Raw genomic sequence first — 57,671 nt, forward strand, 5'->3', positions numbered from 1 at the left:
GTAGCCAAGTACGGACGGGATAAGCGCTGAAAGCATCTAAGCGTGAAGCCCCCCTCAAGATGAGATTTCCCAGTATGTAAGACCCCTTGAAGACGACGAGGTTGATAGGTTCGGGGTGGAAGCACAGCAATGTGTGGAGCTGACGAATACTAATCGGTCGAGGGCTTATCCTAATCGTTTGTGGTTCATACAAGCCACAGACAAGCTAAAGTGAAAAAACAGATACTTTCGTATCCAGTTTTCAAGGTGCAAACCTTGTAGTTCATGGTTCTGTCTTTTCTGAAGCGATTCAGGAAGCATAATCATCGAAAAACATCCATATTCCCTGATAGCTCAGTTGGTAGAGCACTCGACTGTTAATCGAGTTGTCACAGGTTCGAGTCCTGTTCGGGGAGCCATACAGAGAGGTGTCCGAGTGGTCGAAGGAGCACGATTGGAAATCGTGTATACGTTAATCGCGTATCGAGGGTTCGAATCCCTTCCTCTCTGCCAGTAAGGCCCGTTGGTCAAGGGGTTAAGACACCTCCCTTTCACGGAGGTAACAGGGGTTCGAATCCCCTACGGGTCACCAACTTTCTTAAAAAAAAGACTTGCAATCTTATAGAGAAGTATGATAAGATATAAAAGTCGCTCAACATGGAGGATTAGCTCAGCTGGGAGAGCATCTGCCTTACAAGCAGAGGGTCGGCGGTTCGATCCCGTCATCCTCCACCATAATTGCTTTTTAATGACGCGGGGTGGAGCAGCCCGGTAGCTCGTCGGGCTCATAACCCGAAGGCCGCAGGTTCAAATCCTGCCCCCGCAACCAATTTACCAACGGAGACATCCGGGTACATATGATGTGGAGCTGTGGTGTAGAGGCCTAACATGCCTGCCTGTCACGCAGGAGACCGCGGGTTCGAATCCCGTCAGCTCCGCCATTATAACATCATCAGGCTCGGTAGCTCAGTCGGTAGAGCAGAGGACTGAAAATCCTCGTGTCGGCGGTTCGATTCCGTCCCGAGCCACCATTTTTCAACAATTGAATTTGCCGTTGTAGCTCAACTGGTAGAGCAACTGACTTGTAATCAGTAGGTTGGGGGTTCAAGTCCTCTCGACGGCACCACATGGAGGATTAGCGAAGTGGCCAAACGCGGGAGACTGTAAATCTCTTCCTTCGGGTTCGGTGGTTCAAATCCATCATCCTCCACCATTTACCTAGGGGCATAGTTTAAAGGTAGAACAAAGGTCTCCAAAACCTTTGGTGTGGGTTCAATTCCTGCTGCCCCTGCCAATTTTATAAGGTGTTCCATGGCGGTCGTGGCGAAGTGGTTAACGCATCGGTTTGTGGATCCGACATTCGGGGGTTCAATTCCCCTCGATCGCCCCATTTTTACACCTTATCAGAAACTAAATATATTGTTGGGGATTAGCCAAGCGGTAAGGCAACGGACTTTGACTCCGTCATTCTCAGGTTCGATCCCTGAATCCCCAGCCATTAATGCGGAAGTGGCTCAGCGGTAGAGCATCGCCTTGCCAAGGCGAGGGTCGCGGGTTCGATTCCCGTCTTCCGCTCCATTTATTTTGGCGCCATAGCCAAGTGGTAAGGCAGAGCTCTGCAAAAGCTCTACCCCCAGTTCGAGTCTGGGTGGCGCCTCCACAATCTCATAGTGTGCGGCCTTAGCTCAGCTGGATAGAGCGTTTGACTACGAATCAAAAGGTCAGGAGTTCGAATCTCTTAGGCCGCGCCACTTCTTTAAAATGCAACACCCTATATGTGCCGGCGTGGCGGAATGGCAGACGCGCTCGACTCAAAATCGAGTGGGAAACCGTGGAGGTTCGAGTCCTCTCGCCGGTACCAATACAACAACTAATGGTTCATTAGATACTATATCTGATGAACTTTTTTTATTTAGATTTAAAGGCTCAATCTAAAATTTAGAGGTTGAGCTTTTTAACTCGGTAAACGGAGTCGATTACATTCAATTAAATGGCCAGCCTTGTAGCACTCCTGATTACAAGTAAAGTAGCGCCGATGCTGGTAAGCCTTGATGTGATTGTTCCGCCCTTCTTACATAAACGACGCTGATGCTTCCAAAGCAAGATTTGTTATGACGACGATTCAGGAGAATAAGCTTCACAAAACTTTAGGAGGGCTTCACATGAACGACTTTCAGAAAAGCCTTGAAAAATATGCGTCGCTCGTCGTTAAAGTGGGTGTCAACGTACAGCCCGGCCAGACACTTGTCGTTACTGCCCCAATTCTAGCGTCCGATTATGTGCGGCTGATCGTGCGAAAAGCCTACGAGGTTGGTGCCAAATATGTCCATGTCGAATGGCACGATGATGAAGTGATCCGCACACGTTATGAGCTTGCCCCTGCCAATTCTTTTAATTACTATCCGCAGTTTGGTGCCGATGGTTGGGCAGATATGGCCAAAAATAATGCTGCCTTTCTCTGGATCATCGCAGCTAATCCGGATCTACTGCAGGACATTGAACCTCAGCGTATTAAAGCTGCGAACATTGCCGCCAGCACAGCTCTCCAGCCTTTCCGCACCTATCAGATGGGGGATAAAGTCAGTTGGTCCATCGTAGCAGTGCCTTCCCAGCCGTGGGCAGATAAGGTGTTCCCTGAAGTCGCGGAGCACGATCGGGTCGATAAGTTGTGGGCATTGATTTTTCAAGCGACCCGCGCCGACCTTGATGATCCCGTACAAGCGTGGCGAGCGCATACCGACACGCTTGATCAAAAAGCAGCGAGTCTCAATGAACGCAAATATAAAAAACTGCACTATACTGCGCCAGGCACGGATCTTACGATCGAACTGCCTGCTTCACACCGCTGGGTAAGCGCTGGCAGCCCGAACGCGCAAGGTATCCAGTTTATTTCCAATATGCCGACGGAAGAAGTATTTACCGTCCCGTTGAAAACAGGCGTGAACGGCACCGTTTCCAGCACGAAGCCACTTAGCTACGGCGGCAATCTGATTGAAAATATTCGTCTGACCTTCAAGGACGGCAAAATCGTCGAGTTTGACGCTGATCAGGGCTATGATACGCTTAAAGGACTTATTGAAACGGATGAAGGCTCGCAATTTCTTGGCGAGGTAGCATTGGTACCGCATAAGTCGCCAATTTCGGATACCAACTTGATTTTCTATAACACGTTATTTGACGAAAATGCCTCCAATCACCTTGCTATCGGCAAAGGCTTAGCTTTCTGTCTTGAAGGCGGAAAAACAATGAGCAAGGAAGAGCTTGAAGCGCAAGGACTGAATGACAGTCTTGCCCATGTCGATTTTATGATTGGCTCCGCAGAAATGGATATCGACGGCATACTAGAAGATGGCACGACTGAGCAGGTGTTTCGAAAAGGTAACTGGGCGTTTTAACTTAAACAAAAGAAACGCATGACGACCTTCCTGGAAAAATCAGTCCCCTAAAATCCAAGCTGGATCTTGGGGGAAACCTTTCGAAGCCGGAACACAACCTGCCGCAACTGAGCACAAGCACGGTAATCGTCCAACTCGCCCCGTATTGAACCTTTCATCGCATTTTATATACATCCCACATTCCAATCTGCTCCCTTCGGTGAGCATACGTCCGCCTCTACACGTCAAACCTTCCGACTATTCCCCATACATGTGTGTCACTACATGCGGACGTGGGAGGTCGTAAATTTTGAAGCAGGAATAGAAGAAAGGGCATGTGACCGGTATAATACCGATCTCATGCCCTTATAACTGGTATTGACAGTCTGCTTATTTGCTTGCTTTGTAAGCGTTCAGGTACTCTTTGACTTTCGCAGCGTCTGCGACCAACTCAAGTCCGGTGTTCACCAGCGGGCTTACCGTGGAGACTGCTTTGATCTTGTTGCCGCCGTAGAAGGCTTGTAAATCCTCTTGGTTGATGGAGTAAAGCACAGCTTTTCTCAGATCGACGCTCGTGCCTACTGGACGGTTGGCAGCTGTATTGAACAACATGTAAACTACTGCGTTGCCCTGTAAAGTTTGCAGAATCAGCTTGCTGTCGCCCTTCACGATATCGTATTTCGTTTCGGAAACACCGTATAACAAATCAATTTCTCCGCTACGCAGGGAGGACAAAGCACTGTCTGCATCCTTAATGAAGCGTACCTTAATGGTAGAAATTTTTGGCTCGTACTTCGTTCCTTTCAAGTAGCCCGGATTTTTCAGGAATACACCCTCGTAGTCGTTCTTGTAGGAAAGAATGTACGGGCCGCTTGTATATAGCGTATTGTTGTAACGGTCTCCTTCAGTGACAGTGTTCTGATCGCCATAAGGAATATCCTTGTTCACATCGAAGCTAGCCACATCATACGTGTTGATGCTCTCGACCTGCTTCTTGGATACGATCCCGCCCGATTGGTGAGCCAAGTAGTTCAATACCTGCGGGAACGCCTTGGTGGACGTCAACTTAATAACTTCATATTTGCCTTCTTTGTTGTTCGAGAGCTTTTTATCCGCAACCAATTGCGTAATTTTGGAGCTTAGTCCTTGTTCCAGCGCGTCCTTCACGGTAGTACTGCTTCCCGTCACCTTCGCCGCTTCCAGCTCCGCGAGATCCGTTACCAGCTCCACCTTGCCAATATGCTCATGGAGAGTGAACGTACGGTGATCTGGTACGGAGTTTTTGTTCTTGGCGCGAAGCAAGGAGAAGATAACGTCGTCTCCGCCAACGCGTTCGCCGGTATCTACGGCACGCTTATCTTTAATTTGCGCGAAATTAATGTCGTCTCTCAAAATAAAATAGTAATCCGTATTACCTTCGGAAATGGCGTGATTGAGCGACAGAGATCCTTCGGAAGTAATATGGTCGTCATCCGTAAGGTTAACCAGTCTGACATACAAGTTTGTATTCAGTACGTTGATGGAACCGTCGTTGCCCTTGATTGGATCCAAGGACGTCAGCGTCGAAGTGTTCTGCTGCAGAATGAGCGGCTGCGAATCGCGATTGGACGTATCTTTAAAATCAACCTCTTCCCATGGAAGGGAGCGGGATTTCGAAATGCGGATAGAATCCGGATTCAGCACATTCTTATTGAATGCCTGCCCCTTCAGGGAGTTATATACCGGCGCGATGTAGGCGTTATCGAATACAAGCTTCTGCTCCAGTTGTTTATAAGTTTCGACGTACTGATCTCGCGTCTGTGTCGAGGCTTTGTCGATCAACGCGTCGATCTCCGGATCGGAGATGATACTGTTGTCGCCTCCAGTTTTGAATAGCGAACGCACTGCATAATCGGGGTTGCCAGTTACGGTAGTCCAACCGGATAGAGCAATATCAAAGTTGCCGGCGTCCTGCTGTCCTTTAAAGCTGCCATAGTCGGGTTGCAAGTTCAGCTTAACGTTAAAGCCGTTCTTCGTTAACTGATCGCGAATGATATTGGCGTCCGCCTCGTAGGAGCTCATCGTAAGCAGCTCGATATCTACCGGACTATTGTCGACAACTGGCTGATTCGAGGAGGGAGCCGAAGCCGATGGCGACTCGGAAGTTTCTTTCTTCGTTGTTAGCTGGCAACCGCTAAGCACTAGAGTCAGAATGAGTAGAAATAAAGTTAACGCTTTTCCTCTGTGTTTCATTGTGAGTACCTCCCAGATTGTAATATATTTTTAACTCACATTCAGGCATCTTTCGTGTTCTGCTTGGTAGCGTCAAACCAGTTGAATATGAATGAGGTTACGGAAATGAGGGTGCTGCTACGTTCTCTAATCAAGTTTTGGCTCAAAGGCATCGCGTAGTCCGTCTCCCAGAAAATCTCGATTATTCATCTTTGATAATCGACAATCAATAATTGATAATTCCGATGTGTTTAGTATATTTTATTTTGGGGTTTTATAATTGTCAACGTTAGAATTTTACAAATAATAAAAATGAAATGTTTATTTCATGTTAATCATCTATTCGTACGACCTAGTACGGTCGGAATTCGTAGAGGTTCGGGCGGGGCAGTGGCCTGTCATTGTCGATGGCTGATAGATACACAAGAAAAAGCCCTTTGTTCCATGTTGCTGAGGATGTGATCCTCGTGCAGAGGGAATACAGGGCTTGCTTATGTTTCTGTTAATTATCCGTAATCTTCGCAACCTGGTTTTTCTGCTCACGGTTGCGGCCAACGGAGAAGGTGGTGATCGGAATGTCCATCATCAGGTCCAGCGATCAATTCCTACTAAGCCTATAAGAAAAGTGTTGACAGGATATCTGCACTTTTTTACACTTAGAAACGAAGCGAAAGAAGAAACGAGCTTTTATATAATAGAAATAAACTTAATTGGTAGGAGGATTGAATGATGAGCGAAATCATATTGGATGGAGAGAATTTAAAGATTGAAGATATCGTCAATATCTCCAGACACCATGCTCAGGTTACAATAGCGGAATCCAGCAGAAATGAAATTATTAAGGTCAGAGAATATATTGATAAACACTGGATCAGAAGTGATGCTCCACCAATCTATGGCTTTAATACCGGTGTAGGCAAATTGAAGGACTTCAACATTTCGGTCGAAGACAATGATTTGTTCCAGCGAAACATTATTTTGTCGCACTGCGGGGGCGTTGGTGAGCCTGCTTCCGAGGAAGTCGTTAGGGCGACGATGGCGGTAAGGCTGAATGCCTTCTGCCAAGGCGTGTCGGGATTGCGGATTGAAGTGATGGACAGGCTGGTTGAAATGCTGAACAAAGGCGTACACCCTGTCATTCCGGTGCAAGGCTCCGTCGGCGCATGCGGCGATCTCGCCCCATTGGCACATATGGCCTCCGTTCTTATCGGATTTGATGCGGCCGAAGCCTACTACAAAGGTGAAATATTGTCTGCTCCTGAAGCGTTGAGAAGAGCGGGTATCCATCCGATCAAATTCGAGCTTAAAGCGAAGGACGCTTTGGCGCTTATTAACGGTACGACGATGTTTGCAGGGATGGCCGTGCTTAATTATCATGACGCTGCGAAGTTGCTGAAAGAAGCAGAAGTTTCCGCTTCGTTAAGCATTGAAGCGATGCGCGGAGAAATGGCGGCGTTCGATGAGAGAATCCACCGCGTCAGACGGCAAAAAGGGCAGATCGACAGCGCGAGCAACATTAGAAAGTTGGTCAAGGACAGCGAGCGCACGACGGAGGAGGCAAGAAAGGTTCATCTTAAGCACGACGTCCTGCATTTGGAATACCAGCCGCGCGTTCAGGATCTATATTCCATTCGCTGCCTGCCGCAAGTGCATGGTTCTTGCAGGGATAACCTGAACTACGTCAGAGAAATTCTGGAACGAGAGATCAATGCCGCTACGGATAATCCACTTGTATTCTGGAACGATGAGGGTGAGTTGGACTTCTTAAGCGGAGGTAATTTTCACGGCGAGCCGATTGCATTCGCGATGGACATCGTCGCTATGAGCCTGGCGGAGATTGGGAACATATCGGAACGGAGAATTTTTGCGTTATGCGATTCAACGCTTAACTATGGCCTGCCTCCGATGCTTGCCGGGGAGCCGGCAGGATTGAATTGCGGATATCCTGTCATCTCCTGTGCAGCCGCAGCGATCGCCTCCGAGAACAAAACATTATGCTTTCCTGCAAGTGTAGACACAATACCGACCAAGAGTAATCAGGAAGACCATGTCAGCATGGCGCCTTGGGCATGTCGGAAGACGAAGCAAATCATCGATAATCTGCCGAAGATTCTTGGCATCGAGTACCTGTTGGCATCAAGAGCGATCTATATTACAAGAGACGTACTGGGTGAGTTCAAGCTGGGAGCGGGTACGCAAATCGCGTATGACGTGTTGCTGGATGCCATTCCTTTTACCGACAATGATACTTACATGCCTGCCCTCTCCAAAGGGGCTATCAAGCTTGCCGAATCCGGCGAGATCGTGGGAAAAGTCGAAATTTCAATCGGACAACTGGTTTAAGGAATTTACGCTTCAACACATATAAAGAAGTATGGTAGTGGAGCAATGTAAAAAAAGAAGATCTTGAAGCAGTGGATGATGAGCCGTATTTTTCGTAAATTTCAAACACACTTTTCCGAGGTGTCCCGGTGGGACACCTTCTTCATTTTCATCGTTACTTGAGATTTGTAATTTCAAGTGCAGTTATATTGCCTCGTCTTTGTTTGGCTTTTCTTTGCATGCTTCAAGCTGTAATTAGACGACTATGACCAGATAGAATTTCGAAGGCACTAGTTGCTTTAGGTAGGACAATATCTTGACTATGTCTTGGTAGGCAGTAGTGGTTGTTCCTATTCCACCTTTTTGATTTGCAAGGGTGATGACAGCCGTCTTTGACATATTTACTACTCTCCCTGGAGCATTCGCCCCGTCCATTTTTCAATGATAGGGAGCGGGGCTGTTCTATCAAAAGTTCTTTCCGAGTTCTTTACGTCGTCTAAAAACGGTATCATTTTGAGTTATTGCTGCGTGACCCTTGAGGGGCTTGATAAAAACATAAAAACCCGCGAAAAACCTTGATTCTACAAGGCTTTTCGCGGGTTTCAACTGGCCCAATCTTCCGACCCGAAGCATCTGTTAGTATCAATGTGCCTGCTGCCGGAACTTTACCCTTGACGCCCATTGGGTGTATTGGATTTGGCAACAAGATATTAATGCTACTACTGGCGGCGGTAATATAAATAAAGTAGGATTTTGGTCTGGCACTGGTAGCATCAATGTACATACTCATACTCTTGGAACGGTTTCAAATGGATTTATATACCATTTCAGTCGCTGTTGTCCGTTCGCTAAAAGGCGATGTTAAGGCAGGATACGAATTTGTTATGATATTTCTTGCTGATACGGTTCTGCCGGGACAACAACATATTATCGCTACGGGTCCGCCTGCTGAAGGAAGTAGTTTTTATAGGTTTTCTTCCAAAAATATCCTGGAGCAATTTAGTGAGATCATGTCTATGCTTAGACATCAATAATTCGTCAAGCGTGGATAAGCATAAAAAGGACAACAACGGTGCAACTGAAACTCAAAATGAAGCGGTTTTGCCATATAAGATGTGGGGCGAGGGTGTTTCCATGCACATCGCCCCATTTCTTCTAATGGCAAGGTCAGAACACTGCGATAATTCACAACGATAATATAATAGGATAAATCACTATCTTTTCAGGTTTATCATGCGATGAATGCGTATTAACCATTCAGCAGGTAGCCGATCAAGAAGAAGCAAGCGAGCAAATCGAACAAAAGAGAGCTCAGCACGGCAGGGCAAGGTCTGCTTGGCCCCATCAAATAGCCACTTGAGTAGCACAAAAACGATCAGTGCCGTGAACAGTTAACCGTAAACGGCATTTTCTGTCGTGCCAAATAACGTAGGAACGGTTGGTTTGTAGGGGTACAAACATTTTACCGGGTTGACGACTCCTTTTCTACCATTTAGTAAGCTTCCTGTGCGATTGCAGCTTCGTATCGTTGCTTGTCCTGCCCACGTACGATTTCTCGTGCAATCGTCGAGTGATGACGATGGAGGTGGTGTGCGATAGCCCTTGTCGACCAGCCTAGTCGATGTAGAGTCTCTAGTTGTCCACGCTCCATTATGCTAAGATGGGAGTAGCTCATGTTGGGTTCTTCTGTAGAAAATGGTGTTGTGGTGACTTCCATTTTACACGAATCCATTCATGGGCTTCTTTGTATTTGGCTGTCGCACTTCATACGACAATTCGTCTTATAATTAAGTTATGGCCGTTTGCAATATAAAAAACGGCGCCATGATGTGCCAGCTGGTTGTCGAGAGTTTCTCGACAGCTTTTTGATGCTTATGCGGAAAGCACTGATCAAAAATAAATCGTGCATTTATATCGAAATAACCGTCCAGGGGCTTACATATCTAATTCCAAGAGCTGATTCCATCGTTACAGATGCGATTTCTTCAAAAATGCAGTCCTTCTTCCTATTTGTACAGAACATCCAAGTAAGTATCATTTTTAACGGTAGAAAAATACGCCTTATACATAGCAAACCAATATCCCACGCGATCTTCTTCATCTCTTTTAAATGGTCAAGACAAGAACAATATTCCCCAGATTAATATTCGGTCAACAATGATATCAATTTTTTTAATTTAATCAGAAAACGAAAGATATTTTCTGCAAGCGAAATTATAGAAAGCATTATTTTAAGACAATTGGTAAATATTTTTTATTTAAGGTAAACATAGTTCCTTTTTTTTCATGCAATGAATGTCTTATGATCAGTGTAGCTTCTTTCTTTGAATGTATGCGTTATCATAATAATCCTCGTGCAACAAGAGAAAGTACGGGACATAAGGTTTTGCCCCATGTACAACTAGTAAGTCATACCAATCGCGCAGTCCATGTTTCTTGGGGAAAGAACTGTCACTTGCGCAAACTTTCATTTGAAAGGGCTTACATTTCATGAGGAGGTGATTGGCAGATACGTATACGTTAAGCAAGGCATAGGAGACGGACCAACTTTAAGTTTTGTGATGCCACACTTTGTTGATCTTAGAGGAGGTAATGTAATGTTCAAAAAAATGATGTCATTGGTATCGGTTGTAGCGATTGCAGCTAGTCTCATTTCATTTCATCCTGCAAAATCCGAAGCAGCGCCAATCGGGGATGCCAACAACACGATCCTGGGACCGAATGTGTATGTATTCGATCCTTCGATGCCGTCCGCGGATATTACGAGCACGGCCGCTTCCATCTTCAACACCCAAGAATCGAGTCAATTCGGAACTAACCGGTATGCACTGCTGTTCAAGCCTGGTACTTACAACAATGTGGACGTGAAAGTTGGATTTTATACACAAGTGTCCGGTCTGGGGCAAAATCCTGGAGATGTCAAAATAAATGGCAGTATGAATACGGATGCCAAGTGGTGGAACGGCAATGCTACGCTTAATTTCTGGCGTTCCCTCGAAAACTTTAGCATACAGCCTGCAAACGGTACGATGCAATGGGCAGTAGCGCAAGCAACAACGTTGAGACGGATGCATATTCAGGGAAATATGAATTTATTCGATTTCGACAAGAATTGGAATGCAGGCTGGGCCAGCGGTGGATACAACGCCGATACGATCGTGGATAATAAAATCGTTCCTGCTTCTCAACAGCAATGGTTCTCCCGGAACAGTCAGTATGCTTCGTGGTCTAATGGCGTTTGGAACATGGTGTTCGTAGGGGACAGCCAGCCGCCGACCGGTAATTTCCCGAATCCGCCTTACACCGTGGTCGACCGTACGCCTGTCGTTAGGGAGAAGCCTTATCTGTATATCGATAACGCGGGGCAGTATCAGGTTTTTGTGCCTTCTTTGCAGACAAATACTAAGGGTGTTACATGGGCAAACGGCTCGACGCCTGGGGATTCCATCTCGATCGATCAATTCTATATCGCACGTCCGGAAACAGCTACGGCGGCAACGATTAATAATGCCTTGAATCAGGGTAAGAACCTGCTGTTTACGCCAGGTATTTACCACTTGAACGATACGATTCGGGTAACGCGTGCCAATACCGTTGTATTGGGTCTTGGATTCGCTACATTAATCCCTGATACGGGGAAAGCCATTATTTCGGTAGCTGACGTAGACGGAGTCAAGGTAGCCGGCTTGCTAATGGACGCGGGCGCGGTACATTCTCCCGTACTCATGGAAGTGGGAACCCCGGGCAGCACGGCGGATCATTCGGCAAATCCAACTTCTCTCCAAGATCTGGTGTTTCGCATCGGCGGCGCCGTTGTCGGAAGCGCAGATGTAGCTTTGCAGATCAACAGCAATAATGTCATCGGCGATCATTTCTGGATTTGGCGGGCCGATCACGGTGCCGGAGCGAGCTGGAACACCAATGTAAGCAAGAACGGACTGATCGTTAACGGCAACGACGTTACGATCTATGGTTTATTTAATGAGCATCATAGAGAATATCAAACGCTGTGGAATGGTAACGGCGGTCGTGTCTACTTCTACCAATCTGAAATTCCTTACGATGTACCCAATCAAGCGGACTGGATGAGCAGCAACGGAACGATTAACGGGTATGCTTCCTATAAGGTTGCGGATTCCGTAAATACACACGAAGTTTGGGGACTTGGCGTATATTCCTTCTTCCGAGACGCGCCCATCAAGCTGAACAGTGCTATTGAGGTTCCGGATAAGCCGGGAATTAAAGTTCATCACGCGACTTCTATCTGGCTGGCCGGTCAAGCGGGCAGCGAAATTACACATGTCATCAACAATGTCGGCAATCGGGTATATGCCAACTCGCCTAGTGACGCTATGCGGCAAACGGTGAGCGAATTCGTAGGTGGAGCCATCGATACCCAGCCGCCGACTGCACCGACTAATTTGAAGGCAAATGCCGCATCGGATAGCCAAATCAATCTGACCTGGACCGCTTCGACGGATGATTCATTTGTCAGCGGATACGATATTTATCGCAATGGGGCGAAAATCGCTTCAAGCGTGTCCAATTCTTATGCCGATGCAGGCCTTGCCTCATCGACGATCTATTCCTACTACGTGATAGCGCGGGACGGGGCGGGCAATGTCTCGGCACCGAGCAATACGGCTACGGAAACGACGAAGAGGACCCTCTTAAACCGCGCGGGATGGACGGTGGTTGCGACGCCTCCAGGCGCCGATCCAACTGCCAACATGCTGGACGGCAGCTTATCTACCCGTTGGAGCACGAATAAAGCGATGGCCCCCGGCGATCATTTTATCGTTGATATGAAGTCTACTGAAACCTTTAATGGCGTTCAGATTGAAACGAACAGGAATAACGATTATGCCCGCGGTTATGAAGTTTACGTATCTAACGATGGAACGACTTGGGGCAGCGCTGTAGCAAGCGGTACCGGCTCAACTAAGATTATTGTGGAATTTGATCCACAAACGGCCCGTTATATCAAGGTTGTACAAACTGATAGCGCTTCCAATTGGTGGTCTGTCTCCGAATTCAATGTGTACGCTGAAGACAAGGATATAGAGGCGCCAACTGCTCCAACGAATATAACGGCAACAGCTGTATCGACCAATCAAATTAATCTGAGCTGGAACGCCTCTACAGACAATGTGGGCGTAACTGGATATGAGATTTACCGCAACGGTGCGAAGGTAGCTACCGTCACGACGGCAACTTACACTGATATAGGTTTGTCGCCTGCGACAGCCTATGTCTATACGGTTAAAGCTCTGGATGCCGCGGGCAACGCTTCAGCAAATAGTAATCCAGCCAGCGCGACAACGCTGTCTAACGGAGTGCCGAATGCCATTGACCGGACAGGATGGTCCGTCGATACCTTTCCTGTAAACGGGATGCCAGCGAATATACTGGATGGCAATCTGTCGACGCGCTGGACTTCGGGCAAAGCGATGCAGCCCGGACAATATATTGTGGTCGATATGAAGGGGATCAAGCCGTTCAATCGCGTTGTTATGAACTCGACAGGCAATAACAATGACTACGCACGTGGATTCGAGGTCTATGTATCGAATGACGGGACGACTTGGGGTAGCCCTCTGGCTAGCGGCACCGGCCTCGGTCCTGTAATCACAGTCGACTTGGCCCCGGCGAATGCAAGGTATATCAAAATCGTACAAACAGGAAGCGCTTCCAACTGGTGGTCTATCCGGGAATTCAATGTGTATAACTAAAAAACGTTGATGTAGGCTGGCGAATGGGGTGGGATCCCGTTCGTCAGCCTGATTTTAAATTTAAAAGGCAGGTTATTCATGAATAGGTACTGGGGCAGAGTCTGGTTCCTGCGCGGGGCTAAAATCAACCGCCCAAGTTGTAGCGAACTTCCTGCGGGAAGAAGTCGCTGGACGCTGCGCTTACTCGCAGACAAGGCGGTCGAACTTCATTATATCGACAGCCTGTCTTATGATACGGTAGACCGTAAATTAAAAAAAGCGAACTTAAGCCTCACCTAAAGAAATGTTGGTGCATCCCGCCCGGGCAGAACGCGGCATTCGTAGCCGCGATGGAAGACGTGATGGATTTGATTTGAAAATTGCTATTTTTATCATAATCAGTAAGAAAGCAAGAAACAAAAGTATGATACCGCTCTAGATGAGCTGATCCGCCCCCAATTGAGAAATAAACCAACCACCGATCAATGTTCCTACCGTAATGCCAACGTCACTGAAGTGTCTTATCTTAATGCCCGTCAGGAGTTGATACTTGTCGTTCATTCAGTGGCTGAACGGGTCTGTTGTTATGTGGAAATATGGAGGCGAATGCCTCAATTTGTTGTTTGGACAGTTCAATGGGCTGCTCCAACACGAGCCATTGAACCTCTTCTGAGCAAGATGGAGTGGTTAAGGAACCACTGTATCTAAAAATTTTCTTCTCTTGAGGTAACAGGTTAAACAGATCTACCGATTTTTCTAAATGAATATCCGCTTCTGTTTCCTCCGGAGGCAGCTTTGACCACATTTCAGCTAATACTTCATTTTCATTTCCAACGTTAATGAGGAAGCCGAGAACAGCAAGCTTTCCTGCACTATTTTTGTGAACGAGATGACCTTCCATTTCAAAATTTTGTCCATTAATTTGATGCTCACTCGGCTTATGGAAGTGCATTTGTACAAGCTTATATTCATCATTGTCTACTATGATAGAATTACTGCCAGATGCATCATTGGCTTGTATGGTATGTCCATTGTTCATAATCGTAAATGAAGTGGGCTTGTAGTTGATTTTAATATCCTCTATGGTTTTGTCTAGTTTTACATTGGCAAGCTCAATGTCGATTGGCGACTGCTCTGTACCATTGGAACACGCAGAAAATGCAGGGTCCAAACTCCCCCAAAATTCCGGTCCCGTATCCCCCTCATAAGACCAGTGTGGGGCTTCACTGTGGGTTTCCGGAGCTTTTTCCTCCTTCTGTCCCGAAGCGCAACCTACCATCGAAAGGACAATACCGACAGCCAGCAATCCATTAAAGTATTTTTTCGTTTTCATTTAACTTCTCTCCATTTCCTATGTTTATAATACGAGCTTACCATAAAATGAATGTTTTGGTAATGAATTGTACATTTTTTTTTTTTGCTCTGGTGAAAATTTTTAGGATGGTTTTTAAAAGGTTGAAATACGGCAAAGCGACCACTTCGCTTAAAACATGCGAATCCAATTTACGATTCGCCTGCTTTATCGCTAGGATTCAAGTTTCTCTTTATTTTCTACAGCTTGTGGCTTCAAAAGGTAGACGCCAAAAAGCATGCGGGCGCAGCTCAATGCTTCCGTCGAAGCTCTTAACCGTAGCATGATTCAAAAATGGTTGCAGGATGATTTCCGTGATTTAAAGTCTATCATATAGCACCATAAGTACTGGGAAGGTGGGCTGCGAAAGTACTTGAAGATTCTTTAGATGGTTAAAATGGTTTGTATCAGCACTTTTATACAGAGGATTTGTATTCAAGTACATAAAGAAATTGTAGTTAACTTACACTGATTAAAATTCTAATAGAAATTTCGTTGAAGAAATAAAAGCAAGGTATGAGATGTGCGAATTGATGAGCAACATATCAAAAGGGTTGTAGTGTTAAAATAAATTCGTCTTAAATTCTTACGGGAATGGAGGGTTTTTTTTGACAAAAAAAACACCAATTGATATTGAAGCCTTGAAGGAAATTGGCAGAATCGTTGCATTGACGATAAGTGAAATGAATCGTCATGCACGTGCAGGCATTACGATAAAGGAGTTAGAAGATATTGGAGGAAAGTTTTTGAAAAGGCATGGGGCTGTGCCCTCACCTAAGACAATCAATAAGTTACCTAGCAACACATGTATTAGTATTAACCACGAAATTGCCACTGGAATTTCGGAAGATCGTATCATTCAACCGGGCGATATAATAAATATCGATGTTTCTGCAGAATTGGGAGGCTATTATGCGGCTGCGGGACATTCTTTTCTTGTTCAAAATGAAACCGCAATGTCTAATTTCCGCTCTTTGCTTGAGCGTACCCAGGTCCATGCTGTTGATTTTCTCGCCAGCCTGGACAAGCAGTCTGTCAGCGCAACTACAGACACAGATACTTTACGGCGTCGATTGGGTCTGCCCCTCGGCAATGATGACATTCCCGCCGAACGCGTGATAGACGAGTTGGTAGCTGCCACCGAAGGAGGACATTTGGGCTCTGCAGGGGGACGTTTTTTCGCCTGGGTGATTGGCGGTGCACTGCCTTCAGCACTTGCGGCTGATTGGCTCACATCCACCTGGGACAATAATGCCGCTCTATATGCTTGCGGGCCGGCCGCTGCTGTAGTGGAAGAAGTTGCCGGAGCTTGGGTCAAGGAGGTGCTTGATCTGCCTAGCACAGCTTCGTTCGCATTTACCACTGGCTGCCAGATGGCGCACTTCACCTGTCTCGCCGCAGCACGTCACTCGCTCCTTCGAGATATGGGCTGGAATGTGGAGCGAGACGGGTTGACCGGAGCTCCCGCAATTCGTATTCTGGCGTCGGAACAGCGCCATGGAAGTATCGAACGAGCACTGCGCTTCTTGGGCATCGGCACAGCTGCCTTGGTTCCTCTCACAACCGACGCAGACGCACGTGTCACTGCAGATGTGCTGTCCACAGCGCTTAAAGATACAGACAGCCCAACGATTGTTATTCTTGACGCAGCGGATCTTAACGTAGCCGCGATCGATCCGTTCAGCGAACTCATTCCTATCGCGCGAGCGGCTGGGGCATGGGTGCATATCGACGGTGCGTTTGGACTTTGGGCGCGAGCAAGTGGACATTATCGGAGCAAACTGGCAGGAGTCGAACTGGCACATTCCTGGGCAACTGATGGACATAAGTGGCTGAATACACCGAAGGACATAGGAATTGCCTTAATTACAGACTCCGATGCACATCGCGCGGCAATGGAGATTAGCGCAAACTACCTGACCCATGATGCGGAAACGCGCGACCAAATCAATTGGACGCCTGATTGGACTCGACGCGCACGAGGCTTTGCGGTTTATGCAGCGTTACGTGAGCTCGGCAGAACTGGCGTGGCGGAACTCATTGAGCGGAGTTGTGCCCATGCCGCAGCGCTTGCAAACGGTATCGCAGCGTTGCATGGCGCCGAACTGGTTTTCGCCCCCACGCTGAACCAAGCACTGGTCAGGTTCCTTTCGCCAGAGCCCAATGCATCAGAAGAAGATCATGACGCTCGCACTACCTCTGTGATTGCTGCTATCAACGCGGAAGGAACAGCATTTTTCAGCGGCACAGTTTGGAGAGGGCGGCGTGCAATGCGAATCAGCGTTGTCAACTGGCGCACGTCGGAGGCTGATGTGCATGCGACAGTAACCGCAGTCGCCCGTGTGCTCGCCAGTATGGACCTTAACTAGTTAGTTATTGAGTGTAGCAATACACGCAAGGAAAACGATAATCAGAAAGACATCAAGAGTATGTTGCACGCTCGAATTCAAGCAGGAGAAGGTGCGACTGGTCGAAGGTTGCCAGATACATTGCAACGGCAACGCTCGCTCTAGACCAGTTGAGCAAATCTTCTTCAATTGAGTTAACGCCAGTCAAAACTTCAGGATAGTGTGGGGTGAAGGAATCAGGATTTATCGATTTATTGTCACAGAAGAAGAGAGTGTGTCTGGTTTAAATTCCTCTCCTCGGACTTTTCTTTTGTGATCCAAGGAGTCGTTCATAACAATTCAGGGCCAACCCTACGGTTGGCCCTGTTTTTGTGGTGCGCCGGCATGGCAGCTAACTAAGCAGGGCTTGATTGGGCTGGGAAGGATGGGGAATAGTAACCTTAATCGTTGGAACATATTGGGATAGGACTTTCTTTTTTAGAGTAAATAAAAATAATGCTTGAGGTTAACGTAACGTTACCCGTTATACTAGGGCAAGAATGGGCAGAGAAAGATTAGTAAAAGGTATTATACCGTTGGTTCATTCGCTAAACTGACCTCCACATCGAAACGTACGCTGCGCTTCTATGCCCAGAAGGGGTTGCTTAAGCCAAGCTACAATGAGCAGGGATACCGGATTTATACCGATGAGGATTTGTACCGACTTCAACAAATATTGACCTTAAAATATTTAGATTACTCCTTAGAGGAAATTAGCAAGTACTTGGAGCCAGATAGTAACGATTTTAAAGCTTCACTGGATATACAGTATGATATGCTACTGCAGAAGCAGCAGCATATCCAGCGCGTGTTGGCTACGGTGGAACGGGTAAGGGCGATTGTTAAGGATAACGGTACGATTGATTCCCAGCTCATTTTACTGATGATTCATTCCATTCAACACGAAGGAGAGTTGAAGCAGTTGCTCTCTGGTCGGCTGCCGGATGCATTTATACAATCTCTATTTTTGAGTGAATTAAGCTCGGAAGAGCAGATTCAGGTAGAACATGAGACGACATTAGTAATGTATGATTTGTTTGCTATGTTTAAGCAAGGGTTGCCGCCAGAAGATCCGATAGTACAGGAACGTGCGCTTAGTCTGAAGCTGATATTTGATCAAAGGCTTGGACAACCGTTGGAGGAGCTCGGGATGAGCGAAACGGGAAGAACTTTTGCAGAATTGGATTTGGGGTTTCAGAACATCTTCGAGCCAAATTTTAAGAACTACTTGTTTGAAGTGTTGCGTCGTCTGATCCTTAGAGAGAACGGATGAACACAATAATCGTAACCGTTGGAGGTTGCCCAGTCAGGCAGTATATCGGCGTTGCAACTGTTATCATGACTACTAATCTAGGAGTTGATGGTTGCTGTCAAATGCTGAAATCTTATGAGAAGATAACAAACGAAAGAACAAAAATATTTTATAGTGGGAGTGTCTATATTGGCAATCAATAGGGACATGCAGCAAGAATCTTTGAATCCTGCCCTTCGAGTTCGTCCCCGCGTACGATGGGCTGTTCTCACATATTTCCTCTACAGCGCAGTCTTCTACACGATCTTCGTGCTCAACGGCGTCGACTACACGCGAGTTGGCGAGAGTGGGCAGACCCTTCTTCTCTGGTACGTAGCACCGCTGTCAGGTGGTGCCTTGCTGACCATCACAATGGTCACGATTTACGGTAATGACGGGGGAGAGAAGCACTACGTGCGCATGGTGTTCATCTGGCTGTTTGACCCCAAAGCACGTGGTCAGATTGCCACGAATAAAACAATTAAGGTTCATTAGATACTATATCTAATGAGCCTTTTATTTAGTTGCAAAACTCCATTCCTAGCATTAGCCAATGGTAACTTCGACCTGTACTCCAAATGAGCATAAATATTGACTTAGGTTTTACTTGCCTGCTCCCCAATGTCACTTAATGATGATATACTTACTTAATGTATTATGATATTGATAATCAAAATCATTACATGGGTGATATATAGATTAGGGAAAAGTGAGATAAGGGAGCGCGGATAGATGCAAGAAGAAGCAGATGCAGGAGCTAGCCAAGTATTTACACCGGAGATGATCGATACGATGGCCCGCATTTGGACACGTTCGATCATTACGTTAATAGATGTACGTTTTCAGAATGTAACGTCCCAATACCCGTTAGAGCAGTATAAAATGCCTAGCAGCATGCTTATCTATGTATGTGGCGGAGAAGCGCAAATACAACTGAATGAAACGATATTTGTAATGGAACGCTTCGGTTTAGTTCACGGCGGGAAAGGGAACCTGCTCAGTATTTCGCCTAAAGGGGAGTCTGTGAAGACCTTTATGGTGTTTTATAAAGCAGAGTCACCTCTTTTTTTCAATAAGCACCTGCAGCAGTTATTGGAGGAAGTGAATCCATTTGTTCAACAGTTTGGTTATACGCCAAGTAATCCCATCTTGTTGCTCGATTGGTTTCAACAGATGATGAATGGCTGGAGCCGCGGTAAGGCGATGGATCAGCTGCAGGCCAAAAATTTTCTATATCAACTGATTCATGGGGTATATAGAGATTTTGAGGGTGGTGAGATTCGGTATCTTCAGCCAGATCCAGCTTGTTCTGCCAAGTTATATCTCGATAAACATTATAGGGAGCCAATTATGTTTCAAGAAATTGCCGATATGTTTGGGATCAGTGGAGGGCAATTGACGCGGCTGTTCAAAAAGAAGGAAGGGATGAGCTTACAGGAGTACCTTATCCAGAGAAGGATTGAAGCTGCCCGTCATGACTTGAAGCATACAGAAGCAACTATTAAAGAGATTGCAACAGGATCTGGTTTTGCCGATGAGAAAAACCTGTTTCGGATGTTTAAGAAGTATTACAAGATGACGCCGAGTGATTATCGGAAAATAAACGCACTATCCATGCAGGTTGATGGTATTGATAATGATTATCATTTTCTTTACAATGAGAGGGAACTAGCGAACCTAGTCAAGTCTTATAGAGATGGGGAATCAACCATGTTTGGAAAAGTAAGAAGTAAAGAAATGATTTTGGCGGCGGCGATGAGCATGATGCTGTTGTTGTCGGCATGTACATCGGGGACGCCAGCGAATAATGGAGGAACGGTGAATCCTGTGCCTACGCAGACACAAGTGACGACACAACCGGAAGGATCGGAGACGAAAGCTTCAGAAGTCTCAGAGACCAGAACGATATCCACAGTAAAGGGTGATGTTGAGGTGCCTAACAAACCTCAGCGTGTTATAGTTGATTATTTGATTGGTGATGTGGTGGCTCTAGGTGTAAATCCTCTAGGTGTTGCTAGAGTGGCAAGGGGCGATAAAGAGGCTGTTTTTGCTAACCAAATTACTAACTCCACTAAAATAGTTATGGAGCCGGAAGATGTCATGACTCTTGAGCCTGACCTGATCATATTAGCCTGGGGCGATGAGAATTATGAAGATTTATCCAAAATTGCTCCTACTATTTATGTCCCTTATGGTGATATGACTACAGTAGAGCGGATACAGTTTATTGGCAATGTTTTGAACAAGCAAGAAGAGGCTACGGCAGTTTTGAAGACGTATTCCGAAAAAATCGAAGAGGCGAAGCAAGCCTTGCAGAATGCAGGTCTTTCAGACGCGACGGTTACTATGGGAGAATACAGTGATAAAAATAACTACATCGCTGGAGCCAAGCATGCGGTTGGCGAACTCGTTTATAATCAACTTCAAATGAAGGCACCATCAAAAGTTCAAACTGATATTATTGACGCAGACAAATATTGGGGAGAAATCTCTATGGAAGTTTTGGCCGCTTACGTGGGAGATTATGTGCTCTCCATAGGGGATACGGAAGTTCCTGTTGATAATCCGATTTGGAAATCGGTGCCTGCTGTGCAGCAAAATCGGATCATAACGGTCGATAACTCGTTATCTTGGTCCACGGATATTATTACTTCCAGCGCATTGATTGATCATATTGTCAGTCACTTGCTGGCATTAGCTAAATAAGTGTTTCAACGGAAAGGAAAAGGCGATGAAAAACAAGCCTGAACAAAAACGCCGCGGGGCGATAAACTTCACCATGTACATGGTGGTAGGGCTTGGATTAACGGTTCTCATGTCGGCGGCGTCGATTATATTCGGCGCCGCCGACATGAGGTTAGCGACGGTATGGGAGGCTATTTTCCGATTTGATCCAACGCTCACTGATCATCAAGTTATTCAAACCCTACGTCTTCCGCGTACTGTAGCCGATCTGATCGTCGGGTGCAGTCTTGCGGTATGCGGTGCTATTATGCAGGGGACGACGCGCAATCCGCTGGCCGACTCCGGGCTGATGGGCATCAGCTCCGGGGCAGCATTCGCGATTGCGCTTTGCCTGGCTTTTCTTCCAGGTTATTCGTATGGGGGGATGATGTTGTTTGCTTGTCTGGGAGCAGCGCTCGCGACCGGGATGACCTACTTCATCGCGTCACTGGGCAAGCGCGGGATGACGCCTCAGCGGCTGGTACTGGCAGGACTGTCCATCTCCATGCTGTTTGGCGCACTCAGTCAGTATTTGGCGATTAATTTCAACCTGGGTCGGGCATTGGCATTCTGGACAGCAGGAAGTACAGCGGGGGCCAAGTGGGGGGAATTGCTGATTGTCTCACCGCTATTTGTTGGCGGTGTATTGCTGGCGTTGGCGCTGTCTCCTTCCGTTACACTGCTCAGCTTGGGGGATGATGTGGCAAGCGGACTCGGTATTCGCAGCGGATTGATCAAAGGTTTATCGACAATTATCGTACTCGTGCTGACTGGAATTTCTGTAGTCCTGGTTGGCCCGATCGGTTTTATTGGTCTGATTACCCCGCATATTGTGCGATACATGGTCGGTGTCGACTATCGGTACATTATTCCGGCGTCTGCGCTCTATGGTGCGTTGCTGACCGTATCGGCCGATCTGGCTGGCCGCTTAATCAATAAGCCGTTTGAAACGCCGATTGGCATTATATTTTCGATCATTGGTGTGCCCTACTTTCTCTTCCTGGCTCGCAGGCAAAGGAGGGAATTTGAATGATCAAGCAGCGTTATACGATGCAACGGGGCATTATCGTCAATGTTGTGCTTATGGTCCTCATTCTCATGTTTGCTGTTATTAGCATGAATGCTGGCAAGATGAATCTTTCTCCGCTAGAAGTGCTGAACGTTCTCCTGGGAAACGGTACCGATAAGCAAAATCTGATTGTGTTCGATTTCCGCCTGCCTCGAATCGTACTGTCGATCTTGGTAGGTCTGGGAATGGGAGCGGCTGGGGTCGTGATGCAGAGTTTGCTGCGCAATGATATGGCTAGTCCGGGGACACTGGGGATTAGCTCGGGATCGGGTTTGTTTGTTCTGTTCTTCGTCGTATTCATCGCATCGACAGGAAAGAGCTCCTTTATTGCCCTGCCGCTGCTGGCCTTTGTGGGCGGATTGTTGGCCGCGGGATTGATCTTCTTATTATCGTATCGCCGTGGGCGAGACATCTCGCCAATCGGGTTGATCTTAACCGGGGTTGCGCTCGGAAGCGGGTATGGGGCGCTGACCACCTTCCTGACACTTAAGCTGGATGATTCGCAGATGAACTTCATGCTGCACTGGCTGGCGGGGAGCTTATGGGGCGATAATTGGAGCTATATTTCCGTACTGGCACCATGGGTCTTGATTTTAATCGGTTATATTTTCTATAAATCTCGCATGCTGAATACCCTTCATCTAGGCAATCAGCTGGCAGAAGGGCTGGGTCTTTCTGTGAAGCGGCAGTTTTTGGGGTTGTCGATCGCTGCTGTTGCGTTATCCTCTGGCAGTGTGGCTGGGGGCGGAAGCTTCTTCTTCGTAGGCTTGATTGCTCCGCATATGGCAAGAAAACTGGTTGGGCCCGATCACAAATTGCTCGTTCCGGCTGCCAGCTTAGCCGGGGGATTAGTTGTGGTGCTGGCTGACACGATTACGCGCACGGTTAGTCTGGTGGGAGATGTGCCGACGGGAATCGTCATTACGGTCATCAGTGTTCCATACTTTCTTTATTTACTCGCGAAGGCCAAATAGGAGGACACAATGGAAAGTATTACAGCGCAACAAATCGATATTGCCTATAATGACACGCTTATCGTAAAAGAACTGAATTTGCAGATTCCGCGTGGACAGATTACCTCGATTATTGGTCCCAATGGATGCGGCAAATCAACCGTACTAAAGGCAATCGGTCGGCTGCTCAAGACGAAGCATGGCACGGTTTTTCTAAATGGTGCCGATATCCGCACACTGCCCACCAAGGAAGTGGCCAAACAGATGGCGATTCTGCCGCAGACGCCGACCGCACCGAGCGGTTTGACGGTCAGTCAATTAGTCGCCTATGGGCGGTTTCCCCATCAAGGGGGCTTCGGCAAGCTCTCCAAAGAGGATAAGCAAGTAGTCGCTTGGGCCCTATCGGTTACACAGCTTACAGCGTTCGAGCATCGTGAGGTCGATACGCTCTCTGGCGGTCAACGTCAGCGCGTATGGATTGCGATGGCGCTCGCCCAGCAGACGGATCTGATCCTGCTGGATGAACCCACCACCTACCTGGACCTGGCGCATCAGTTGGAAGTGCTAGAGCTGCTCTATGAACTGAATCGCAGTCAGCAGGTGACGATTGTGATGGTGCTGCATGACCTGAATCTGGCAGCACGCTTCTCCGACTACATGGTAGCCATTCGTGAAGGCCAGGTGGTGGAGCATGGCTCGCCAGAGCGCGTAATGACGGTACGGACGCTACGTGAGGTGTTTGCCATTGATGCCGATATTATGCTGGAACCACGAACGGGGCGACCGGTGTATGTGACGTACGAGATATTGCGTGATAGGCGTAGTGAACAAGGAGCAGGTCAAGGATTCCTAAAAGCTAAGGAACAGAAGGAGGCGGTTGCCACATGAAAACCGCATGGCGTGTCCTGCTGGGCGCACGGAAATATTGGCTGCAGTTAGGCATTGGATTTGCCGGTGTCTTGATGGCCACGATTGCCGGGTTTTATTTGCCCTGGGCGCTCCGTTCGTTGTAACAATGAAGTCGGACGAACACTCTGAACAAGCAGCATTTCAGGAAAGCGAGTACTTTAAAGCCAAGTTGAAGCAAAGAACAGTGAACTAAAACACCGACACGGGTACGACGTAGCGTCGTCCTCGGGTCTGTTTGAGATGCAAATGCAAGGTGCTATGGTGATATTCGCCGTTAATCTGAAGCGAATATTGAAGCTGACAGAGTAAATTACGAGGTTAAAGCAAGATGAAACAAACAAAAAAACGACTATCCATCCAATGAATGGGGGATAGTCGTCTTTTTGTTCAATCGCTTTTTCGTACTTCGAAAATCGTAAGTTATTCAGTGGCCTCTGGTATCAAGATGCTTACAATTGGCGCAAAGCTGCTCGAATATTCCGTCTTGCATCCCCGATACTACCCTGCGCATCTCTTAAGTCATCAAGCGCATTTTCAAGTTCTTCTTTTTGTCTGATTCTGTACGTTCTACTTCTTGCTAGTGCTGCTTTCGTTTTCTTTACTGGTGCTACTCTCTGTTTCACTCTTTTAATCGCCATCTCTCTTCACCTCCATCTCCGAAGATAGTAAATTATATGCAGTGAGTGAAAGCTTGTTTCTTGCAAATGACTATCGTGATAGAATCCCCCAAATGAGAGAATTCCACGAGATTTGAACGTTTACTTCCGAAACGCATACAATGGCCGAAAGGAGTGAACAAATGAAGAGATGAATAGTCTAACTTGGCTGAACAGAAACTCATCGCTCATCCATCGGCCATTGAGATTGAAGGTTCGCAAGCTGAATCCCAGAGCCGCACAATCAACCACCTTCCACGTCATCGTGCAATTTAAAAACAAGCTTTCCGCCGCTCGCATTCGCGCATTGCGAAAGCGTCTCGGCAATTCTCCCCTGCCGGTGACACACCGACTTCATGTGCTAGACTCTATCGCGTCGCGAGTGACGATGACGGGTCTAAGGAGAATGTGCGGCTGTAAAGAAGTCCGCTGCGTTTATTTGGACGGGATCAAAAAGCTTTCGCTCAATGTTGTGACGCCCTCTATCGGTTCAACTGCCGTTCAGAGACAAAAAAGATTGACAGGCAAAGGAATTAATGTCGCGTTCATCGACACGGGTTTATATCCCCATCCGGACTTGACCCACCCTACAAACCGTATCGTTGCTTTCAAAGATTTGATCGGCCGTAGAAAACGGCCTTACGATGACAACGGCCATGGCACGCATGTAGCCGGAGATATTGCGGGCAATGGCTGGTCAAGCAGAGGGAAATACAGGGGCCCTGCTCCGAATGCGGGAATCATTGCCGTCAAAGCGTTTAACCGATCTGGCGACGCTTATGACTCCACCATTATTAAAGCGCTCGAATGGTGCATTCGGAACCGGAGAAGGCTCAATCTGCGCATTCTTTCTTTGTCTTTCGGCGGCCCATTATTTTCCCAATGCAGCGAAGACCCTTTATGCCAAGCGATAGAAAAAGCCGTTAAAGCTGGCATCGTCGTCGTGGTTGCCGCTGGCAACGCGGGACCAAGGAGGAGGACAATCGAATCGCCGGGTAACGCTCCATCCGCCATTACTGTCGGCGCAGTCGATGATCGCGGGAATTTATCGCAAGCTGGCGACTTGATCACCTATTATTCCAGCCGAGGACCGACTTCGGGCGGAAGAATCAAACCTGATCTCGTTGCGCCGGGAGAGAGAGTCATATCGCTTCGTGCTCCTGGCTCCAAGCAAGATCGCAAGTTTCCTAATTTACGGGTAGGCAGACGTTATTTCGTTATGTCAGGTACGAGCGTATCCGCACCGATCGTCGCCGGTGCAGCCGCTCAACTGCTGCAGAAGAATCCGTCGCTTACTCCAAAGCAAGTGAAAGCCATTCTGAAGCGGAACGCATTCCGTCTGGGGCTGAAACCAAATACGGGAGGCAGCGGCGAAATTGACATGCGGTTCCTGCTTGGCCGCAAACGCAAGCATAAGCGTCCTTACAAGCGGCCCGCTCGTTCACCGAATAGGATGAACATTTAACCTTTGATGGAGCCATGTTATTCTTCTGTGATAATGTCACTATGGGACAGGAGACAATTACATTGAGCAGAGAAGAAATGAAGAAGGTACTTGTGGTGGGGAAAATCATAGATGGACATATGACAAACAACGAAGGAGCTATTTTGATGGGGATGTCCATCAGGCAAATCATCCGGCTAAAGAACAAATATAAAGCGGAAGGAGCACAGGGCATTGCCCATAAAAATAGAGGAAGGAAGCCGATACACGCATTAAGCGAGGAGACGAAAGATCGAGCAGCAGCGTTATACGAATCGAAGTACCACGGCAGTAACAGCGGTCACTTTGCAGAGTTGCTTCTATAGCACGAAGCCATAAGTCTGAGCAACTTCAGTGCGAGACGGATACTGCTCGCTAAGGGACTCAAGCAAGCCAAACAAAGACGTCGAACAAAGGGCTCACCTACCACGCCAGCGCAGGGCACAAGCAGGCATGCTGTGGCAGATCGACGCCACCCCTTATGCATGGCTGAAGAATCACACATCTGCATTTGCTAATCCTTTCCATGACCATTGCATATGCGGGTACTACGGTGATCAGTATGATTGAAAAACTGTGGAGTTGTTTTAGATAGCGCTACCTCAGGATTAATGTTATTTAACAATAGGGATGATCTCCACTCCTTAATTCCGTTACCCTATAAAAACATCCATGGCTCTTCGGCCGCATCCCCAACATGAAAGTGTGGTTTAGCTCGGCTCGTTCCCTGCCATAATGAATATGGAGGGTTACTTCGACATTTGCTTAGCCAATGCCCAGCGAATCAACAATGTGCCTGGACGAAAAACGGATGTGAACGATGCCGAATGGATGGCTATGTTACTTCGGTATGGCTTAATTGAGAAGAGTTTCATACCTGCTGAGGATCTTCGTGAACTACGAGATTTAACGCGGTTACGCAAAAAGAGAATTGGAAACTTAACCGCAGAGAAAAACCGTATTCAAAAGATGCTTGAAGCCTCGAATGTGAAAAAAATATATCTCGTATGGCAGAATTCTTGTTTGGCACGCTGACGAAGCATCAGCTTCTCGTCATTCGCAATTGCTGGGAGCACATCACATTCTTCGAGAAATCCATCTTTCAATTGGATACCAGGAGTAAGCAAAATTACGGCTTCCGCCATCATTGCTGAAATCGGTGTCAATATGAATCAATTCCAAACAGCTGATCACTTGGCGTCTTGGACAGGGGTAGCACCTGGAAATTACGAAAGTGCGGGCAAAAAAAGTTCAAAAACAGTAAAAGGCAATCCACATGTAAAGACGGCATTATGTGAAGCAGCTTGGGCGGCTACAATATCAAGAAAATTATCAGATCATCAAACACTAGCAAAGTTACATAGAAGGCGATCCACCGATTGTAACTTCTCAAGGGGCATAACATTTTTTTAAATGTTTAAACCTTCATTCAAAGCATTAGCTGATGAAACCTTCGAACTGTACTCCAAATGAGGATAAACATTGGCTGTGGTTGAATAATCGCTCTCTTTTGTTGAAGTAAAAGAAGGCTTGCGCATAACGTAACGTTATCCCTTATACTGGTGCTAGAAAGGAGCTGAGAAGGATCAGCAAGAGGTACTATACTGTGGGATCATTCGCTAAACTGACCTCAACGACGAAACGTACGCTGCATTATTATGATCAGAAGGGACTGCTCAAGCCAAGCTACAATGAACAGGGATACCGAACATATACCGATGAGGATTTGTTTCGTCTCCAGCAAATATTGGCCTTAAAATATTTAGATTACTCCCTGGATGAAATTAAAAAGTATTTGGAGCAGGATAGCAGGGATTTTAAAGCTTCTCTAGAGAGGCAATATGAGCTGCTTCTGCAAAAGCAGCAGCACATCCAACACGTTGTGGCAACGATAGAACGGGTAAGTGCGATCGTTAAGGACAACCATACGCTGGATCCCGAACTCATTATGATCACGATTCATTCCATACAACAAGAAGGAGAGGTGAAGCAGCGCTTCTCCGAGCGGCTGCCGGATGCATTCGTACAATCGATGTTTGAGAGAGGAACAAGCTTGGAACCTGAGATCATGCATGTGTTTAATGATCTGTTCGTCATGTTCAAGCAAGGGCTGCTGCCGGAACATCCGCTTGTGCAGGAGTGTGCACGTAGTCTGAAGCTGCTAATTGATCGATTGCTGGGACAGCCGCTGGAGGAGCTGGGGATGAGCGAAACGGGAAAGCTTCTGGTAGGAATGGAGTTTCCAAATAACATTCAACCGGACCTTATCAACTACTTGCTTGAAGCGCTGCGTTATCTGATTCTTAAAGAGGGCGAATGAACTAGTCAAAGCAACGTATCCAAAGATTGGGATGTACCTCCCAACCTTTGTTTCCCCCTGCGCTTTTTTTCAATAACGTTTCATTTCACATGTTATCTCTAACTTGAAGTAGTCGATGTTGAAGGCTTAAGAAAACAAGATGAAAGAAAATATTAATTTATAGTGGGAGTGTTTATGATGTCAAACAATAGGGCTATGCTGCAACAATCTTTGGATCCCGCCCTTCGAGTTCGTCCCCGCGTACGATGGGCTGTGCTTACCTATTTCCTCTACAGCGCAGTCTTCTACGCGATCTTCGTGCTTAACGGCGTCGACTACACGCGAGTGGGCGAGAGTGACCAGACCCTTCTACTCTGGTACGTAGCACCGCTGTCCGGCGGTGCCGTGCTGACCATCACAATGGTCACGATCTACGGATGGTGGCGCCCCAGCCTGGTTGAAAAGCGGAGTCTTTCTCGATGGACAATGACTCTCCCGATCATTATGATGTTCATCGCGATCGTGAACATGCTGATCGGTGATTTCACTCGTGTCACACCACTCATGTGGCTGTATCTATTCGTCGGCAGCATCCTGGTCGGCTTCAATGAGGAGATGGTCACCCGAGGTCAGTTGATAGTGGCTCTGCGCAGCCGATTCGGCGAAACCGGAGTCTGGCTGCTCTCCACAGCGATGTTCGCAGTCTTCCACCTGCCAAACATCTTCCTAGGTGTCGGGGCGGGTGCCCTGATTCAGGTGTTGCTCTCTTTCGGTCTAGGTTCGATCTTCTACCTTGCCCGGCGGTCTACCGGATCGATCGTGCCCGCCATGCTCTTGCACGGACTATGGGACTTGAGCATCTTCTCTGCCAATGGCTCGTCGTCGTTTCCCATCGCTGGTGTACTAGCTCCATTGTTGGCTATCGCTGCAGCAATCACGGTTCCGATCATCCTTCGCAATGAAAAGCGACGCGATAGCGCCCAAAGCGTATCACGACCAGTCGGCTGATTCATTCGTACGGTCGACGATCGCGCGACTCGTCTCGCAGTCAACACGCCGGCCAGCAGTCCTGACTAGGTGCACTAGGTCAGCAGGCTGGTAATAGCGGGGGAGAGAGAGGCCCTCCGTGCTTATCGCATTCAATAAAATGTGCGACTCAAAATCGAGTGGGAAATCGTGAAGGCTATAGCCCTCTCGTCGATTTCTTCGAAATGGCTATCAGCTTTTCGTTTTAATAACCTAATGGCACGAATACTTTAATGCAAGTGGACTTGACGTCTGCTGCTGCGATGACCTAGGTTGTAGATGATTGGGAGTCAATGACGCTGGGCGGGCCTCTAATCCATGATCACCTTATGAATGAGGATTAATTTGCTTTTGGATTGTTTTTGGAAATGAGCATCCCTATGATGACAACACAAAACAACAAAATTACTAATCCAAGCAAAAGATAATACCAAGGAAAAATAAGAATATCTGATCTAAGTTTAATTAAATGTACGAGAACGCCCATTATAATAATTAACCCCAAGTTCTCCTTATTTAATTTTATGAATTTATATTTAATCATTCTGAAAATCACTAAAACGCATATGCAAATAAGCAAAACTCCAATCAGGATAGTAAGCATCTAGTCAACACCTCCGGCTACTTGTTTCAATCTACATTGATTTAAAATATACCATGAAAAAACAAAAAAGGAACATCGCGTACTATTGAGTGGTACGAATGAGATGCACTCTACTACCAACCGCTCTCGATTTATTTTCGGAATGACAGACGTGCTTGTCTTAAAAGTGAGTGGGAAACCATGGAGACATCTTGCGACGCTTTCGTAAGACAGGACAACAGGGGACTTCTTTAACGAAGACAGTCGATTTTCTTGGCAAGAATAGGGGACAAGCAACATATAGGACATTCTGAATGAGAGCTATTTTCCATTCGGAAGGTCCTTTTTATATGTTTAATATTCATTTAACCGAATGTGTTGCGTTAGTTAACACTACTAGACAATTGTCCTTTTTTCGAGCTGCGGGGATCTCTAAAATAAAAATCAAATAAGGCAAGCGAATGGAGGTGAGGAGAGATCGAGCAGAAGCGAATTAGAGAATTTACCGCAACGGTTTATGTCTTGAATGAAGAACACAATGCACTATTGTTTATGAAGAGGCGAAAACCGCCGTTTGCGGGGTGCTTTTTCCCGCCAGGCGGGCACTTGGAGCCGAACGAAACGCCGGATGAAGCGGCTGTGAGAGAGGTGCAGGAAGAGACCGGATATTCGATTCGGCTGTTGTCGGTACAGGTAGACAGTAATCCAGAGCCTGGTGTAGTTCCCTTGGCTTTCCCGATCAACATTCAGCTTGAGCGTATCGATGATCAGCATGACCATATCGATTACATTTATGTTGGAGAAGTTCTTCGCAGAGAGCGAACGGAGGCGGGGGAGGAATGGATGTGGCTTGATGCCGCTCAATTGGATGAAGAACCGGTGCCGGCGGTTATTCGGGTAGTCGCCAAGCGAGTCTTGCAAGAGAACAGCAGCATTAGGGGAATAATAGCCCTAAAAAGGTAACTGGAGGCTGCAAATGGATAAGTCAGTCCTGCTCAACATGATGAACAACTACAGCTGGCTGTATGAAATGCTGGAGCACATGCCGCCGGACCTGCTTGTCCATTGGGAGCTATGGCGCTATTATCCTGAAGAAGTGGTATGCGATCAAGGGGAGTATCCTGATGTCTTCTATATCGTTATAGAGGGAAGCTTGAAAGTTGAGCACATTCTGGAAGACGGCACAGTCCTGATTATCGCCTACCTTTATCCGGGTCAGATGATCAGCGATATTGAAATTGCCTTAATGACGTCGTACGTCTGCCGAATTATAACGGAGACCCAGGCTTCTGCGCTTGTGCTGAAAAAGGATATCTATCAGAAATGGCTGCTGGCGGATAACCACTTTTTATTGTACTTGACGAAACAATTGGCCGGGAAGCTGCATGAGACAGTGCGCAAATCGATTGACAATGTGTCGATGTCTCTCAGGCACAAGTTGCTCCGCTATTTGTACAGCCAGGTCGAGCCTATCAACTTTAATCAGGAAGCTTCTTTTACCATTCCCATCTCGCGTGACGATATTGCCTCACAGTGGGGTGTGACGCTGCGCAGTGTGAACCGAGTGCTTAAGGAACTGAAGGACCGGGAGATCATTTATGTAGATAAAAACCGGATTATTTGCAATGAGTGGAGCCGCTTTTTATTAAAAAAAGAACTAACGGACATGGAAAAATAACATCTGAGGAGTGTTTATCGTGAGCCAAATGACTTCCATACAATCAGGATTACCCCATAGAGGAGTGACTGCCCGCCATATTGTGGCGATGGTGATCAGTGCGCTGATTTTTGGAGCGACCATCTATATTTCCCGGTTCGTCCCGATCAAGCTAGGTACGGTTCAAGTGCTGTATCCTGCTGCGATCTTAGCTCCGCTGTTTGGCGTTTGGTTTGGCGTATGGGGCTCGGCGGGACTTGTGATCGGCAATATTTTATCGATGGTCGTTGTTGGCATGAATCCGGCGATCTTTCCCTTAGCTTTGCTCGCTCAATTCATTATGGGATTCGTTCCGGGGATCGCTTTCCGCAAAGTCCGGTTTGAAGGCACAAGGGATCGCATCGTTTTCATCGCAACTGTAACGCTCGGCATGATGGTGTCCACGGTTCTTGTAGCGCTGAATCTCGCCCTTATTCAAAAAATTCCCGGCAATGTCGTATGGGGCACCATCTGGCCTTGGATGCAGGTCAGCAATACGCTTTCTGCAGCGATCTTCAGCCCGATTCTGTTCGCTTGGATGTCTGATTATATGAATAAATCCGGTTTGTTTTTCAAAAGGTTTCTAGGCTGACGGAGGTTACATTTATGCAATTGTATTATCCATCTAATTCGCTTCTGCACTACTTGCATGGCTTTACGAAGATCTTAGTCTTTGGTTTGCTCTTTACCTTTATTCCGTTATTTATGGACCGGCTCGCAAGTCTGGCAGGTCTGCTGCTAATCTGCCTGGCCTTATTCATCTATATTCGTCCATCGCGTTGGCATTGGTTTTTGCTGATTCCTGTATTGATCCTGTCATTCACGATGAGCCTGTCCTACTTTCTGTCCGACGCAGGCGGCACGTTGTACTTCCAGGCGGATTTGGGATATTGGAAAGTCATCGTTTCTTCCAGTAATATTGAAACTTCGCTAAAATTCATGTGCCGTATGCTGATTTGGTGTCTGCTCTTCTTCCTGATTCTATTCACGACTTCCAATGAAGATATTGTGATGGGGTTGAAGAAATTCGGGCTGCCTGAATTCGTGACGCTGTCTGTGTCGCTCGCGTTGCGGTACTGGAGTTTAATGATCTTCGATGTCAAAACGGTTATGGATGCGCAGTACGTACGGGGCGTCGATTTTCGCTCGGGTAATCTGTATACCCGATCCGTCCGGTTTGCAAGTACGCTCGTTCCAGTCCTGTTCGTCTTCTTGAAGCGGTTCCGCACGACCAGTTTCGCCCTGACACTGAAAGGTGCAGGACGAAAAAACAAGCGGACTTATTATTATAATCCCAGAATTAACGGACTCGATAAGCGGGTTATTCTGAACGGAGGGTTGTTGTTTGCAGCCTGGCTGGTACTGAGATGTTTTTTTACTTTATAGCAACGGAGGAGATTCAAGATGATCACTTTCGATAATTACAGCTGCACGTATTCGTCGGGAAAGTCGATGCTGCATCAATTGAATCTGAGCATTAGACCCGGCGAATTTGTGTTTGTCACAGGGCCAAGCGGCGGCGGGAAGTCAACGCTTTGCTTTTCGATCAACGGATTGATTCCGCATGAAACAGAAGGTTCCGTGTGCCAAGGCAGTGTGACGGTGGACGGGAACCGGGTACAGGATGTGTATCCGAGTGATCTCGTCTCTGTAGTCGGGACGGTGCTGCAAGACCCGGAGTGGCAGCTTGTCAGGGGCACGGTGAAGGAAGAACTGACTTTCGCGCTTGAAAATATGGGCTACCCCACTGACGAGATTGATCGGCGCTTGGAAGAAGTTGTGGATAGAGTAGAGATCCAATCACTGCTGCTGCGCTCAACACTGGACCTATCCGGCGGTCAGAAGCAACGGGTGGCGATTGCTGCCTGTCTAATGACGAAACCGAAGGTCATTGTACTGGACGAGCCCACCGCGGAGCTTGATCCGCTTGGTAAAGAGATGGTGCTGGATACGATTCGCCAGCTGCATCAAGAATGGGGCTATACGATTGTATTTGTCGATCATAATCTAGATGTGTCTATGCCCTATGTTGATCGGGTGATTGTGGTGTCGGAAGGGAAAATCGTAGCGGACGCGCCCCCAAGCCTGCTGTATGATGATCCGCTTGTTCGTGAATGGCTGCCGATGCCTCAGGTGGTTGAACTGGCCCGCAAGCTGGGTGTGAAACTAGAAGATGAACAGTATGGCGAACGCGATCCGCTAACCGTGGAAGAGCTGAGGAAGGCATTGTCCGATAGAGGCGTCATCCGCCCTGATCCTCCAAAACGGCTTACGAATCATAAGTCTGAAGCAGGGGCAGTACCCGCTGGTGAAGCGCTTCTTGAGCTGAAGAACATCACGTTCCGCTATCGCAAACAGGAAGATGAGATGACGATCAAACCGCTGAATCTCCGGATCGGCAGAGGCGAATTTGCAGCAGTCATCGGGCGAAACGGTGCGGGAAAGTCCACCCTCTGCAAGCTGATAACGGGCCTATTAAAACCGCATGGTGGAGAGCTGCTTATTGACGGCAAGCCTTCAAGCGAGCTTCAGGCTGACCAGCGCGCGCGTCATATCGGCTTTGTTTTTCAAAACCCGGACTATCAATTTGTCCGTCGTACGGTGTATGACGAAGTCGCATATGGATTAAGCGTTCAGAAGCTGCCAGCCGCCGAAATCGATGCGCGTGTCAAAAAAGTGACCAAGCTGCTGCAAATCGATAAGTATTTGCAGGAGCATCCCCATTTCTTGAGCCGGGGCGAACGGCGCAGAGTTGCGATTGCCTCCATACTGGTCATGCAGCCGGAAGTGATCATCCTGGACGAGCCGACGACAGGGCTTGATTCTGTACGGTGCAGAGAGATGATGGATTACATTACCGAGCTTTGGCGCCAAGGGCATACGATTATTATGCTTACACATGACATGCGGGTGGTAGCAGATTATATTCCACGCACGATAGTACTGTCCCAAGGACAGATTGTATGGGATGCGCCTACTCGAGAAGTCTTCTCGAAGGGAAAAGAGCTGAAACCCTATCATATTACGCTTCCGCCAGTAGTTGAGCTGTCGCATATCTGGGGCTGGACACAGATTGCACTCACCTCCGAAGAATGGGTGGAGACCTTATCCATTCCTGAGCTGCGAGAGACTGTTCCCGGCGGAGGAGGAGTCGTATGAACCAGGCATTTCGTATGATGATGCTCGGTGTCGGTAATGGATTTGTAAAGTCCACTTATCATAATAATGCGCTGCTGGAATGCAACCGCCGCCGCTATCTGATTGATTGCGGTGCGCTTGCTTGGCATAGCTTGTATGAACTCGGACTCCGATTCGAGGATATTGACGGCATTTTTATTACACATTTGCATTACGATCATTGCGGAGGGCTGGATGAAGCCGCTTTGTATGGAGTCTATGCTGCCGGACGTAAGATGAAGCTCTGGCTCCCTGCTCCCTTACAGCACACTTTATGGGAACAGCATTTGCGCGGAACATTGGAGAATGTCGCAGACGGAAAAACATCGTTAGAGGACTATTTTGATATACAGACGGTCGAAGAAGGAGAGCCTTTTTGGCTAACGACCGACAGAAGCGCTGATGGTGTTGGCGTTGGTGTTGGCGTTGGTGATCGTGAAGCTAGTGATGGCACTGGTACTGAAGCAGAGCGCCCGCCGCTCTCCATGCGCTGGATGTCCACATCCCACGTACCATCCAAGTTCAGCTGCTCGCTCGTCATTGACAACCGCTTATTTTACAGCGCGGATATGGTTGCGGATGCAGATCTGATGATGAGGGTCCATCAAGAAGGAATTACGGACTTTTACCACGATTGCAGCTTTGATTCTAGTCCCGTCCATGCCAGCTTTGAAGCGTTATGCCAATACCCTGCGGCCATTCGCCAGCATACCTATTTAATGCATTACGGTGAGGCACCGAGGGAACTTGGGGAGGATGCGCTGTGCGGAATGAAGCTGCTTAGGCAGCATGAATGGCGCACATGGTCGTAAGGAAAGACAGTTAGAGGAGACGACAAGAGAAAGAAACCAAAGGTCGAGCAGGAATGAAGCGGAAGCGGGTCCCAAGGTTCGCCACAAGTTATATAGATAGTTTTAGGAGGAACAGGTGTGACGAAGATGAATTTCCCGTACATGACTATGCCTTTGCCGGAATGGCTCGGGCCTGTCGTAGCCAAAGTATTCGCTAAGATGTGCGATGATACGACTGGCCATGATTTTTTGCACGCGGTACGAGTGATGGAGCTGGCTGTGAGGATTGCGGATGAACTGCACGCCGATGCAGATATCGCTGCGGCAGCCGGACTCATGCATGATTATTATCGAAAAGAAGAGAAGAAAACGGGCCGATTGCATTTTGGCCCGGAGGCGATAGCCGACCTGCGCGGGGAGTTCGGTCCGCTGATGATTCCTGAGATCGGGGAGAAGAACTTCGATACAATTCTGGATGCCATCGCGCTTCACGAAAGCTATAGCGCTGATGTCGCTCTCTCGTTGGATGCGCAGATTTTGCAAGATGCAGACCGGCTGGAAGCGCTGGGTACGGTCGGGGTCGCCCGCACCTTTATGTTCGGAGGAGCACATGGTCTCCCTATGATTGAGATGGAGCGGGAGACGACAGCTGTTGAATTCAATCCACACGTTGCCCCATATGGTTCGGTCCATATGCACTTCTATGAAAAGCTTCTAAAGCTTGCAGATGGCATGCATACAGCACCCGGGAAACGGATGGCTGCACAGCGACATCAGGTGATGCTCTCCTATTTACAACAATTCGAGAACGAGCTGGGGCTTACCTTGCCTACAGTAATCAACGGGACGTAATACGCAAGACACTGCGCGCCCAACAGCACACCATAATAAAGCCTTGGTCAACAAGGCTTTTTGTGGCTATTCATATTTTGACTAGAAGAGACTGTTTTCATAAGCTTGATGGATAAGAGAACGATAAGTATGACAGTAAGAAGCGGGAACATCCTTCGACAAGTCCTAAAATCGGGAGAGCCGACAAGCCTCTAGTTCGGATTTTGGTTCCCGATCGATTAATTCACTTGCAGCCAGACGTGCAATAAGCGGTGCCAGCGTAATCGCAGAATGCATCACCGTCAGATAAAGTCCCTTTATATGATCATCGAAGCCTACGATTGGATAGCCGTCTTCGGGCATAGGTCTCATCCCGACTTTGATGCTTTCCAATTCTAATTGCTCTCCGCCCTTCAGACTGCGACGCAAAGTCTGGAATGCACGCTTACCGATTGCCTCGGGTCCGTTTTCCTCCGACTCATCGATATAATCTTCCGCAGCCAGCATGGTATGATCCGTCAGTTGACGCGCTTCAAATTGCGCATTTGAGATTAACGTGTGGATTAGTCTATGTACAGATTTCATCCGAATCAAAATGGAGGGCGATGCCGTTACCGGTACAGAAAGACCTATTGGCTCACAAAGTTCGGTGACATTCGTGCCGGAGGCCAATACCACGACATCCGACTCCAGAAAACCCTTGGATGTATGAATGCCAATCAGATGGGAGTTTTCTTGCTGCAACTGCGTAGCGTTGGTATCGAACTGAATCTTTGCTCCATACTCCTGCGCTTTGTTCAACAACAGCTCCGTTACCTTGATTGGATCCAATGCGCCTTCTTCACTGGCAAACATCGCTTCATCCGGATATTCCTTCAGATGCGGTTCCAATACCTCAAGCTGCTCTCGGTTTAATTGTTGAAAGCGGAAATTCTCCTCTGGGGTCGAATTGCCCCAAGTCAACGCCCCTTGCCAGTGGATAGGCAGTTCGGACAGCTCTTGCTGAAGCGCATGGTATTCTTCTACAGCGGCATCGTACAAATGCCTGTATTCGGGAGCGACCCTATGCGTCGTATGGATCCAGGCAAACGATTTTTCCGTGACTTCACGCGCCGCGGCGGGGTGCCGTTCAATAACCGTCACATCCTGATTTCGTTTGGCTAGTTGATAGGCTAGGGATGCGCCGACAATTCCTGCGCCAATAACCACGATTTTTTGTCTACTCATTAACTACTCCCCCTTGCCCGCTATTATATCATAGCTATATGCGTCGGCTTTTCGAGGGTGTTGATTGTGACTCATGTATGCGACTTATTTAGTGAAGTCTGTAGGTTACTTTACTGCCTTGTACTTTCTGTATGAAGCCATTCTCCAAACCGTGATATAACTGAGCATAACCATGTTCATAAGGAAGTTTGAAGTATCCACATCATTTGACAAAAAGTGACCATGGAAAATTAAGCGAATGACGAAAAAAGATATGAGTATAATGAACAATGTTTTATTACGCTGAATAAAGATTTCACCTGAGCGTTTTTCAAAGTTTGTTGTCATAATCAATGGAATCGATAATACGATCCCTATTCCAAAAGCATATATATAGTGACTATTTACTACGTGTAATTTGGGATCTAAGAGTTGAAATAATGAAGTTGACACATACAAAATAGGTAACAATAATGAAACCCCTGATTTAATCGGCACGCTCATCCTGCGCCTTAATCCATTGAAAATCAAAATGAAAATAGCAATAGAAATGATAGTTGCAATAGTGGCATTCATATAGTTACTTGCTCCTTAGTTGATTTTTGGTTTGGTAACAATATTTCCATTCGGATGAGTGAATAAACACTAAAGAACCTAATGAGGTGAGTTAATAAGAGTTCGCACGATTTGAATCAGAGGAGGGGATTCGTACATTTCCTACATAATGAACAAGGCCAACCTAAAGGTCAGCCCTGTCGTGTCTTAACAATGATTATATAAGTGCTACTGTCTTACCAGCTTAAAGCCTTCCTTCTCCAGCAATGTAACCATACCCATATCTCCCAGCAGATGCAGCGATCCAACTCCAATAAAATACGTTTCTTTTTTATCGCTGTTTAAGTACCCTTTAATCTTCTCGACCATAGGTACATTGCGGTCATCCATTTGGGCTTTGACCCATTCAGCATCCCAGCCGATAAATTTGGACGCTTCAGCCAAGGCGTTATAATCGCCTTCACTCCACATTTTAGCCAATACATCTACCGATACATCTGGGGTAGGCGGGTTCGGAGAACCTGGCTCCAGAGTTTGAAGCAGTAATCTTTCATTCAACGAGTCAGAGAAATTGTCCATCGCCTGAAACTGGAGATCCATATTTTCAAGTGAAATAACCGGTTTTTTAGCTTGATGGGCTTTCGCAATCAGGTATATGTCAATACCCATATCCTGTTTTTGCTCGCCTTGTGAGCTTTTAATAAATAGAATTTGTTTCTCGACGAACCATGTTTTAAAATGATCGAAGCTATTTTCAGGAAGTCCCTGTTCTTTCAAAAATGCTGCAACTTTTTTATAGGTTTCTGCGGAGATATGATCCTGCAGCTTTGTTCCGTCTTTATAAACACTCAGCTCGGCTATCCGTTTCTTCGATTCCTCAGAAGCGCCCTTCATAAGATCGACTTCTACACCCAAGTAATCAGCAGCGTTGAACGCATTCTCAATTTCCGGGCGGAGCGGATACATATTTTCATCGGCTAGATGCATAGTGCCAAGCAGATACACCGTATTGCCCTTATTTTCTATTTTCCATAGAAAACCGCGGCCTCCTTCAGATTGCTGCTTGGAGTTCAGGCTAACCTGGCGCAGTGATGAATCCCAGGCAACCTGATAGCCTACAGCTTCAGCGACAAAACGGATCGGGACATACGATACATTTCCACTTTGTTTAGGCGTTGCATCTAGCTGAACTGCTTTTCCATTAGCTGTTGCCTTCTTGCTGCCTATTTGCAGGGAAAAGGAGAAGTCTTCTTTCGTACCGCTAATGGTACGGGATGTTTCGTCCCAATTCCATTTTATGCCCATCTTATCCATAAGAGGGTGAATCGGGACGAGCGTAATCCCTTTTTCTAAGATCGGCGCAGACTTGCCAAACTGGACTTTCTCCCCATTTAGCTGTATGGACAGGGAATGATCTGCTGCTTGAATAGTAGAGAATGTCGATGTAAGCAAGGTTAGGAATAGAAGTGAAACGATTATTTTTTTCATCTGTGTATACAACTCCTTCTAGTTGAATAAAAGCTGCCCAATGAATTAGTTGAGTCTGCTCCAACGCCCTGGCTCAACTGCTGGAGCGAATGGCAGGTCTGCATTTTAATTCTGTTTATTCGCCTTCTTCTCCCTTTGAGCGAACGGTCAGATGACCAAACACTTCAAGCAAGTAGTTTATAAATTCCGGCTGAAAGCTGCTTGGAAACTCCATTTCCATCAGTACTTTTCCCGTTTCGCTTATCCCTAGCTCCTCTAACGGTTGTGCCAGCAGCCGATTGAGGATCTGCTTCAGAGCAAGTCCATGCTCCTGTACAAGCGGATGATCCGGCTGCAGCCCTTGCTTGGACAAGACGAGCAGATCATTAAACACAATCATAATCTCATGTTCCAAGCTTGCTCCACTCACAAACATAGATTCTACGAATTCATCCGGCAGCCGATCGTAGAGCCACTGCTTGAGCTCGCCTTCCTGCTGAATGGCATGAATCATCAGTATAATGAGCTGGGGATCAATCGTATCGTTATCTGTAATAATCGCTTTTACCCGTTCAATCGTAGCCAACACGCGCTGGATATGCTGCTGCTTCTGCTGCAGCAGCTCGTATTGCAGCTCCAGTGAGGCTTTATAATCCTTGCCGCCCTGCTCCAAATACTTGCCGATGTCATCCAAGGAGAGGTCTAAATATTTTAAGGCCAATATTTGTTGGAGGCGGAACAAGTCCTCGTCGGTATAAGTACGGTGACCCTGTTCATTGTAGCCGCTTGGCTTAAGCAGTCCCTTTTGATCATAAAAGTCAAGTGTACGTACCGTCGTTGAAGTCAGCTTGGCGAGCGAACCAATGCTATAATGCGTCTTATTTATTCTTCTCAACCCCTTTCTTGCATCAGTATAGCGCAGCACGTTACGTTATGCGCAAGCCTGTATTTGCTTTTATTAATCAAGTGCAGATTCAAGTGAGATATTCCCATAAATCATGCAAAAGAGCCTTCAAAACGACTATGAAAGTGGTTTTGAAGGCTCTTTGGTTAATCGACATGTTATTGTAATACATATCCGCCATCCGTAAATAATGTTGTACCTGTTGTATAGCTATTGGTCATTAAATAAATAACCGAATGAGCGATTTCATTCACATCGCCTACACGTTTTAAAAGCGTCATACCCTCATACGCCTCATAGGCTTCTTTGCGATCCTTCTCCGTTCTTATCGTGCCAGGAGACACTACATTGACTCGAATCGGTGCCAACTCAATAGCAAGCGCCTTGCCCAAGCTTTCAATAGCTCCATTACATGCAGCATACGAGGCAACTCCTGATATAGGTCTTTGACTAGCTGCGCCAGACATCAAGACAATAGAGCCTTCTTTAGCGATATAAGGGAGAGCGTGTTTTGCAGCGTAGTATTGCGGCCAAAATTTATTTTGAAAGCAGCTCTCTGCAATTTCTTTCTCCGAAGTAATCGGGCCAAGCACATAAGCTGCCCCCGGAGTGAATGTGATTCACCTCGATAGCTTTACGTATCACGTATTTGCAATAAAGTTGCGTAAACGTTTTTACAAGGAAATGGTTAAAAATTGAAGCCCTAAATTAGGAAGCAATAAGTAAACACGCCTAGTTTTTAGAGGAATGCCCGACAGTTAGATTCTAATGAAAGTCATATAAATCTTTCTGAATCATTCTCAATACCGATACTAAGCTTAATTTCGCGTAAGAAAATATGACGTGTATACCGAAAAACATTCAGATGAAAGTTGAATACTAGACGAATACATAACATATACGTGTTATATAATCAAAATGTAAACGTTTTAATTTAGAATTTTCTAAAAATAACTATTGAAATCTGATTCATCATGAACTACAATAAAATCAGAAATTGCGTAAACGTTTACATTATGCGAGTGGAAAAATGAACCAATATCGTTTAATATCAAAGAGAAACATTGAGAAAACGTTATGACAATAAATAAAGAGAGGGGGTGGCTAAGACGAACAAGGAAATCACAATTAAGGACGTAGCCAAGCAAGCGGGTGTATCTGTAGCTACGGTGTCGCGAGTAATGAATGGCCGGGACCGCGTAAGCGAAGCCACTCGCAAGAAAATACTCAAAATAATCGAAGAGATGAACTTTGTGCCGAATACGATGGCTGCATCGATGGTGAACAAAAAAACCAACATGCTGTCCGTCGTGGTGCCGGAGATTCAGAATCCCTTCTACACGGCAGTCATCGGTGGCATGGTCGAGGTAGCCAAGAAGGAGGGCTTTACCACTCTAGTCGTCGCTACGAATAGCGATGAGGCGGAGGAGGAAGAATTTTTCGAAAGCTTCCTAGGGAAAAATGTGGATGGAATCATCTTAATCGGTACGCATAAGGATGCAGAGTTTTACCGGAATATACGCAAGCCTACCATCCTTGTCGACCGTTATATTAATGATTGCGGCCACGATGGTGTCTTGATCGACAACTTCCGCGGCGCTTACGAAGCGACTAAGCATTTTGTGGACTATGGTCATGAACGTATTGCCATTATAGATGGGGCGCATGATTTTAACGACGGCAAGGACCGGTATTGGGGATATCGTCAAGCGATGCATGAGAGCGGCCTGACACCTGATCCTGCTTATCACAAGCAGGGAAATTGGTTGGAGGAGGACGGCTACCGATTTACAAAGGAGCTTATGCAATCCGGGCAGCCGCCGACAGCTATATTTGCAGCCAACAACGTCATCTGTACAGGCGCGATTAAAGCGATTCGAGATTTGAATCTCCGGATCGGCGAGGATATTTCTTTAATTGGCTTTGACGATAATGAGCTTGCCCAGTTCGTGCAGCCAAGAGTGACCGTGGTCAGCAGACCGACAAGAGATATGGGCATTCAAGCGGCGGAGATGCTCATTCAGAAGATCAAGGGCGAGCCTAAAGAACGGACGAAGCTGAAGAAAATGATATTGGATGTGGAATTGAAGAAATTCGGCTCAGTCAAAAGATTGAAGAAGTAACACTGGGGGGAGAGCCATGACGAGAATCTTGGTAGTGGGCAGCATGAACATGGACATTGTCACAGGGGTTGAGCGTCATCCGATTCCCGGCGAAACGATACAGGGCAACGAGACCCGGTTCTTTATTGGAGGCAAGGGGGCCAACCAGGCGGTTGCCGCCTCTCGCTCCGGAGCTTCGGTCGCTATGGCCGGAGGGCTGGGCTCGGATTCCTTCGGTGTCGACATACGGGAGCGATTGGCGGAGGACAGGATTGATCTTGATTATGTTGTAGAGAAGCCGTGTACGACTGGGATTGCCTTGATCACAATTGATGGGACTGGCGAGAACAACATTATTTTGTCCTCAGGCGCTAATGGAAGGTATGGCGCGGGGGAGGCCGATCAATTAGACCTTTCTGATTTCGATGTCATTTTGCTGCAAAATGAAATATCACCGGAAGCCAATGAAAGGGTGCTGGATAAAGCGGCAGAGAAGCGTATTCCGGTATTTATGAATCCTGCTCCAATTGACGGGTTTGACCAGAGCCAACTGAGCAAGGTCACGTTCCTCATTCTGAATGAGGTTGAGGCGGAAGCGCTTAGCGGCATCCGTATTGAAGGAAGCAGCCAGGCGCTGGAGGCCGGAAAGATAATGCTTGATGAAGGCATTCCTCAACTCATTATTACTCTGGGAAGCAAAGGCTCAATCTATATGGATCAAACCGGCAATCAAATCATATTGCCCGCATTTTCGGTTAATGCAGTCGATACGACAGCGGCCGGAGATACCTTCATCGGAGCGTTCGCAGCCAAATATGTAACGGGAGCAGAGCTGCAGTATTGTCTGCGCTACGCGACAGCGGCATCGGCGCTGGCTGTATCTGAACCCGGTGCCCAAAGCTCGATTCCGAGGGAAGAACAAGTACAGTCGTTTCTTGCAAAGTAGAAAAACCGATCAATAAGGGCATGATAAAAAGGTAATATACGGGGTTTCTTTCCTGGAAAGGGACACCTGTATACAGGGACTTTGACGATTTAACGCTTAGTCTTGTTAAAGTTATCCAAAAAGCGGCTAAGTTAGGTGAATAGGAGGTCGAACGATGAGGCATCCGGTTTTGAAAATGGAGGGCATCAGCAAGGAGTTTCCAGGGGTCAAAGCGTTATCCAATGTTAGCTTTGAGCTGTATCCGGGCGAGGTTCATGCGCTTATGGGGGAGAACGGAGCAGGGAAATCCACGCTGATGAAAATTTTGTCCGGCGTATATTCACCGACGCAAGGAACGATCAGGCTGAAGGGCAAGGAAGTGACATTCGGCAACCCGCTTGACGCCCAGCGGCAAGGAGTGTCCATTATCCATCAGGAATTCAATTTGTTTTCTAACTTGACAGCGGCGGAAAATATATTTATCGACCGGCCGGAAATGGTAGGCCGTTTCGGACGGATACAATGGTCCAAAATGTATGACGAGGCGCAGCGTTTGGTTGATTCCATAGGGGGAGGTGAGATTGATGTCCGCAAGGAGGTCAGGCATCTAGGAGTCCACAGCCAGCAAGTAATCGAGATTGCGAAAGCGCTGTCTTTTCAGGCGGATGTGCTCATTATGGATGAACCGTCGGCGGCGCTCCCGGAGAACGAAGTGAAAAAAATGTTTGATGTGGTCAATCGGCTCAGGGCGCAAGGTGTAGCTATCGTGTATGTTTCCCACCGCATGAAGGAAATATTTGAAATTGCGGATAAAGTAACGGTGCTGCGGGATGGAGCCAAGATTGATACCCGGGGGATCGAAGAGGTGACCGAACAGAGTTTGATTCAGATGATGGTGGGCAAGGAAGTTGGCCAGCTCTATCCCGTAAGGGAGCAGAAACAGGGTCAAGAGGCGGTGCTGCAGGTGAAGCAGCTGTCGCTCGATTCCGTGCATCATGTATCTTTTGAGCTGCGAAGGGGAGAGATATTAGGGTTGTTCGGTGTTCCGGGTTCGGGTACGCATACGATTGCCGAGCGTTTATTCGGACTAAAGCGGGGAACGGGTGAAATTACTATTCGTGGCGCAGCGGTGAAAATCAATAGCCCGAGCCAAGCGAAAGCGAAAAAGATTGCCTATGTTCCGCCGGATCGTCACCGTCAAGGCATCATTAAACCGATGTCCATCCGGCAAAATCTGTCGATCCCGATGCTGCCCCAGCTTTCCAAGTATACGGTTCTGGACGAGGCGCGAATTACAGAGATGAGCAGGGAGTATATGGAGAAGCTTCGGATTAAAGCGCCCAACGACGGACAAAGCGTAGACTTTCTAAGCGGGGGCAATCAGCAAAAGGTCGTGATTGGCAAATGGCTTGCAGCGAACCCGGATATTCTCATTCTGGAGGAGCCGACTCGGGGAGTTGATGTCGGAGCGAAGGCGGAGATCTACCATATTATTCATCAACTTGCCCAGGAAGGCTTGAGCATCTTACTGATTTCGTCCGAAATGCCGGAGGTAATTGGACTTAGTGATCGGATCCTGGTGCTGTACAAAGGCACGATTGTGCATGAATTTGCACATGGTGAGGCTGATCAGGAACAATTGCTGCAGCGTGCTTCACATCCCCTCTCAGAAGGAGGCCACTTATGAAACGCCTGCTCAATGTGCATGAAGCGCCTATTATCTTATTCACTATTCTTGTTACGCTATTGTTCTCCATCCTTTCACCCGACTTCATGCAAGTCGAAAATATAAGGCTGATTCTGGATCAGAATATCACCATGTTTATCGTGGCGATCGGGATGACGATGGTCATTCTGCTGGGGGGGATGGATTTATCAGTCGGATCTGTGTTGGCTGTGACAGCGACTTCTGTCGGATTGTTTCTCAGCCATGGCATTCATCCGTGGATTGCAGCCGCTATGGGGATATGCATCGGGGTTCTATGCGGCATGGTTAATGGCTATTTCATCGCTGTGAGGAAAATACCTGATATCATCGTTACCTTGGCCACCATGTATATCTTTAGAGGTATTGCGGTAGGGATCAGCGGAGGCACTTGGATGACGAACTTTCCAGAAGGATTTCGATTCTTCGGACAAGGAAATTTGCTCGGCATCTCCTTTCCGCTGTTCATAGCCGTCATTCTCATAGCGATCTTCATCTATGTTATGAAATTCACCCGCGTGGGCCGAAGAGTCTACTCCATTGGAGGGAACGGTCCGGCAGCCAAGCTTGCGGGAATCAGTGTAGTTCGAACCAAGTTTAAGGTTTATGTATTAACCGGCTTGCTGGTCGGAATCGCCTCGGTTATTTTCGCAGCCAAGGTAGGCAGTGTGCAAGCCTCGACAGCAGGCAGCGGGTTAGCGTTTGAAGTCATGGCAGCCGTTCTTATCGGCGGAGGAAGCATATTTGGAGGCGTCGGTACGATAGCTGGTACGATGCTGGGCGTGCTCTTTATGGGCATAGTTAAAAACGGGCTCATTATATCCAAGGTTTCTCCGTTCTGGGTGGATGCCGCGACTGGTTTTCTGATTATTCTGGCAATTGTCATTAATACGCTGCAGCGCATACGTCAAAACAAAGGGAAAGAGGGGGATTTGGTATGAGTGCATGGACAAGCCGACTCCCGCTTAAGGGAAATAAGCTGATCGTTCAAATGCTGCTGCTGTTCGTCATCATTGTGCTGTTCAGCTTCTTGTCTCCCTATTTCCTGACCGTCACCAATATTATGAATGTGCTGAACCAGATGGTTGAAGTAGGACTGATCGCCATTCCGATGACCATGATTATCATATCCGGTGCGATGGATCTTTCGGTGGGCTCCATTCTCGCTTTCTCCGCTGTATGTATGGGAGTTGCGTATGAGCGAGGTCTCGATATATGGATCAGCGTGATCATTGGACTGCTGGCTGGCTTGCTGTGCGGGGCCGTTAATGGCTATCTGATCGCAAGGCACCGCATGCAAGCTATTGTCGTCACCATTGGCATGCTCGTGATGCTGCGGGGTCTGGTCTACGTGATCAATCAGGGCAGACCCATAAGCGGCTTTCCGGATGCATTCTACTTTATGGGCCAGCAATATGTCGGCGGCATTCCAGTTAATGCGATTTTCCTTGTGGTGATGTTCCTTCTGGCCAGCTTTGTCATGAAGAAAACCAGATTCAGCACCTATGTGTACGGGATTGGCAACAATGAGGAGGTTGTCCGCTACTCAGGCATCTCGGTCGTACGCATCCGGTTTATCCTCTTTATGCTTAGCGGATTGTTTTCGGCCTTGGCGGGTATATTTCTGGTGTCGCGTCTGGCAAGCGCAGAGGCAACATCGGGTACCAATATAGAGTTGGATGTTATTACAGCCACTCTGATAGGAGGCACACATATTTTTGGAGGGAGGGGGAGTCTTTCAGGCACATTTGTGGGGCTGCTGATCATCGTGTTTTTGCGTAATGGATTGAATTTGTTAGGTGTATCCGTGCTTTACCAGGCCGTTATTTTAGGGGCGTTGCTTCTGCTTGCTGTAGGAAACAAAAAATTCAATGGAGAGTGATACCTATGAAAAAGCTAACATTGACGTTACTGACGGGTGTATTGGCTTTGAATTTGGCAGCATGCGGAAGTACAAGCGGGAACCAGCCGGGGAACGGCGGCAAGCCGAGTCAGGGTGCTTCGGGATCGGATACTAGAACGTACTTTATAAATCCAAAGTCCATTGGCCCCGCTTACTGGGCAGCGGCTGAGAAGGGCGCGAAGAAGGCGGCAGCCGATTTGAAGGTAGAAGTTCTGTTCAATGCGCCGACCGAGGCAGATTCCTCCAAGCAAATTAATATGATTCAAGATATGCTGACCCGCAAAGTAAGCGGTATCGGTGTATCGCCGAACGATGCGAAAGCGGTAGGCCCAGTGTTCAAGAAGGCGAAAGGTCAAGGCGTCAACATTGTAACTTGGGACAGTGACGCGCCGGATACTGATCGCCAATATTATGTAGCTCCGGCTACAGATCAAGAAGTGGGGGAGCTTCTGGCCAAAACGATCGGGGAGGAAATCGGCGGCAAAGGACAGGTAGCATTCATGGTTGCAGGTCTTGGCTCGCAAAACCAGATTGCCAAATCCAATGCGGCTAAAGCTTATTTTGCAGCCAACTATCCCGATATTGAGGTCGTAACCACTGTTGCAAGCGATGACGATCAACAGAAGGCGTATGCCAATGCGCAAAATTTGCTTCAAACGTACCCGGATCTGCGGGGCATTATCGGATTTGCTGGCGGCGAGCCTCCTGCAGCCGCGGAGGTAGTAGAGCAAGCTGTAAAAGCAGGCACGTTGGAGAAAAACCAAGTAGCCATTACAGGCATCGCTGTGCCGAGCGTCGTGAAAAATTATATTAAAAATGGCACCATCAAAACAGATATTATTTGGGATCCGGGCAAGCTGGCTTACGTAACGGTCTATATTCTGGATCAACTGGCTCAAGGCAAGGAAATCAAGGATGGCATGGAAATTCCGACAGTAGGGACTGTGAAGGTAGACGGGCAAAATGTGTTTATTGGCACGCTTCAAGTAACGAACGAGAATGTGGACAGCTTTGATTTCTAATCACCCTGCTAGGAGGCGGCTTCATGGAGTATAAGGTGCAAATAGAAGATTTGACGGAGGAGACCTTTGCGCCTTATGGCAAAGTAGTAGATTTTCCTGCGATTGATCCATCTAAATCTGGTGACGGGTGGGACTGCTGGAGCTATGTGCAAATGCTTGACGTATGGGAGCCCATCGGATTTGGTCTTGTAATCACCAAGCGACGCGAATGGGTTGTAACGGCAATGGAGAGGCATGTCAGTCGTGAAGAGCTGCTGCTCACCTTTGATCGTGAGATTGTACAGCCTGTAGCCAGATGCATCGACATCGACGATCCGGATGAAAGCCCTGACCCATCCACCGTCAAGTGCTTCAGAATCAAACCCGGACAAGCGATCGTCATCAACCGGGGAGTCTGGCATAGCCCGGCCTACCCGGCTTCGGACGACGCCCGTTATTTGTTCGGCATTGAGAAGAAGAAGGATAAATTCGGCGATGAAATGATCAATCCGTGGGTTGATTTTGTTAACGGGAGTATCGTTCGATTTGAATAAGAGAACAGGCACTCTCCTGATATTCTTGCTTACGCTAGCAGCAGATTCATACGGTATCGGGAGAGTGCTGCCCAAAAGGAGAGAGAGAGATGAACCAAGAACAGAGAGTGATGGAATGGATCGAGAATCATCAAGATGAAATTATTCATTTTTTACAGCAGCTCATTCAAATTCCGAGCGTCAACCCTTGGTTCTTTGAGGAACCGGCCCCATCCAAAGAGAAGGACCTTCAACACTTTCTTGCCGGTAAGCTAGAGGGATTGGGCGCGAACATCGAGATGTGGGAGCCCGTCGCTGATGAACTGAAGCAATATGAGGGCATGGCGGGCTATTATCCGGGAAGAGATTTTACGGGCAGACCCAATCTGGCGGCTACGTTCGGCAAAGGAACGGAAGGCAAGTCCCTGCTCTTGTTCGGTCATATTGACGTCGTCATGGCAGGCTCGAAGTGGACGGTCGATCCGTTCGAGGGCAAAGTGATCGACGGGAAGATGTACGGCCGCGGCACCGTGGATATGAAGGGCGGAGTCGCAGCCATGATTATGGCGGTTGAAGCGATTCTGCGCAGCGGGTTTAAGCTCAAAGGGCCGGTTGTTGTCGGCACGGTTGTCGATGAAGAAGCGGGAGGCATGGGGGCGCTTGATTTCATCCACCATGGCTATCGAGCGGATGCTTGTATTCTAACAGAACCGACCTCGCTAACGATCGCCCCGCTTTGCCGGGGAATTCTATGGGGCAAAATCAAGATTCAAGGCCGCAGCGGTCATATTGAGATGCCACAGGCGGATTGGCAGGACGGTGGCGCGGTTGATGCGATTAAGAAAGCAAGATATATTCTGGAGCATCTGGACCGCTTGAATGAGCAATGGGCTGTGAACAAGACTCATCCCTACTTGGCGATCCCTTGCCAGGTGCATGTCGCGCAATTAAATGCGGGGGAATACCCGACCTCCTTCGCGAATGAGGCGGAAATCGTGTTTAACGCGCAATACTTGCCTTCGGAGCGGGACGAGAAGCTTGTCGGCGGCAACGTAAAGAAGGAATTGACGGATTTCTTGCGTGAAGTAGCGGAATCGGACCCTTGGCTGCGCGAGCATATGCCGGAGATCGAATGGCTGGTGGATGCCGATTGTGCGGAGACGGATGTATCGCATCCCTTTGTTCAGACTTGTGTACAATCCTTGAAAGCGATTGGAGAGGAAGGGAAGATCGAAGGACTGGGCTTCCATACCGATATGGGCTGGCCGGTGAATGTCGGCATTCCGACCGTTAACTTTGGACCTGGCGACCCAAGCCTTGCCCATCACAGCGATGAATTTACACCCCTCGATGAAGTCATTCAAGCGGTCAAGATGATTGCCAAAATGATTGTAGACTGGTGTGAAATCGAAGAAGCGTAAAAGTGAGGAAGCGTAAAGCAGGATCAAGACGGCCTGTACGGCCTTGCATATATAAAACGGAGGTGCTTGAACTTATGAAAATTTTATTTATTGGCGAATCCTGGGTTGTGCATATGATTCATACGAAAGGTTATGACAGCTTCACCTCGACCAAGTACGAGGAGGGGGCAACCTACTTGCTGTCCTGTTTGCGTCAGGAGGGAGTTGACGTCACTTATATGCCTGCGCATGAAGTACAGGTGCGCTTTCCTCAATCGCTGGAAGAGCTCAAAGTCTATGATGCGATTGTGATTAGCGACGTAGGGGCCAACACATTCCTGCTCCAAAATCCAACCTTCTATCACATGCAAATCATCCCGAACGCCCTTGAGCTTGTGAAGCAATATGTCGCTGAAGGAGGAGGGCTGCTGATGGTTGGCGGTTACCTGACCTTCATGGGGATTGAAGGAAAAGCCAATTACCGAAATACGATATTGGCCGATGTGCTGCCGGTTGTCATGATGGATAAGGATGACCGGGTAGAAATGCCAAGCGGCTTCTCGCCACTCGTATCGCAGCCGCATCCCTTGGTGAACGATCTGGGAGAATGGCCTAGGCTGCTAGGTTATAATAAGCTATCGGCCAAGCCGGGGGCAGAGGAGCTGCTAAGCCATGATGGCGATGCTATTCTGACGGTTGGAACCTACGGAGCGGGCAAGACGGCGGCCTTTGCAAGCGATTGTTCGCCGCACTGGGGATCGTTGGAGTTTATGAACTGGGAGCACTATTCGGCCTTCTGGTCCAAGCTTATCAAGCATCTGAACTAATGGAGCTTTAACTGTTGTTATTCGCGAACACAGGCGCCTGCTGGCTCAAAGCTAGCAGGCGCTATTTACATGCATACCGTTTTGATCAAGTACGGTGGCACTAAAAATAAGTTGACAATATACTATAGGGGGCTATATTATACAAATGTTCACAAGTGAAATTTCTGGACTATACTGAGCGATTATCGATTCTATTTTGTGAGGGAGGCGAATGATTTGAACATGGATACAGATATGTTTGAACATGAAGGCGAAAATGATTCGAGTTGCTGTTCGATTAATGGATCAGTAAGAAAAAGCCATCATTCGGATAAAGTGAAAAACAGTTTAGTAAGCCGTTTGAATCGGATCGAGGGGCAAGTACGCGGCGTTAAAGGACTAATTGAAAGAGATACGTATTGTGATGACGTACTGAACCAAATCTCTTCGATTCAATCGGCTTTGAATGGGGTCGGAAAGCTCTTGCTGGAGCATCATCTCAAAAGCTGTGTCATCGAGCGGATCCAGGAAGGGGACTCCGAAGTGTTAACAGAACTTATGATAACCATGAACAAATTAATAAAATAATATCGGGCAGCTGAGCTGCTTTTTCTTTGACCTTTATCATAGGGTAGAGGGGTATTGTGAAGATTCGTTATGTTTAAACGGAGGGGAGGAAGAATGGTGGGGGAAAAAGTGAAAATCGCCATAAGCCCAGTGATTCAACTTGGCGGCAGCTTGTTCACGCCAAACCAACTTGTACAAATCGGCAATATCATAGGAACAGAGGCTAAAGTGGAAATGACTCCCTTCAAACAGCTCTATGCAGAAGTGCCTAGCGAACACAGGGAAGCCATTCAGGAAGAACTTGAGCGTAATGGTCTTGAAGTGAATCCTGCAGGATTTGTAACCAAAAGTCTAATTGCCTGCAACTTCTGTAGAGGCGCCGAAGAAGCGGGGCTTGAGACGGCAATTATCTTGAATAAAGCAATAGCTGGCATCGAAACGCCTACACCGCTCAAAATCGGCTATGCCGGCTGCGGGTTAGGTACTAGCGAACCGCTGATTAAGGACATCGGTGTTGTCAAAATGCGTGATAAGTTTGATATTTATGTTGGCGGTGAGCCAAAGGGGCTTAAAACCTCCTTCGCCAAGCTGCTTTGTTCAGGAGTTACAGAAGACCAGCTTATTCCCGCTGTTACGGCCATCATTGATTTTTATAAGGAGTATGCAAAAGGTAAGGAAAAGTTCAGTAAATTCGTGAATCGGATTTCGCTTGAGCAGTTGCAGAGATCGCAGATTAAGGAATCCACTGAAAGGAAGTGAAAGCTATGACAGAGCCAACCGTTCAAGTACAAGGCATGACTTGCCGTTCTTGTGTTGCTAGAATTGAAAGTTCGATTAATGAAATCAGAGCTGAAGGCCATGTCAATTTTGAGCAGGGCACGATAGAAGTTCGGTTCGATGCAGATAAGGTTCAGATTTTCGAAATTGAGGAAGCCATTCGGAAAAAGGGCTATAACGTTCAGGTGTGAGTGCTGAACGCTATTATATAGAAAAATTTATATGGATTTCATTGGTTTTGTGCGAATCTAACTGAATTCAGTGGTTTAAAGAGCAAGCTCGGTCGAAGCTCGACCAGGTTTCAGAGTGTCGATAAAGTTATATGGATTTTCGACACTTTATTTTTATGTAATAGGACTCCGCTTGCAAAGGTAAATCGATTAGAACTGCTCTGGGAACTAAGCGCTGAGAATTAATCTTTAATAGAGAAGCTCTGTTAACGAAGCTCTGATCACGAAACGTATACCAAACTTTTATTTCGCTCATTTGATAAAGAAATAGGCTTCTCACCAGACTTAAGGCGTTGAAACCGACTTAGAGTGCCCCCGAGAGTCCATCAAGGGGATTAAGGCGTTGAAACCGATTAAAAAAGATACAACCAACCTTATAAAGACAGTACCATCTCAATCGGCGCCAGTGACAGCTGCCTTCGCCTAAATCCACCTCCAGGTTATGTCAGGACACTGCAGGTATTCTCCTGTTATGGAGTGTTGGGACTTTCTCAATAGGCTTAAACCCGGTCGAAGCTCGACCGATGCTCGACCGGGTTTGTTCATTTGCTGTCCTTCCGGCATGTTCGCCGAATGCTGCGGCGGCAAATGGAACAAAAAATATATTGACTTAATATAGGGTAGTGGGGTATTCTATGAATAAGAAAGGCGTTAATAATCATAATACAACGCAATAACGGGTCTCAAGATTGCGAGTTCACCAACACTGGGAATGCTACAAAGTATAAACATTTTAGAGAAAAGGGGTTGAGAGAAAATGAAAAACATGACACTTCAAGTTGTAGGCATGAGCTGTCAGCATTGTGTTAATTCCATAGAAGGTGCGCTTAAAGAATTGGGGGCTGAAGGAAAGGTTGATCTTAAGAACAACACGGTGGATGTGTCGTTCGATGAAGATCAACTAACAATCGAGCTTATTAAGGAAACGATAGGAGATCAGGGATACGACGTGATGTAAGGTCAGTGGACAACAAGGGAGTGAATCATTGTGGAATCAACAGCCGCTCAGAATAAGCAATCAACGTTGCAAATTACGGGTATGACTTGCGCCGCTTGCGCAAACCGAATTGAGAAAGGCCTTCATAAAATGGAGGGGGTCTCCTCGGCTAACGTAAACTTTGCTTTGGAAAAAGCGAATGTAACGTTCGATCCGGCAAAGGTAGATCGGAAGAATTTAGAGGAAACCATTAAAAAACTTGGATACGGCACCGTTACGGACGTTGCACAATTTAACCTGGAAGGCATGACGTGCGCTGCTTGTGCTAACAAAATCGAAAAGGGACTAAGCAAGTTGCCGGGCGTTACCAATGCGACGGTAAACTTCGCGATGGAAACGGCTCGCGTGGAGTATTCATCGGGCGATGTCTCAATCGAGGATATGCAAAACAAGGTTAGAAAGCTTGGCTATAAAGCGATGATCAAGCAGGAGAATCAAAACGCAGGTGACCATCGCCTGGATGAAATACGTCGGCAGAAACGGAAGTTGCTTATTTCGGCGATTTTCTCCCTTCCGCTGTTATGGACGATGGTGGCTCACTTTTCGTTCACCTCCTGGATGTACGTGCCGGATTTCCTGATGAATCCGTGGGTTCAACTCGTTTTGGCCACTCCGGTGCAATTTTATATTGGTGCACAGTTTTATGTAGGCGCCTATAAGGCGCTGCGCAATCGCAGTGCGAATATGGACGTTCTGATTGCTCTTGGAACCTCGGCTGCTTATTTCTATAGCCTGTATTTGAGCCTCGATTGGTATTTGATGGGCGACAGCATGCATCATGGGCCTTCCTTGTACTACGAGACAAGTGCAGTTCTGATTACGTTGGTCATTATGGGGAAACTTTTCGAAGCAAATGCGAAAGGCCGAACCTCCGAAGCGATTAAGTCCTTGATGGGGCTGCAAGCGAAAACAGCTTTGGTCATTCGCGATGGCAACGAGCTGACGATTCCGGTGGATGAAGTTATCGCAGGCGATGTCGTTCTTGTTCGTCCAGGGGATAAGCTGCCGGTGGATGGGGTAGTGCTGGAAGGCATATCGTCGGTAGACGAATCTATGCTGACGGGCGAAAGTCTTCCTGTAGAGAAGAAAGTCGGAGATGCGGTCATTGGGGCCACCATCAATAAAAACGGTGTTCTTCGAATTAAAGCTACGAAAGTCGGCAAGGAAACGGCGCTGGCGCAAATTATTAAAGTAGTGGAAGAAGCGCAAGGCTCCAAGGCGCCCATCCAACGGGTGGCGGATGTCATCTCAGGTGTATTTGTTCCCATTGTGGTTGGCATCGCAGTCGCTGCTTTTCTGGTATGGTATTTCCTCGTCACACCTGGAGATTTCGGAGGAGCTTTGGAGAAAGCAATTGCCATTCTCGTCATTGCCTGCCCATGTGCGCTTGGATTGGCTACCCCGACATCGATCATGGCGGGATCGGGACGCGCGGCGGAGCTCGGTATTTTGTTCAAGGGCGGAGAACATCTGGAGCAGACCCATAAGATCGATGCGATCATTCTCGACAAAACCGGAACGGTCACAAAAGGCAAGCCGGAATTAACAGATGTATCAGCTGAGGGCAACGAGTCGGATTTCCTCAGACTGGTCGGCGCGGCTGAAAAAAATTCGGAGCATCCGCTTGCAGAAGCAATCGTTGCTGGCATTCAGGCAAGAAATATCGACCTGCCGAGAACAGAATCGTTCGAAGCTATTCCGGGATTCGGCATTAAGGCCGTTGTAGAAGGGAAACAACTACTGGTTGGTACACGTCGCTTGATGGAAAAGTACGACGTTAACGCGAAGGCAGCTTACGAACCGATGTCTCGTTTGGAGGAGGCAGGCAAGACCGCTATGCTGGTTGCGATTGATAATCGGTATGCAGGTATGGTAGCTGTGGCGGATACGATAAAGGAAACGTCAAAAGCCGCCGTCAGTCGTCTGAAGGAGATGGGGATTGAGGTCATTATGATCACAGGCGACAATGAACGGACAGCCAAGGCAATTGCCGCTCAAGTGGGTATTGATCATGTACGCGCCGAGGTTCTACCTGAAGGCAAAGCGGAAGAAGTGAAAAAACTGCAAGCTCAGGGCAAAAAAGTGGCGATGGTCGGAGACGGTATCAACGATGCGCCCGCTCTTGCGACGGCAGATGTTGGTATGGCCATCGGTACAGGGACTGATGTAGCTATGGAAGCGGCGGATGTTACCTTAATGCGCGGCGACCTGTCCAGCATACCTGAAGCGATTTACATGAGCCGTAAAACGATGCGAAATATTAAGCAAAACCTGTTTTGGGCGCTTGGTTATAACACACTAGGGATTCCGATTGCTGCGATTGGTTTGTTAGCCCCGTGGGTTGCCGGTGCAGCAATGGCATTAAGCTCGGTTTCCGTTGTTCTTAACGCGCTTCGTCTGCAGCGTGTAAAGATTCGAAGCTGATCGGCGATAAGGTGTTCGTCGGCTTCGCGGAGAATCTCAGTGAAACAAGCGGATTGTGGAATGAAGCGTAAGCTTACTTTCCGTATAGATGTCGTTTATCGAAAAAGCAGCTCACGCTTAAGTTGAGCTGCTTTTTCGGTTCAAGTAAATGTGCCAATTAACGGGCTTGCTGAGGCCCGGAAAAATATGAAAAAAAGTCATCTAAAGGGGACAAACGGGGCATTGTAAATATTATGCTCTTCTACAACCCAATGTTAGGAGCCTCCCTTTACATAGGGGGTGGGCGGTGTTAATCTAGATAATAGGGAGTTGATTCATAATGAATAAAACGACACATGAGGCTACCTCAATCGACCATACATCTTCTACAGAGCGGAAAAGTCATCATTCCGAAAAAACAAAGCTTAGCTTGATTCATCGACTGAATCGTATCGAAGGGCAAGTGCGTGGGGTTAAGGGACTGATCGAAAAAGACACGTACTGTGATGATGTGCTGCATCAAATCGCTTCCATACAATCCGCTCTTAATGGATTAGGCAAACAGCTGTTGGAGCATCATTTAAAAAGTTGTGTCATTGAACGGATTCAAGAAGGCGATCGTGAAGTTTTGGATGAACTGATGACTACCGTCAATAAGTTAATTAAATAACAGAAAGGGGGAGGGATCGCATCGATTCTCCACCTTTTTTGTTTTTAAGCAGCTATTTTCATACATAGGGTTCATGATCAAGCAGGCCGTTAATTATTTTGTACAGCTGGCGATCGATCGATTGCAGAAAGCATTAAGCTGATCGCTATGCCTGCGGCACCTACCCAAGTGATATAGGACAATGAACTGTGCTGTATAACTAAACCGCCAAGACCGGCACCTGTGGCCATGCCAAGCTGTGACACGGAAGTAAATAAGCTAAGAATAATGCTTGTTGCACCAGGGTTAAGTGTAATCAGCTTGTATTGTAATGGCGGGCCAGATGACCAAGCAGCAAGCCCCCAAAGCATAAACAGAATAAAGAAAGCCACAACAAACTGTCCAAGCGCAATTAGCAATAGGAGAGACGCTAGATGCAAAGACATACCAATGACAAGTGTTCGTGATACCCCCCAATGATCTGTGCCTAGCCCTCCTAGCTTGGAACCCATTAAGCTTGCGATGCCGAACACAAATAGGCTGGTGCTTATCCATTGCTCATGGATGCCGACGACGGATAGCATAAACGGAGAAATATAGCTGTACATAATGGAGTATGTGCCCATCCACAAGAAAGCTGCTAGTAAGGTTAACGTAGTCTGTCGTTCTTTTAAAACCATAAATTGCTTACGCAATGGAACGAACTCTTCGGCTTTCA

Annotated in this window: 45 protein-coding genes, 16 tRNA genes, 1 rRNA gene and 8 pseudogenes (1 of these 70 running past the window's edge); 60 read left to right on the forward strand and 10 right to left on the reverse strand. The window is 47.3% G+C overall.

Translation table 11 applies throughout. The annotated features are described in order from the left end of the window. The 18 genes from DX130_RS00005 to DX130_RS00090 form a co-directional block, all read left to right on the forward strand. Positions 1–173, forward strand: a 23S ribosomal RNA gene (locus DX130_RS00005); the annotation flags it as partial. A gap of 149 nt (positions 174–322) precedes the next feature. Further along, a tRNA-Asn gene (locus tag DX130_RS00010) sits at positions 323–398 on the forward strand. 3 nt (positions 399–401) lie between these two features. After that, positions 402–492: transfer RNA gene (locus tag DX130_RS00015), tRNA-Ser, on the forward strand. Positions 493–496: 4 nt separating this feature from the next. Beyond that, positions 497–571: transfer RNA gene (locus tag DX130_RS00020), tRNA-Glu, on the forward strand. 67 nt (positions 572–638) lie between these two features. Further along, positions 639–714: transfer RNA gene (locus tag DX130_RS00025), tRNA-Val, on the forward strand. 17 nt (positions 715–731) lie between these two features. Beyond that, positions 732–808: transfer RNA gene (locus DX130_RS00030), tRNA-Met, on the forward strand. A gap of 35 nt (positions 809–843) precedes the next feature. Continuing rightward, positions 844–920, forward strand: a tRNA-Asp gene (locus DX130_RS00035). Positions 921–934: 14 nt separating this feature from the next. Beyond that, a tRNA-Phe gene (locus tag DX130_RS00040) sits at positions 935–1,010 on the forward strand. A gap of 19 nt (positions 1,011–1,029) precedes the next feature. Then, positions 1,030–1,105, forward strand: a tRNA-Thr gene (locus DX130_RS00045). Positions 1,106–1,108: 3 nt separating this feature from the next. Then, positions 1,109–1,192 (forward strand) — tRNA-Tyr (locus DX130_RS00050). Between the two features lie 7 nt (positions 1,193–1,199). Next, positions 1,200–1,273, forward strand: a tRNA-Trp gene (locus tag DX130_RS00055). A 20-nt stretch (positions 1,274–1,293) separates the two neighbouring features. Further along, positions 1,294–1,369 (forward strand) — tRNA-His (locus DX130_RS00060). A gap of 33 nt (positions 1,370–1,402) precedes the next feature. Next, positions 1,403–1,477 (forward strand) — tRNA-Gln (locus tag DX130_RS00065). A 5-nt stretch (positions 1,478–1,482) separates the two neighbouring features. Beyond that, positions 1,483–1,557, forward strand: a tRNA-Gly gene (locus tag DX130_RS00070). Positions 1,558–1,565: 8 nt separating this feature from the next. Beyond that, positions 1,566–1,639: transfer RNA gene (locus tag DX130_RS00075), tRNA-Cys, on the forward strand. Positions 1,640–1,653: 14 nt separating this feature from the next. Continuing rightward, a tRNA-Arg gene (locus DX130_RS00080) sits at positions 1,654–1,730 on the forward strand. A 28-nt stretch (positions 1,731–1,758) separates the two neighbouring features. Continuing rightward, positions 1,759–1,840: transfer RNA gene (locus DX130_RS00085), tRNA-Leu, on the forward strand. 301 nt (positions 1,841–2,141) lie between these two features. After that, positions 2,142–3,374, forward strand: coding sequence for an aminopeptidase (locus DX130_RS00090; protein WP_116041873.1), 1,233 nt, complete (start codon positions 2,142–2,144; stop codon positions 3,372–3,374). Between the two features lie 369 nt (positions 3,375–3,743). Here the strand turns inward: DX130_RS00090 and DX130_RS00095 are convergent, their stop codons facing one another. Then, the gene (locus DX130_RS00095) at positions 3,744–5,585 is read right to left on the reverse strand and encodes an ABC transporter substrate-binding protein (RefSeq protein WP_116041874.1); all 1,842 of its coding nucleotides are present in this window, start codon (positions 5,583–5,585) and stop codon (positions 3,744–3,746) included. A gap of 705 nt (positions 5,586–6,290) precedes the next feature. Between DX130_RS00095 and hutH the strand changes: the two genes are divergently transcribed. Together hutH and DX130_RS00110 are read left to right on the forward strand one after the other, a co-directional pair. Beyond that, on the forward strand, positions 6,291–7,907 hold the full coding sequence (gene hutH / locus DX130_RS00105) for a histidine ammonia-lyase (RefSeq protein WP_206098747.1): 1,617 nt from the start codon (positions 6,291–6,293) through the stop codon (positions 7,905–7,907). Positions 7,908–8,695: 788 nt separating this feature from the next. Then, positions 8,696–8,920, forward strand: coding sequence for a hypothetical protein (locus DX130_RS00110; RefSeq protein WP_116041880.1), 225 nt, complete (start codon positions 8,696–8,698; stop codon positions 8,918–8,920). A gap of 461 nt (positions 8,921–9,381) precedes the next feature. Here the strand turns inward: DX130_RS00110 and DX130_RS00115 are convergent. Further along, positions 9,382–9,561: pseudogene (locus tag DX130_RS00115) on the reverse strand (helix-turn-helix domain-containing protein); the annotation flags it as partial. A 922-nt stretch (positions 9,562–10,483) separates the two neighbouring features. Between DX130_RS00115 and DX130_RS00120 the strand changes: the two are divergent. Together DX130_RS00120 and DX130_RS26160 are read left to right on the forward strand one after the other, a co-directional pair. Beyond that, on the forward strand, positions 10,484–13,618 hold the full coding sequence (locus DX130_RS00120; RefSeq protein ID WP_116041881.1) for a discoidin domain-containing protein: 3,135 nt from the start codon (positions 10,484–10,486) through the stop codon (positions 13,616–13,618). A 135-nt stretch (positions 13,619–13,753) separates the two neighbouring features. Continuing rightward, positions 13,754–13,968 (forward strand): annotated as a pseudogene (locus tag DX130_RS26160) (IS630 family transposase); the annotation flags it as partial. A gap of 155 nt (positions 13,969–14,123) precedes the next feature. Here the strand turns inward: DX130_RS26160 and DX130_RS00125 are convergent. Next, the gene (locus DX130_RS00125; protein ID WP_116041883.1) at positions 14,124–14,930 is read right to left on the reverse strand and encodes a carbonic anhydrase; all 807 of its coding nucleotides are present in this window, start codon (positions 14,928–14,930) and stop codon (positions 14,124–14,126) included. Positions 14,931–15,589: 659 nt separating this feature from the next. Between DX130_RS00125 and DX130_RS26780 the strand changes: the two are divergent. From DX130_RS26780 to DX130_RS00165, 11 genes and pseudogenes are all read left to right on the forward strand, one after another. Beyond that, a pseudogene (locus tag DX130_RS26780) lies at positions 15,590–15,892 on the forward strand (M24 family metallopeptidase); the annotation flags it as partial. 210 nt (positions 15,893–16,102) lie between these two features. Next, the gene (locus tag DX130_RS00130; protein WP_240644450.1) at positions 16,103–17,317 is read left to right on the forward strand and encodes a pyridoxal phosphate-dependent decarboxylase family protein; all 1,215 of its coding nucleotides are present in this window, start codon (positions 16,103–16,105) and stop codon (positions 17,315–17,317) included. A 532-nt stretch (positions 17,318–17,849) separates the two neighbouring features. Continuing rightward, positions 17,850–18,053 (forward strand): annotated as a pseudogene (locus tag DX130_RS27355) (MerR family transcriptional regulator); the annotation flags it as partial. Between the two features lie 6 nt (positions 18,054–18,059). Further along, positions 18,060–18,608 carry a hypothetical protein gene (locus tag DX130_RS00135; protein ID WP_240643956.1) on the forward strand — a complete coding sequence of 183 codons (549 nt, stop codon included), beginning with the start codon at positions 18,060–18,062 and terminating at the stop codon, positions 18,606–18,608. Between the two features lie 168 nt (positions 18,609–18,776). Beyond that, positions 18,777–19,121, forward strand: coding sequence for a hypothetical protein (locus DX130_RS00140; RefSeq protein ID WP_116041888.1), 345 nt, complete (start codon positions 18,777–18,779; stop codon positions 19,119–19,121). A gap of 237 nt (positions 19,122–19,358) precedes the next feature. Continuing rightward, entirely contained in the window at positions 19,359–21,332 is a 1,974-nt protein-coding gene (locus tag DX130_RS00145; protein ID WP_116041890.1) for an AraC family transcriptional regulator, read from the forward strand. Positions 21,333–21,357: 25 nt separating this feature from the next. Beyond that, the gene (locus DX130_RS00150; RefSeq protein WP_116041891.1) at positions 21,358–22,383 is read left to right on the forward strand and encodes a FecCD family ABC transporter permease; all 1,026 of its coding nucleotides are present in this window, start codon (positions 21,358–21,360) and stop codon (positions 22,381–22,383) included. After that, a complete protein-coding gene (locus DX130_RS00155; RefSeq protein ID WP_116041893.1) occupies positions 22,380–23,393 on the forward strand; it encodes a FecCD family ABC transporter permease in 1,014 nt (337 codons plus the stop codon). The genes DX130_RS00150 and DX130_RS00155 overlap by 4 nt, the downstream gene beginning before the upstream one ends. A 9-nt stretch (positions 23,394–23,402) precedes the next feature. Then, positions 23,403–24,260, forward strand: a complete 858-nt coding sequence (locus DX130_RS00160) for an ABC transporter ATP-binding protein (protein ID WP_116041895.1) — start codon at positions 23,403–23,405, stop codon at positions 24,258–24,260. Next, positions 24,257–24,385, forward strand: coding sequence for a hypothetical protein (locus DX130_RS27175; protein ID WP_276310891.1), 129 nt, complete (start codon positions 24,257–24,259; stop codon positions 24,383–24,385). Before DX130_RS00160 ends, DX130_RS27175 begins: the two co-directional genes overlap by 4 nt. Beyond that, positions 24,376–24,590 (forward strand): annotated as a pseudogene (locus DX130_RS00165) (transposase); the annotation flags it as partial. The gene DX130_RS27175 and the pseudogene DX130_RS00165, both read left to right, overlap by 10 nt. Positions 24,591–24,730: 140 nt before the next feature. Here DX130_RS00165 and DX130_RS00170 read toward each other — a convergent pair. Further along, positions 24,731–24,919: a hypothetical protein gene (locus DX130_RS00170; protein ID WP_116041896.1), complete on the reverse strand. Its 189-nt coding sequence runs from the start codon at positions 24,917–24,919 to the stop codon at positions 24,731–24,733. 169 nt (positions 24,920–25,088) lie between these two features. On the opposite strand from DX130_RS00170, the gene DX130_RS00175 reads away from it, so the two are divergent. From DX130_RS00175 to DX130_RS00240, 12 genes and pseudogenes are all read left to right on the forward strand, one after another. Then, on the forward strand, positions 25,089–26,402 hold the full coding sequence (locus tag DX130_RS00175) for a S8 family peptidase (RefSeq protein WP_116041898.1): 1,314 nt from the start codon (positions 25,089–25,091) through the stop codon (positions 26,400–26,402). 62 nt (positions 26,403–26,464) lie between these two features. Continuing rightward, positions 26,465–26,936 (forward strand): annotated as a pseudogene (locus DX130_RS27510) (helix-turn-helix domain-containing protein); the annotation flags it as partial. A gap of 210 nt (positions 26,937–27,146) precedes the next feature. Continuing rightward, a pseudogene (locus DX130_RS26785) lies at positions 27,147–27,746 on the forward strand (transposase); the annotation flags it as partial. A gap of 280 nt (positions 27,747–28,026) precedes the next feature. Further along, positions 28,027–28,740: a MerR family transcriptional regulator gene (locus tag DX130_RS00195; protein ID WP_165861088.1), complete on the forward strand. Its 714-nt coding sequence runs from the start codon at positions 28,027–28,029 to the stop codon at positions 28,738–28,740. Positions 28,741–28,914: 174 nt separating this feature from the next. Next, complete coding sequence (locus tag DX130_RS00200; RefSeq protein WP_116041905.1) at positions 28,915–29,727, forward strand: CPBP family intramembrane glutamic endopeptidase; 813 nt, start codon at positions 28,915–28,917, stop codon at positions 29,725–29,727. A gap of 1,093 nt (positions 29,728–30,820) precedes the next feature. Continuing rightward, positions 30,821–31,291 (forward strand): NUDIX hydrolase, encoded by a 471-nt coding sequence (locus DX130_RS00210; protein WP_276310886.1) that lies wholly within the window; start codon positions 30,821–30,823, stop codon positions 31,289–31,291. Between the two features lie 13 nt (positions 31,292–31,304). Further along, entirely contained in the window at positions 31,305–32,006 is a 702-nt protein-coding gene (locus DX130_RS00215; protein ID WP_116041910.1) for a Crp/Fnr family transcriptional regulator, read from the forward strand. Positions 32,007–32,025: 19 nt separating this feature from the next. Continuing rightward, complete coding sequence (locus tag DX130_RS00220) at positions 32,026–32,616, forward strand: hypothetical protein (protein ID WP_133297874.1); 591 nt, start codon at positions 32,026–32,028, stop codon at positions 32,614–32,616. A gap of 14 nt (positions 32,617–32,630) precedes the next feature. Next, positions 32,631–33,410: an energy-coupling factor transporter transmembrane component T family protein gene (locus tag DX130_RS00225; protein WP_116041913.1), complete on the forward strand. Its 780-nt coding sequence runs from the start codon at positions 32,631–32,633 to the stop codon at positions 33,408–33,410. 18 nt (positions 33,411–33,428) lie between these two features. Then, positions 33,429–35,183: an ABC transporter ATP-binding protein gene (locus DX130_RS00230; protein ID WP_116041915.1), complete on the forward strand. Its 1,755-nt coding sequence runs from the start codon at positions 33,429–33,431 to the stop codon at positions 35,181–35,183. Beyond that, positions 35,180–36,013 (forward strand): MBL fold metallo-hydrolase, encoded by an 834-nt coding sequence (locus DX130_RS00235; RefSeq protein WP_116041916.1) that lies wholly within the window; start codon positions 35,180–35,182, stop codon positions 36,011–36,013. Before DX130_RS00230 ends, DX130_RS00235 begins: the two co-directional genes overlap by 4 nt. A gap of 126 nt (positions 36,014–36,139) precedes the next feature. Beyond that, positions 36,140–36,844 (forward strand): HD domain-containing protein, encoded by a 705-nt coding sequence (locus DX130_RS00240; protein WP_240644451.1) that lies wholly within the window; start codon positions 36,140–36,142, stop codon positions 36,842–36,844. Between the two features lie 165 nt (positions 36,845–37,009). On the opposite strand, the gene DX130_RS00245 is transcribed toward DX130_RS00240, so the two are convergent. From DX130_RS00245 to DX130_RS00265, 5 genes and pseudogenes are all read right to left on the reverse strand, one after another. After that, positions 37,010–38,050 (reverse strand): NAD(P)/FAD-dependent oxidoreductase, encoded by a 1,041-nt coding sequence (locus DX130_RS00245; protein ID WP_116041920.1) that lies wholly within the window; start codon positions 38,048–38,050, stop codon positions 37,010–37,012. Positions 38,051–38,155: 105 nt separating this feature from the next. Further along, positions 38,156–38,605 (reverse strand): CcdC protein domain-containing protein, encoded by a 450-nt coding sequence (locus DX130_RS00250; protein ID WP_116041921.1) that lies wholly within the window; start codon positions 38,603–38,605, stop codon positions 38,156–38,158. Between the two features lie 207 nt (positions 38,606–38,812). Then, complete coding sequence (locus DX130_RS00255) at positions 38,813–40,072, reverse strand: TraB/GumN family protein (RefSeq protein ID WP_116041923.1); 1,260 nt, start codon at positions 40,070–40,072, stop codon at positions 38,813–38,815. A gap of 115 nt (positions 40,073–40,187) precedes the next feature. After that, positions 40,188–40,946 carry a MerR family transcriptional regulator gene (locus tag DX130_RS00260; RefSeq protein WP_165861090.1) on the reverse strand — a complete coding sequence of 253 codons (759 nt, stop codon included), beginning with the start codon at positions 40,944–40,946 and terminating at the stop codon, positions 40,188–40,190. Positions 40,947–41,113: 167 nt separating this feature from the next. Continuing rightward, positions 41,114–41,569: pseudogene (locus tag DX130_RS00265) on the reverse strand (SDR family oxidoreductase); the annotation flags it as partial. Positions 41,570–42,055: 486 nt separating this feature from the next. Here DX130_RS00265 and DX130_RS00270 point away from each other — a divergent pair. The 15 genes from DX130_RS00270 to DX130_RS00340 all read left to right on the forward strand — a co-directional run bounded on the left by DX130_RS00270 (position 42,056) and on the right by DX130_RS00340 (position 56,974). Then, positions 42,056–43,078, forward strand: coding sequence for a LacI family DNA-binding transcriptional regulator (locus DX130_RS00270; RefSeq protein WP_116041927.1), 1,023 nt, complete (start codon positions 42,056–42,058; stop codon positions 43,076–43,078). Between the two features lie 16 nt (positions 43,079–43,094). Next, complete coding sequence (gene rbsK / locus DX130_RS00275; protein ID WP_116041929.1) at positions 43,095–44,003, forward strand: ribokinase; 909 nt, start codon at positions 43,095–43,097, stop codon at positions 44,001–44,003. Between the two features lie 154 nt (positions 44,004–44,157). After that, positions 44,158–45,669 (forward strand): sugar ABC transporter ATP-binding protein, encoded by a 1,512-nt coding sequence (locus DX130_RS00280; protein WP_116041930.1) that lies wholly within the window; start codon positions 44,158–44,160, stop codon positions 45,667–45,669. Further along, positions 45,666–46,628 (forward strand): ABC transporter permease, encoded by a 963-nt coding sequence (locus tag DX130_RS00285; RefSeq protein ID WP_116041932.1) that lies wholly within the window; start codon positions 45,666–45,668, stop codon positions 46,626–46,628. The genes DX130_RS00280 and DX130_RS00285 overlap by 4 nt, the downstream gene beginning before the upstream one ends. Beyond that, positions 46,625–47,569, forward strand: coding sequence for an ABC transporter permease (locus DX130_RS00290; protein WP_116041933.1), 945 nt, complete (start codon positions 46,625–46,627; stop codon positions 47,567–47,569). Before DX130_RS00285 ends, DX130_RS00290 begins: the two co-directional genes overlap by 4 nt. A gap of 5 nt (positions 47,570–47,574) precedes the next feature. Then, positions 47,575–48,612 carry an autoinducer 2 ABC transporter substrate-binding protein gene (locus DX130_RS00295; protein WP_116041934.1) on the forward strand — a complete coding sequence of 346 codons (1,038 nt, stop codon included), beginning with the start codon at positions 47,575–47,577 and terminating at the stop codon, positions 48,610–48,612. 23 nt (positions 48,613–48,635) lie between these two features. Continuing rightward, positions 48,636–49,145, forward strand: coding sequence for an ureidoglycolate lyase (locus DX130_RS00300; protein WP_116041936.1), 510 nt, complete (start codon positions 48,636–48,638; stop codon positions 49,143–49,145). Between the two features lie 89 nt (positions 49,146–49,234). After that, positions 49,235–50,545, forward strand: coding sequence for an ArgE/DapE family deacylase (locus DX130_RS00305; protein WP_116041938.1), 1,311 nt, complete (start codon positions 49,235–49,237; stop codon positions 50,543–50,545). A gap of 74 nt (positions 50,546–50,619) precedes the next feature. Then, entirely contained in the window at positions 50,620–51,351 is a 732-nt protein-coding gene (locus tag DX130_RS00310; RefSeq protein WP_165861091.1) for a glutamine amidotransferase, read from the forward strand. A 234-nt stretch (positions 51,352–51,585) separates the two neighbouring features. After that, on the forward strand, positions 51,586–51,918 hold the full coding sequence (locus tag DX130_RS00315) for a metal-sensitive transcriptional regulator (RefSeq protein WP_116045598.1): 333 nt from the start codon (positions 51,586–51,588) through the stop codon (positions 51,916–51,918). A gap of 93 nt (positions 51,919–52,011) precedes the next feature. Continuing rightward, a complete protein-coding gene (locus tag DX130_RS00320) occupies positions 52,012–52,656 on the forward strand; it encodes an NAD(P)/FAD-dependent oxidoreductase (protein ID WP_116041939.1) in 645 nt (214 codons plus the stop codon). A 5-nt stretch (positions 52,657–52,661) separates the two neighbouring features. Then, positions 52,662–52,865, forward strand: coding sequence for a heavy-metal-associated domain-containing protein (locus tag DX130_RS00325; protein ID WP_116041941.1), 204 nt, complete (start codon positions 52,662–52,664; stop codon positions 52,863–52,865). Between the two features lie 796 nt (positions 52,866–53,661). Further along, on the forward strand, positions 53,662–53,862 hold the full coding sequence (locus tag DX130_RS00330) for a copper ion binding protein (protein WP_116041943.1): 201 nt from the start codon (positions 53,662–53,664) through the stop codon (positions 53,860–53,862). A 30-nt stretch (positions 53,863–53,892) separates the two neighbouring features. Next, positions 53,893–56,325 carry a heavy metal translocating P-type ATPase gene (locus DX130_RS00335; protein WP_276310877.1) on the forward strand — a complete coding sequence of 811 codons (2,433 nt, stop codon included), beginning with the start codon at positions 53,893–53,895 and terminating at the stop codon, positions 56,323–56,325. Positions 56,326–56,644: 319 nt separating this feature from the next. Beyond that, on the forward strand, positions 56,645–56,974 hold the full coding sequence (locus tag DX130_RS00340) for a metal-sensitive transcriptional regulator (protein WP_116041946.1): 330 nt from the start codon (positions 56,645–56,647) through the stop codon (positions 56,972–56,974). 89 nt (positions 56,975–57,063) lie between these two features. Here DX130_RS00340 and DX130_RS00345 read toward each other — a convergent pair whose 3' ends face one another. Continuing rightward, a protein-coding gene (locus DX130_RS00345) for an MFS transporter (protein ID WP_116041948.1) crosses the window boundary here: on the reverse strand, positions 57,064–57,671 show its 3' portion. 547 nt of this gene lie beyond the right edge of the window; 608 of the gene's 1,155 nt are visible here — the last part of the coding sequence; the start codon falls outside the window, past its right edge; it ends in the stop codon at positions 57,064–57,066.

Origin of the sequence: Paenibacillus paeoniae, from assembly GCF_003388735.1 — a bacterium.
GTDB lineage: Bacteria > Bacillota > Bacilli > Paenibacillales > Paenibacillaceae > Pristimantibacillus > Pristimantibacillus paeoniae.

Bases quoted from the DNA above. Each gene is read 5' to 3' on its own strand.
- DX130_RS00290 (WP_116041933.1), top strand. From the start codon at position 46,625: ATGAGTGCATGGACAAGCCGACTCCCGCTTAAGGGAAATAAGCTGATC.
- DX130_RS00215 (WP_116041910.1), top strand. From the start codon at position 31,305: ATGGATAAGTCAGTCCTGCTCAACATGATGAACAACTACAGCTGGCTG.
- DX130_RS00145 (WP_116041890.1), top strand. From the start codon at position 19,359: ATGCAAGAAGAAGCAGATGCAGGAGCTAGCCAAGTATTTACACCGGAG.
- DX130_RS00295 (WP_116041934.1), top strand. From the start codon at position 47,575: ATGAAAAAGCTAACATTGACGTTACTGACGGGTGTATTGGCTTTGAAT.
- DX130_RS00245 (WP_116041920.1), bottom strand. From the start codon at position 38,050: ATGAGTAGACAAAAAATCGTGGTTATTGGCGCAGGAATTGTCGGCGCA.
- DX130_RS00225 (WP_116041913.1), top strand. From the start codon at position 32,631: ATGCAATTGTATTATCCATCTAATTCGCTTCTGCACTACTTGCATGGC.
- rbsK (WP_116041929.1), top strand. From the start codon at position 43,095: ATGACGAGAATCTTGGTAGTGGGCAGCATGAACATGGACATTGTCACA.
- DX130_RS00340 (WP_116041946.1), top strand. From the start codon at position 56,645: ATGAATAAAACGACACATGAGGCTACCTCAATCGACCATACATCTTCT.
- DX130_RS00315 (WP_116045598.1), top strand. From the start codon at position 51,586: ATGTTTGAACATGAAGGCGAAAATGATTCGAGTTGCTGTTCGATTAAT.
- DX130_RS00285 (WP_116041932.1), top strand. From the start codon at position 45,666: ATGAAACGCCTGCTCAATGTGCATGAAGCGCCTATTATCTTATTCACT.
- DX130_RS00150 (WP_116041891.1), top strand. From the start codon at position 21,358: ATGAAAAACAAGCCTGAACAAAAACGCCGCGGGGCGATAAACTTCACC.
- DX130_RS00240 (WP_240644451.1), top strand. From the start codon at position 36,140: ATGAATTTCCCGTACATGACTATGCCTTTGCCGGAATGGCTCGGGCCT.
- DX130_RS00230 (WP_116041915.1), top strand. From the start codon at position 33,429: ATGATCACTTTCGATAATTACAGCTGCACGTATTCGTCGGGAAAGTCG.
- DX130_RS00300 (WP_116041936.1), top strand. From the start codon at position 48,636: ATGGAGTATAAGGTGCAAATAGAAGATTTGACGGAGGAGACCTTTGCG.
- DX130_RS00200 (WP_116041905.1), top strand. From the start codon at position 28,915: ATGATGTCAAACAATAGGGCTATGCTGCAACAATCTTTGGATCCCGCC.
- DX130_RS00110 (WP_116041880.1), top strand. From the start codon at position 8,696: ATGGATTTATATACCATTTCAGTCGCTGTTGTCCGTTCGCTAAAAGGC.
- DX130_RS27175 (WP_276310891.1), top strand. From the start codon at position 24,257: ATGAAAACCGCATGGCGTGTCCTGCTGGGCGCACGGAAATATTGGCTG.
- DX130_RS00155 (WP_116041893.1), top strand. From the start codon at position 22,380: ATGATCAAGCAGCGTTATACGATGCAACGGGGCATTATCGTCAATGTT.
- DX130_RS00125 (WP_116041883.1), bottom strand. From the start codon at position 14,930: ATGAAAACGAAAAAATACTTTAATGGATTGCTGGCTGTCGGTATTGTC.
- DX130_RS00095 (WP_116041874.1), bottom strand. From the start codon at position 5,585: ATGAAACACAGAGGAAAAGCGTTAACTTTATTTCTACTCATTCTGACT.
- DX130_RS00310 (WP_165861091.1), top strand. From the start codon at position 50,620: ATGAAAATTTTATTTATTGGCGAATCCTGGGTTGTGCATATGATTCAT.
- DX130_RS00250 (WP_116041921.1), bottom strand. From the start codon at position 38,605: ATGAATGCCACTATTGCAACTATCATTTCTATTGCTATTTTCATTTTG.
- DX130_RS00320 (WP_116041939.1), top strand. From the start codon at position 52,012: ATGGTGGGGGAAAAAGTGAAAATCGCCATAAGCCCAGTGATTCAACTT.
- DX130_RS00235 (WP_116041916.1), top strand. From the start codon at position 35,180: ATGAACCAGGCATTTCGTATGATGATGCTCGGTGTCGGTAATGGATTT.
- DX130_RS00330 (WP_116041943.1), top strand. From the start codon at position 53,662: ATGAAAAACATGACACTTCAAGTTGTAGGCATGAGCTGTCAGCATTGT.
- DX130_RS00090 (WP_116041873.1), top strand. From the start codon at position 2,142: ATGAACGACTTTCAGAAAAGCCTTGAAAAATATGCGTCGCTCGTCGTT.
- DX130_RS00120 (WP_116041881.1), top strand. From the start codon at position 10,484: ATGTTCAAAAAAATGATGTCATTGGTATCGGTTGTAGCGATTGCAGCT.
- DX130_RS00280 (WP_116041930.1), top strand. From the start codon at position 44,158: ATGAGGCATCCGGTTTTGAAAATGGAGGGCATCAGCAAGGAGTTTCCA.
- DX130_RS00175 (WP_116041898.1), top strand. From the start codon at position 25,089: ATGAATAGTCTAACTTGGCTGAACAGAAACTCATCGCTCATCCATCGG.
- DX130_RS00160 (WP_116041895.1), top strand. From the start codon at position 23,403: ATGGAAAGTATTACAGCGCAACAAATCGATATTGCCTATAATGACACG.
- DX130_RS00170 (WP_116041896.1), bottom strand. From the start codon at position 24,919: ATGGCGATTAAAAGAGTGAAACAGAGAGTAGCACCAGTAAAGAAAACG.
- DX130_RS00255 (WP_116041923.1), bottom strand. From the start codon at position 40,072: ATGAAAAAAATAATCGTTTCACTTCTATTCCTAACCTTGCTTACATCG.
- hutH (WP_206098747.1), top strand. From the start codon at position 6,291: ATGATGAGCGAAATCATATTGGATGGAGAGAATTTAAAGATTGAAGAT.
- DX130_RS00325 (WP_116041941.1), top strand. From the start codon at position 52,662: ATGACAGAGCCAACCGTTCAAGTACAAGGCATGACTTGCCGTTCTTGT.
- DX130_RS00305 (WP_116041938.1), top strand. From the start codon at position 49,235: ATGAACCAAGAACAGAGAGTGATGGAATGGATCGAGAATCATCAAGAT.